Source organism: Marinagarivorans algicola (assembly GCF_001292705.1).
GTDB lineage: Bacteria > Pseudomonadota > Gammaproteobacteria > Pseudomonadales > Cellvibrionaceae > Marinagarivorans > Marinagarivorans algicola.
Map to the genome: position 1 here is coordinate 115,343 of NZ_LGAK01000003.1, position 57,671 is coordinate 173,013.

Consider the following 57,671-nt stretch of genomic DNA (forward strand, 5'->3'; position numbering starts at 1 on the left):
ATACGAACTAAATCACACACCGCGATTCTTAATCCGTTATTTATCGGGTGCGAGCACTCAAGCCTAAAGACGGCGAATTCAATATTTAGCGAGAGAAAGTCACCATAGAGTACACCGTCTTTAAGGGTTTTAATATAGCGCCTGCTAGATTGTCATATTAACGTCATAAAAAAATAATCAAACTGCCAAAAAAACTTCAGCCCCTTGTCATATGGCTAGGCTAACCTAGGCCCACAGGATTTAAGGCCGTACAGGCGCCTGCGCTTAAAAATATTGTAACTATTCAGTCAGACTGAAAAAACTCCCTTAAACGGAGTACTTATGGATTATTTTCTGGGCATTTAAGCCCCCAGACTTGTAGGGAAAGCAAAGATTACGCGGTGCAGGAGCAAACTGTCAGAGTGCCTAGATAGCCTCCAGCCTCATTAAGGATATGTGAAGGTAGACTGCGTGCCTGCAATACAAAATTAAACTTTGCACAAGCATAGAGCCATCGATGGCTTGAGCGACCCAGACAATAATTCATGAGTGCCCAATTTCGGTACTTCTAAGTAGTTACAAAATATTTAACTTATTATAATGACTGGGTGACACAATGAAACTTAAAGCTCTACACCTCTTAATTGCGGCAGCCGTGCCTGTTGCAACACTTGGCCTTACCGCCTGTGGCGATGGTAGCGATGGCGCACAAGGTAAAGTGGGTATTGACGGTAAAGATGGATCAGCCGGTGCTGATGGTAAAGACGGTGAAGATGGCAAAGGTAAAGTATTAACCCGTTTAGCTACAGCTCCCCTTGGCGCAGAGTTTACCGGTATGTACTTGAATACTGACGGCACCTTCTTTTTAAATGTACAGCACCCTAATAGCGCCAACGATATTGCCGATAATACCGGCAAAGTGTTTAACAAGGGTACTGTGGGTGTCATTGTCGGTGCCAATTTTAATAACCTAGGTAAAATTGCCGAGCTAGCTGCCCCTATCACCGAAAGCGATAAAGAAGTTGTGCTGAGTGCTGTGGGTCAATATCAAATATTAAGCCAGCAAAATGACGGGGAAGACATGAATGGCACCGTTTTAGCCGATGGCAAAACCATGGGCGATATTATTGCTGCTGACGGTACAACTAAAATCAAAAATTCTAATGACCCTGACTTTAACGGTGTCATTAGTGATGGCGGTACAGGCTTTTTTGTTTACACCAACTGGGAAGATCGTCCAGGGGGCATGAGCAGAATCCATATCGATAATCTAGATGCCAACGGCTATCAGACCATTGAACCTGATGGCATGCTAGATTTTTCGAGTGTTAATGGTACCTGGGTTAACTGCTTTGGCACCGTGAGCCCGTGGAACACTCCATTAACCTCGGAAGAGTTGTACGTTGATAACTCCGCTGAATGGTTTGATGATACCCACTCAAATTTTTCAGGCCAGCAAGCCGTCGCACAATATCTAGGCTACCCAACCGATGGTAGTGGTCAATGGAGCAACCCTTATGACTACGGTTATATTGTAGAGATTGGCACCAACAACACAGCTACTGCCGCCAGTGTTGCCAATGTCGAAATGCAAAAACACTTTGTCATGGGCCGCTTTTCTCATGAAAACGCAGTAGTAATGCCCGACCAAAAAACTGTTTTTTTAAGCGATGACGGCACAGGTGTTGTACTCTTTAAATTTATTGCAGATACAGCTGGCAACTTAAGTAAAGGAACACTCTATGCCGCTAAAGTCACCCAAACAGCGGGCGTTAAAGACCCATCAGAAGCTAGTTTTGCCATTGACTGGATTATGCTGGGGCAAGGAGATAACAACGCATTAGCCAGTATTATTCGTGAGTATGACGGCACGCTAGCCGAAGCTAAGCATATTAGCGACATGGAAATTAATGCGTGGGCAGAAGCTAAAATCAATACTGATATTGATGCCGATGGCACAATTGCTACATCGCCTTTTAACGATGATCGCGTGGCTTTTTTAGAAAGTCGTAAAGCCGCAGTTGCCTTAGGTGCGACAGGTGAATTCAGGAAAATGGAAGGCGTTAACATTAACTATGCACTCGCAAGCAGCTGGTGGAACAGCGGCGCTGCTGATGGCAATCAAGCCTATATGTACCTTGCCATGTCATCGTTTGATGCCACCATGGCTGACGACACAGGTGATATCCAGCTTGATGGCACACATGGTAAATGCGGCGTGGTTTACCGTATGGCACTCAGTAAAGATACCAACGGTAATATCGATGCTACTCATATGATCCCGGCTATTGTGGGTGGTCCCTATAATGGCGATCGCTCAACAAATAAGTGTAATATCAACAATATATCAAACCCCGATAACATTGCGATATTAAATGATGGTCGTGTACTCATTGGAGAAGATACCGGTAACCACGAAAACAATATGGTTTGGATTTTTGATGACCCCGCTATTTAATTAAGCTGCCCGCATAATTATAACAAAGGTATTGGTTAACCCACCAACGAATACCTTTGTTCTTCATGTTGAATATTTTAAAAGCTTGTAGTTATTGAGTGGTATTCATGTGGCACGCTACTCTACACGCTCAGATGATCAAACCGATCTTATTGGCTTGACGCCATGCTATAAGAACTTTATATCCCATGCTAACGCTGATGATGCCATCTCATATCTCAGTGACTTTTTCGCGATTGATTAACGGTTACCTATGAAATTTTTTTGCCTAACCTGGCTCAGCCTTTTACTCATTGCCTGTAATAATTCAGCCACCCCAATACCCGATAAGGTAGCGATTAACACGACAAAAAAGGCTAACTATATAAACCCCCAAGTCATTCAAACACCAGATCAGAACAATTTAAACAATAATGCAAACAGCCAGCAACACACTCAGTCTATTGTTAGCTTGATTAAACAATCACCCCGAGGCCCTGTTCGACCACCACAAAGCCCTACTATTTATAATTCAGAAGCCGTTATCCCGCCACAATGCTATACCAAGCATCAAGAAGAGTTTAACCCGTGCATGACCTGCCACCAAAGCTACCCTTATGGTTCACGCCCTAACGCAATGAATGATGGTGGTTTACAGCAAGAGTATGCATTTTCAGATTTTGGCGCCACTAATCGCTGGCAAAATTTATTCGAAGACCGTAGTACGCGTATTCAGGCTATTAGTGATCAAGAGATACTCGACTATATTAATACCGATAATTACTCAACACTCATCGAGCAGCTCGAAGCAATGCCCGACTGGCAAGGTCCCATTCCTAAATTAAATGATTTACATTTAGGAGCTACCGCTTTTGATAGGCTGGGCATCGCTAAAGATGGTAGTCGCTGGGTGGCCTTTAATTACAAGCCTTTACCCAGTACTTTTTGGCCAACCAATGGGGCTACGGATGATGTTATGATTCGCCTCCCGAGACTCTTTTCAACAACATCATGCAACAATAGCCAATACTCACGTGACACCTATTTAGCCAACTTAGCTATCTTAGAAATGGCCATTAAAGATCTCCCCAACATCACAACACCCGTGATTGATGAAAACAATATTTGCCAAGATATTAATAATGACGGAATGATGGGCAAAGTTATAACCCTACCGCGCTTAACTTATTTTGTCGGCGCCGCTCGCACTATACAATCACACACTATGCTCTATCCAAAAGGCACAGAATTTTTACATACTGTACGCTATATAGGAGTTTCTGCCCAAGGCGACATCACCCTCCCCCCGCGAATGAAAGAAGTTCGCTATATGCGAAAAGATACTTACCTATCACCTCAAAGTCTGCTCTCGGCTTATGGCAACGAGCATCAAGAAAAAATAGAAGAGAGACTACCCAATTATACCTACCGCCAAGACCGCGGCTCCAACAATGCCTTTGGCTGGACACTCTTAGGGTTTATTGAGGCAAAAGAAGGTCATCTACGCACACAAAATCAAGAAGAGACACTTTTTTGCATGGGTTGTCATAGCACCGTGGGCGCCACCATTGATCAAACATTTGCTTTTGCACGAAAAATCACTGGGCGTCAAGGCTGGGGCTATATCAATTTAAAAGGTATGCCCGATGCACCGACTCTCCTATCGCAAAAAAACTATACAACAACGGAAGATTTTAATCTCTATAAAACAGCTCAATCGCGTCATAGCGTCGGTGAAATACAGCATTATTTAGAGGTCGTTGGCGGCGGCGATGAATTTCGTCAAAATCCAGAAATGCAAAAAAACTGGTTTAAAGAGGGTCGCGTTATACCCAGCGCAATAGAAGGTAAAGATGTGTACACCTTAATTACACCTTCGCGTAGGCGTGCTCTGGCATTAAATAAAGCTTATTATACTATTGTACAAGATCAAGACTATATTCACGGCCGCGACGCAAATATTACACCTGCAACCAATGTCTATCAAAAAGTAGACGAAAACACTCCGGTACTGGCAACAGAAAAAGCTCAAGTATGGGATATACGATTGGACTGGTAAGGGTGTATTCAAATTAAAGAGTGCGTAAAAATGCTTTTAAAGCTCTTTAGAGCGCTTGGTTAGCGCTCTTATGACTACGATTTTATAATCTATTCAAGGTGACTGCGCAATGGCTAGCGATTATATTCTACATCTGTTGTTGCTTCACCGGTCATTAACTGCTGAATAATGCATGATATATCTTTATGCTCAAACAATACCGCATAAAGCGCCTGCACCAGCGGCATATAAACACCCATTTCATCGGCTTTAGCTTTGACTGTTTTTAAGGTATTAACACCCTCTACCGCTTGACCAATTTGCTCAACGGCTTCATCTAGCGTTTGACCTTTACCCACAGCAAAACCCGCCCGATAATTACGACTCATATCGGAAGTACAAGTCAAAATCAAATCCCCCATACCGGCCAGACCTAAAAATGTCATGGTATCGGCGCCTAACTCGCTAGCAAAACGACTCATCTCTGCCAAACTACGCGTTAATATCATCGCGGTTGTATTGTGTCCACAGCCCAAAGCCGCTGCCATGCCAGTTGCTATCGCATAAATATTCTTCAGTGCGCCCGCTAACTCTACACCGTAACGATCCGGATTGGTATAAACCCTAAAAGTACCCGAAGAAAACACACTCGGAATCACATCAAGCACCTCTTGATGGTTACTCGCTACAACGCTAGCGGTATATTGATTTGTAACAATTTCTGCAGCAAAATTAGGCCCGCTTAGCACGCCAATTTTTACATCGCCTAACTCTTGCTCTAAAATTTGGCTCATTAATGTGAAGCTACCAAACTCGATACCTTTAGTCGTACTCACCACCATAGTGCCGGGCTTTAATAACGGCGCTACTTGCTTGGCCACATCACGAAAAGACAAGCTAGGTATAGCAATAACAACCACTTCGCACTTACCCACACACTTTTCTAGGTCACTTTCAAAAGTTAATGTGTCCTCGAGTGGGTAGTCTGGTAAATAAGCAGCATTCCTTCGCGTCATACGGCACTGCTGCGTGCGAGCCTGATCACGAATCCATAAACATGCGCTATGCCCATTACCAGCAATAATATTGGCAATAGCCGTCCCAAAACTGCCGCCGCCTAAAATCGCTACACGATATTGTTTATCGCTAGAATTTGTATTGGTCACTTGTGACACGTTCACCTCAACAATTTAACTTCAATATTTAAAAAAGACGCAACTCTTCATAGATACCATAACGGGGGAGACCAATACATACTTTAAGCACTTAAGCACCCAAACAAATAATCTATCAGTACTCTGTCAAGCGAGGTTTTCTATTGAAAGTTACAAAATATACTAAAAAACCCCGTCAACTTCCGTTAACGGGGTTTTTTCAGGTTCTAATGTTACACACCAAAATTACAATTAATGGCTTAATTCTAAGAGTAATTTATTTAAACGCTGAACATAAGCTGCAGGATCATTTAAACTACCACCTTCTGCCAAACTTGCTTGGTCAAATAGCACTTTTGCCAAATCAGCAAAGCGATCTTCATCCGGTTCTTGGTCTAACTTTTTAACCAGTGGGTGCTCTGGATTTAGCTCTATAGTGGGTTTATTTTCAGGAACATTTTGGCCGGCAGACTCCAACAGGCGGCGCATTTGCGCGCCCATCTCATCATTCGCTACCACCAAGCAAGCCGGTGAATCAGTTAAGCGATGCGTGATACGAACCGCAGTCACTTCATCTTTGAGTACTTGATTCATGCGCTCAATTAAACCTTCTAATTGCTTTTCAGCTTCTTCTTGTGCTTTTTTCTCTTCCTCTGTCTCCACGCTACCTAAATCTAACTCGCCTTTACTCACATCTTGGAAAGACTTACCGCTATACTCCATTAAGTGGCCCATTAACCAATCATCAACACGATCGGTTAATAATAATACTTCGATGCCTTTTTTCTTAAAGACCTCTAAGTGTGGGCTATTTTTAGCAGTATTATAATTCTCGGCAACAACATAGTAGATTTTATTTTGACCTTCTTGCATCCGCTCAATATAGCCATCAAGCGATTGATCTTGTGCTTTAGAGGTCGATACTGTAGTACAGAAGCGCATTAACTTAGCAATTTTTTCTCGATTGCTCACGTCTTCTGCTGGCCCTTCTTTAAGGACTTCACCAAATTCTGACCAAAATCCAGCATACTTTTCAGGCTCTTTTTTAGCCATCTTATCTAAAGTATCGAGTACGCGCTTTGTTAAAGCCGACTTCATACTGTCGATATTAGGATCTTTTTGCAGAATTTCGCGCGAGACATTTAATGACAAGTCATTAGAGTCAACCACCCCTTTAATAAAGCGTAAATACAAGGGCAAAAATTGCTCCGCTTCATCCATAATATAGGTACGTTGCACGTACAATTTTAAGCCGCGTGAAGCATCACGATATTGAATATCCATACCCGCTTTTGCAGGAACATACAGTAAACTCGTGTAATCTAACTTACCTTCAACACGGTTATGACTCCACGTTAGAGCGTCTTGAAAATCATGACTTACATGCTTATAAAACTCTTGGTATTCCTCGTCTTTAATATCACTGCGCGAGCGAGTCCAAAGCGCCGTGGCGCGGTTAATTGTTTCGAATTCAACCTCTTGTTTTTCATCCTTTTTATCCTCATCATCACTCGCTGGAGCAGCTTCTTTTTCCATAATGATAGGCAAAGAAATATGATCAGAATATTTTTTGATGATGTTGCGTAAACGCCAACCATCTGCAAATTCTTTTTCGTCGGCTTTTAAGTGCAGGATGACATCTGTACCACGAGAAGCTTTCTCAATGGTGGCAATCGAATAATCGGCCTCGCCTTCACTACTCCAATGCACGCCATGATCAGCACTATCGCCGGCACGGCGTGTTAGCACTTCAACTTTATCAGCCACAATAAAAGCCGAATAAAAACCTACGCCAAACTGGCCTATTAACTGCGAGTCTTTTTTCTCATCACCAGAGAGATTTTGCAAAAATTGGGCAGTGCCCGATTTAGCAATTGTACCTAAATGCGCTACAGCTTCTTCGCGGTTCATGCCAATACCATTATCACTAATGGTAATCGTGTTGGCTTCTTTGTCAAAAGTTAAGCGAATTTTAAGATCCGGATCGTTTTCGTATAACTCACCTTTTTCAAGCGCTTCAAAGCGTAACTTATCAGCCGCATCAGAGGCGTTAGAGATAAGTTCACGCAAAAATATTTCTTTATTTGAATAAAGCGAGTGAATCATCAATTGGAGTAATTGCTTCGCTTCTGTTTCAAATCCGCGTGTTTCTGTAGCTGCTTCAACCGTCATGGACAGGCTCCTATACAAGTGCAAAATAAGTGTATTAGAATGATAACTGCCGCAAAGATGGGGCTCAAAAATCCAATTTCAAGGGCACTTCACGACTTAATGGCAATCGTAAACTTTGAAGGTTTGCTCACCGTCCTTCATGTCACCTTTCGCCACAATAGTGTCACCCGACATTACCGCTGCCTGATTTTTAGCCAGCGTAATGAGCTCATTTTGTTGCTTTTGCGCTGAACGACCGACCACGACTACCTTTGTCAGAGTCTTTGAATGGGTTTCGCCGATTTGCCGACAACTGGCTACCGCTTGGGGCTTAACAAGCGCAACCCACTGTGAGTCAACATTCGGGGATACCCAAGCGCAGCCACCTATTAGTGCGACGCCTAGCATCGCAGAAATAACTTGATACGTATATTTTTTATGTAATTTCATGACTATCTACTACCTTCCTAAGATTAAGTTTTATCACTAATTAATGAGCCTACTACTCATAAGTCGGCCAATCGCGATCAAGAATTAGTATCACTCCGCTTTTTAAGGACTGCTTTCACTGTCAATATCCACCTTGTTATACAGCTCATTAGCCTCTTCAACAAATAGCGCACTACTGACCTTAGTGCGTATATTCATACTTGGCGCTACTAAGTTTTTTTGATAAGGCACGCTATTTAGGCTCGGCGCATCAACCAGCACCAACAAAGTATCAACAGCTATAACCACAGGCAACACCGAAGCCAACAGCGCTCTGGGTAACCACTTAAGGCGTGTCGCCATGCGTAAACTTAACATCACCACAATCAATAGCGCAGCTGCTGATATACACTCACCAACAAGCAGCCATAAGTACTCTGCGGGTAAATGGTAGCTTAACCAAGGTAACAAGAGCCCCAAGCACTTGACAACAATAATACTTATTAAAACTAATAACCACTGCGTCACTAAGCGGCCTTCACCCAATAGCGCGCGCCCAATAATGGCCCAAATTCCAGCATATATAAATGTTGCTAACAACATATAAAATGCCTGTGATGCGTATTTTTCAAGAAAATCAACATTTGGGAGATTAAAGTAAGACTCCGCAACCATAAAGCTTGCCAGGACTACAGCACACATCACCACAACAGGCCATACACTCAAGCGATAAATACACTCATGCCAAAAGGTTAATGGCTGTGCAGGCGCTACCGGATGATCACTCAATAGAATACGAAATCGACTGCGCCCAAGTAATAACACATCGCCACTATTTAATCTCGCGCCACCGAGCACGGTTGTCTTTTTACCCACTTTTGGCTCAACAGTAATACCGTTCACGCTGGCCAAATCTACGCACGCTATAGCTTGCGCATTAACATCATAGGTGATTTGTACATGATGAGAATCTACAAATACGTCGTCAACAACAATATCTTGGTCTAGCCCTCGACCAAGATAAATGCACGGCTCATCAAAGCTTTGGCGAGTTAACACATGACCGGCTTTATTAATCTGCTCAACAACTAAGGCCATGCAACCACCTCAAGAAAGTGCGTTAAAAAGCGTTGCGCCGAATCTTTGGTAACACCCGACAAAGTAAAGTGACTCATGACAGCTTGTTTCTCTTTATCGACAGAAACCGCCATATAAAAGGCATCATAAACATTTTCAAATTTTTTGTATCCACGCAAGCAATAGCTCACCCTAGAGGTTACATGATATTGGTTCACTACCTCGCGATTCACACATTGATAGGCACCCAACTGTTTTTTAGGCCCTCTATTTGCTGGCATGGCATTCGCTGTATCGCGCGCTAAGTACTGGTAAGCGCTGTAACTAGGCCATAGTTTTGCTTCAAAATACAAAAATTCATATTCGATAAAACCGGAATTAAACTGCGCACCTAAATAAACATTAGAGCCGCTATGGCAGCCTCGACTAATCGTATTAATTTTAAGTTTTTTGTTTTTATTACTATCACCCCAGCATTCAAGCCAAGGTAAGTCAGAGCTTTTGACTGTCGCCTCTGCCATGGCGTTAACAGACCAATGCGAGTCGATAGCGGCATCAATCATGGCCGTGGTATGAGAGGTAATTTGCTGGCCTATACTCTTTAATAACGCATCTGTTTTGTCTGGAAAATCAGCTCGAGTCGGCAACACGGCTAACAAACTCGCCTCTATCGGAGTCTGAGAATCAAGAGTTTTAGTCGCCTCATAGGTATGCCCCTGACCTGCTTCTTGCTCTTTACTTTGTAGGTATTGCTGATAGCGCTGAATCAGTTGATAAAGCGCTTTAACAGGGACTAAAAAACCAATTTGATTGCCCGATGTAGCAACATTGACACCCACTACACGCGCCTCATCACTGACTACCGGTCCACCACTCATGCCCGAATTAATCGGGCCACTAAAATGTATTTGCTCTGTAAAACGGTGTTCAACCAAGCCATTAAAAGTCCCTTCAACAACGGTCATTCCTAAGTCATGAGGGTTACCCAGTGAATATAAAGTCTCACCTTTTTCAGGTAACTCAAGCTGTAAATCAAAGGGCTTACCCAAGTTTATCTTTGATGCCACAGGAGCCACAATGGCTAAATCGCTCACAACATCAACCGCCAATATATCCAGCACTATTTTTTGATTATCGCGCTCTATTTCAATACGGTATTTTTCCGGTTCAAAAACCTTTGCTGAAATCACATGGTAATTGGTTGCTAATACATTACCCTCCATAACCACAAAGCCGGTACCTAGTGAATTTTGACTACCCGATGCAATTTCAATGATTTTTACCTGATAAACTGAAGACTCATAAGCTGCATATACATCAACGGCTTTATTAGAAGCCGCGACTAATGCGCTGCCCCCAAAAGCCCATAGAAATATAACGATAGTAAAACTACGCCAGACCCACCACTGAGAAGAAAACAATAAAAGCTCCTTATTTTTATCTGATCATTGTTGTTTATAAGCTCATTATTGAACGACCGCTTTTGCTATCGAATACTGAATGACGATACCATGAATACACTATGACCTATGACGGCTTCTGGCCCAGGGCATACGCCAAGGGGCACAAAAACATGGTACGTTGCAATAGGCCAAAACCAAATACACTAACGCCAAAAAAAGCCCGCCACCAACACCGTATAAATGCGCATCAACGGCCACTAAACCACCGATGCTATCAAGCAAATATGTATTATCAAAGCTCGGCATTTGCTCGATAATTAACTTCCCTGCAACTAAAGCCCCCAGCAATAGCGAAAAACGGCGACTAAGCCACCAGTGCCAAATAATACCAACCACCAAAAAACCTTCGATAGCACCAGAAAAACCACGATAACTCATACCACTATCGGTCATCACCAAACCCAAACTAACCCCCACAGGCAGCAATAAGAGCATCACGAGTAACAAGCCAGTAGGCACTATCGATACGCATAAAAGCCATACCACAATGGCACCCGCAACATTCATCACCGCATGCTGCAGCCCTAAATGAATAAAGTGCGCACTCAGCCATCGATAACTAAAATGCTCATAGGTATGCAGCTCTAAGTGCTGAAGTTGCTGCTCAGGTAAAAAGCCCAGCAACAACAAAACACTCACAAACACCATAAAACCGCAGTGCTTCATAAGAGGCTGCGACGGGTACAACAAGCGACTCAACATGCTTAGCAACGACTAAACCCACCGTATATTGTAGTTGTGACACTATACACTGTATTAAAAAGGCAGCGGCATAGGCTGTCCATTAAGCGTGGCTTGCCCCTTGGCATAATCAATATTCAGGCGATAATCATCATCGTGAGACACAATAAAACCTTGCGAAATCAGCATATCCAGCACCGAAGGGACCTGCGTTTTAACTGCTTCATTGAGCTCACTAGCCACAAATACCCTCTCTTCTTTTGCCCATTGTGCTTCTATTTGATTACGCACATACAGCTCGGCAAATTGAACGGCCAAAGCCATATCCATTTCAGTATCTAAATGAAAAACCATAAAAGGCAATAAACCGAGAGGGTTATTAGAGCTTACATTAGCCTTTGCTAACGACTCTCCTTCAATCGTTAACAATAACCGAGCAAAAAATTTACCTTGCGATGTCGTGAATGCCAAAGTGTCTATTTTTAACTCGGGTGATGCCGGTAGTAGCTCTTTTAAAATCAACTCACCAAGGTATTGCTGCCAATACTCAGCATTAGCATTCGCAGGGGGGTCTTGTATTAAGGCATAATAGCTTTCAAGAAAAGCCAAGCTAAACTTCAAATACGATAGCTCAAGCTGAATATCGCTCATATCGGCTTCCAGCGCAGCAATATTCAAAGCGCCTACATTAAGCTCGCTAAGGTAGCTTAATGTATTATTGATAGCGTCAATTTTAGCCTCGGCCTCAAAATGCATATCTTTAAATACAATACTTGCCGTTTCATTTTTAAGACTGCCAACACTCACAATAACTTTACCCGGCGCCACTTGAGCACTATGCCAGCTGGCCAATTCAGCAGATAGCTCAGCCTTGAGTGCCTTTGCCGTAAAAGCAACAGCACTGCCCTCTAAAGACATCGCTTTGATACGGATTCGAGGTAATCCCATCGTATAGATCAACTTGCGATCTAGGCCTATTTCACCCTCACCTTCGTACCCATCAACCACAATAGAGAGCGCCTCGGTATTAAACTCAAAAGGTAGCCAACGATCATGCAGGGCGATCCTTCCGGTTAAATCCATTCGTGCTGCCAGCTGATAAAGCGGACCCTCACCAATAACCGAGAGCACATCTTGCAAATAGGCTTCATGTCGATCTAATAGCGTTACTTGCAAATCAAATCCGCCCAACCCTAGAGTAAAGGCTTCGGTTTTATGCCCTAGCAAAACAGGGCCATGCACCAAATGAAAAGCAACCGGCAATTCGACAGGCTCAGTGCTATCGGTAAGCCCCTCTATATCATCTACCGAAACCAACAGCACGCCCTCACTCTTAAACCAACCGCGTTTATAGCTCTGCCAGTTAGCGCTATAAGCGGGCAAGCTGTTGATATAAGCGGCGGTATCCTGCATTGATTTTTCAGCTTGCCAACCCATAAATCCAGGCACAACCAACAGTAAAGGTAAGATAACAAATAGTAAAAACGATATTATTTTTTTCATGAAGCTCTCAACATGTATCCGTTGTTAGACGTGTTTTAACGCCCAAATAAACCTTTTAATTTATTGATGGCACCTTTTTGTTCTTCATTAAGGTTTTCTTCGAGTTTTTCTTTAAGCTTATCTTCGACTTCACTTTTGAGTACTTTTTTAAGCTTTTTCTTTGCAACACTCTCGGCTTCATCAAGTATAGGTTGTAAAATAGCAACGCCTAACTCACCAGCAGTCAACCCCTTACCGCCACCATTTAATTGACTGCGCGATAGATTGGGGATATTTAATGCGTATTCACCATAAGATTCTGTCACTAAACGCATATTATTATTGGCAAAGTGTAAATTATTTAACGCAAACCTCGGTTCAAAAGGCGATGATTGCGTTTCCTCTTGTACGGGCTTATCATTTCCGTCACCACCTGATTGAGCCGCAAACTCTTTAACAGCATTAAGCAAGGCTTGAATATTAGTCGTTAGACCTTTTTGTTCAGCAACAATGCTCACTCCTTCTATCGTTATATCATTAATAACAATCACGTCAGCATTTAAACTCATCGGGTCAATGTGAACTCTAAAGGTATCAGCTTTAAAGGCATAAGGTGAATTAAAGCCCTTAGGGTTAGATACTTCAAAACCTTTCAGCTCAGACATGCCTTTAAATAAATTAATATCCACATCCTTTAAGTTAACTGCCGTTTGCGTCACCTGTGGCCCATGGGTTTCTACAGCATCTTCAACCAACGTACTGAGATTCATCAAGACAGCAAACACGCCGCCAACAACTAACAATATCACGATAAATACAATCATTAATGTAATTTTTATTGCTTTCATTTTTACCCTACTCGTTAAATTAATTATTTTTTGCCCAGATAGTATAAACCCGTACGGCTTGCAATTGTGCTGATGATGCCTTTGCCCATGTAAAGCTTACACTCACAAAGTACCCCACCGCTATAACCACCCACTGGGCTAACACTCCAGACAACAACACATTCAAAGGAAACCGCCAGCTAACATCAGCCCAAGGCGCTGACTCCCCCGCGGTTAATACTGCCCACAAACCCATCAAAGAACCAGCAACTAACCCTAATAACGCACCGTGCTTAGTTGCTCTGATAGTAAAATAAGCCAAACAGAAAACACCCAGTACAGCACCCGATAGCGCCGAGGCAATAGCAATCACACGCATCGCCAAAGGCCCTGAAGTACTATCGGGTACTAAATGCAATGCGATCACCAGCACGCATAAGCCCGCCAACAGTATCAACAAACGACTGATCCACTCTCTTCTTAGCGAAGACTGCGACCGCGTACTGTAGCTGGGCGTTTGCATGCTGTTTTGACAGCTCACCCAATTGTGATAGAGCACACTCGCTACACCGTTAACATCACTACTCAAAGAGGACATTGCCGCTGCAACGACAGCAGCAAGCATGATACCTTTTGCACCCAATGGAAAATAGTGCAAAACAAAATGCGGCATAATTTGATCGCGTACCGATGGAATAACCGTTGAATAAAACGGATGTACATCACTGACACTGTAAGAGCCTGCACCTTGATAAAACCCCCACAACCCAGCGCCCACCACATTAAACACGAATAATATCAGTACAATCATTAGAGCGGCTAAATGCAGCCCCTGTGCTGCCTCTGCATGCGAGCTTGCAATAAGGTAGCGCTGAACCATTGTTTGGTCGCACCAAAATTTACGTGCCCAAATAATACTCATCGCTAGCATAATTAGCCAAGGTGAACTACTGGCACTTGGGCTTAGCATTGACCCGCTGACAGACCAGTCTCCCAAGCTAAAGCGACCTCCCTCCCAGGCAATAAGCCAAGCATTAAAAGGGGCAAAACTAATGATGCTAACCACCACAACCCCTCCTAGTATTAATACTACACTTTGCAGTGCATCATTCCATACCACCGCAGCAATACCACCGATCAACACATACATGATCGTCAACCCCAAAATCGCAATCATGGCCAGCCACAAGGGCATACCGACTAAAACTTGCACAAAAATACCACATGTCACTAACGTGACAGCCATATCAAACAACCGATCAACAACAAAGCCTGTACTCGCGTATGCCTGCGTTAAAGAACCAAAGCGAAGCGCCAAATATTCATAGACCGATAAACGCACATGTTTACGATAGAAGGGCACGAGCTTTTTAGCAGCAAACAGCAGCACGAAAGGCAATAGAAAAAACCCCGGTAATAAAATCAAACCACTCGACGAGGCAATGCCCGGATGAGAGACCAGTGTATTACTACTAATAAGAGTGGCCATGAGAGTAAGTGCGACAGGCAGCGCAGAAAAATTCTTTTGAGCCAGCCAAAAAGCCTTAACGCCATGAGCACTAGCTACTCGCGCACCGGCCAAGCTACGCCACAGGCCCCAGCCAACGCTGAATAAAATATAAATTAAGGCTAAAACAATATCAAAAAAAGTCATACCGCCATACAGCAAACAGCACCAGTTAACGACTAAGAATACTCAAAAAGGCTTAAATGAGATGATGATTAAGCTCAACAGATAACTCTGACACTTGAGGGTTAATAGATTATTTTTAAGGCCCGTAGGCATTCAGTCCAGTCAAAACAGTACACAATGCATGAGCACTCAACGATGGCAGTCCTCGCTAATCACCAAAAATGATATATGAATAGCCATCAATAAACACAATCAAAGAGCGCATCATAAAAGCGCCCCTTTAACACCGCAAGCACTGCATGCTTGTCGCGATCAAACGCGCTCAATAGTGATAATACAGGAGCCGCCATCACTACGGCGCCGACGTGCCCAACTTGGCCGAAATGGCACTATAGATATCTTGCATTGTTGCTGTACCACCCAGACTAACAGGGATCAAATGACCCGACACAAAAGCATCATTAACTGCCGCTTCCAATCGCACAGACGCAGCATATAAATCAGGATAACTGTAGCGCTCAGCCAACCATTGCAGCATCATCGCTGCCGATAAAATCATCCCCACAGGGTTAGCAATACCTTGACCTACAATATCTGGCGCACTGCCATGACAAGGCTGAAAAACAGCATGCTGCTCGCCAATATCAGCAGAAGGCGCAAAGCCAACGCCACCAATAAGACCTGCCCCTAATTCAGATAATATGTCACCAAACATATTTTCGGTCACTACAACATCAAAGTGCCAGGGTGTCATTACCATTTTTTGCGCTGCAGCATCGACGTAAAGAGTTTCGGCTTGGATATCCGGATTGATACGAGCACACTCTAAAAAATGATGCCTAAAAAACGCCATACTGCCTAAAACATTCGACTTATCAATACACGTGAGTAAACCGCGAGCCCCTAAAGTCTTTCTATGATGCGCAATATTAAAGGCAAAATCGCAGACTCTTTTTACCCCAGCTTGTGTCATAATCATGGTGTCAGATGCACGTTCTACGACACTATAATCGACCGCGCCAACACAGCTCATCCCGTGACTTACATGCGCGACTGCAGCGTACTCAAATTGCGTTTCGGCTCTACCGGCAAACAAACCCTCGGTAGACTCTCGAATTAAAACAAAATCAATATTGCGAGCTTTAGGATGAGATAAAATCGATCCACCCAAACCGCTAATCACTTTAATGGGTCGCACTCCAGCAAATAATTGCAATTTTTCACGCAACTCAATTTGAGGAGAAACCTCTGTACCATCAGGATAGCGCACCTGCGGCAACCCCATAGCACCTAACAATATGGCATCGGCTGTTTTACACACCGCCAAAACGTTATCACTAAGCGCGCAACCAGTTGCTTGGTAAGCACCTGCACCGGCATCCAAGGCAGTATAATTTAAAGTCACGTTACTATTAACAGTCGCCAACACGCGATCAATTAATCGTAGGCATGGCGGCATAATTTCTGTGCCGATACCATCACCAGCCAGCACAGCAATATTGAATGCCCTACAACGCTTACCTTGTGACCGATACTTCTGATTCATAAAAATATCCTTACACATAATGAATAATTCAACATATGATGAATAACCCACTTAGTCAGCTACAACCTTTGCAATACAAGGGTTCAAGCCTCATATTACCCAGTGACCTTACCTATTATGGCGAGAATTTACAAAGGCCTGAATGCGTACACTGCACCCGTGACGGCAGTGTATTTACCTCTAACTGGCAAGGCGGTATTACCCATATTTTGCCTAATGGTCAACAACGACATTATTTGGCGCAAAAAAGTCCTATTATTTTACGCACTAACGGTTTTGCCATCACAAAAAGAAAGACTTTTTTAATTGCCAATCTCGGCGATGACGGCGGAGTATGGGAGCTTACACAGCAAGGCCAGCTTACGCCTTTTTTAACACACCTAAACAATGAACCACTGCCCCCTTGCAACTATGTCACTATTGATCAACAAGATCGTGTCTGGGTGTCAGTCAGTACACGGCACCACCCAAGAGAACACGCGTACAAAAAAGAAATAAGCGACGGCTTTATTGTGTGCACTAATGGTATAACAACGCATAAAGTTACGGATAATTTAGGGTATACCAATGAAATACAATTAAGCCCCTGTCAAAACTACCTGTATGTCAACGAAACTTTTGGTCGTAAATTGTCACGTTTTGCCATTTTAAATACCGGTAAACTCGGACAAAAAGAAATAGTCGCAAATTTCGAAAAAGGTGTTTATCCTGATGGTCTTAGTTTTGATATTGAAAACAAGATTTGGGTGACCAGTATTATTAGCAACCGCGTCATACGCATTTCGGGCGACGGCACACAGCAAGTCATACTAGAAGACTATAACCCAGAGCATGTACTGAAGGCGGAACGCGCATTTAACCATAATGGCCTTCAGCGTAGACATTTAGATTTTACGCCAAGCATTAAACTTAAGAATATATCAAGTCTTGCTTTTGGCGGGAAAAATCGAAACATCGCTTATTTAGGCTGTCTTCTCGATAATAAAATTGCCCGCTTCACTACCACCACTTGTGGTATCAAGCCGTACCATTGGAACATCACACTATGAATAATCTTGCCGAACAGCAAACATCGCAACCTCTAGAGAAGGGAAGCATCTCTCGTGTTGAACTGGTGTATCGCACCCTTAAGAAATCTATTCTCAGTAACGAGTTTTACCCAGGCTATCAAGCTCTAGAGCCCGAGCTCGCCAAAAGCCTAGGGGTTAGCCGAACACCCGTTCGCGAGGCGCTTATAAGACTCGAAAATGAACGCCTCATCGAGCTGATTCCCCGTCGCGGTATGCGCGTTATTCCCTTAGTACCCGATGATATGAAAGAAATTTATCAGGTACTGACAAGTCTTGAGGTCACCGCTGTAGAGTTGCTGGCACGCCAACGCCCCCAGCGGCATGACCTGGCCGAGCTGATACAAGCAATCAATGATATGGATGCCAGCCTTAACACCGACAACCGTGAAGGCTGGGCCGAAGCAGACGATCGATTTCACCGCTTATTAGTGGAGTCATGCGGCAATCAACGCTTAGCCTTGATGGCCTCGAGCTTGCGTGACCAAGGGCACCGTGCTCGTTTGGTTACACTAAAGTTACGCGACAAACCCACCAAATCAAATAAAGACCACCGTGACGTTTTAGAGGCCATTCTTGAAGGGGACTGGCAAAAAGCCACGACAACACATTACGAGCATCGCCGCCATGCCGCCGATACATTAGTCAAGATTTTGCAAGAATTTAAATTGCCGCACTTATAGGGATATACGGCATAGGGAAATGCAAACACAAACAAATACAGCCACAAGCAAATACAACAATTAACACATAAAGGCGCAAGTAACGCACAAAGGCGCAAGGATTAATCACTTTATGTGTTAATAAAAAGTCAAACCGCAATACTCAATTTATAGAGTCAGTGATAACATATCGTAACACGCACCCATTGTGTGATAATCCGTTTTACCTATCGGACTTTTTTGATTATCAATTTTGGTATTATCTGAACTGAGTATTCTAAACCAAGCGCCATATTGGTGATCGACCATATACTTCCATGCGTATTGCCAAATCATATTGTGCCATTGCAAATATTGTTTTTTTTGAGTGTAAGCATATAAATATCTCGCTGCCGCCAATGACTCTGCCTGCACCCAAAAATATTTCTCACCATCACACACCTGATGATCCAAATCAAAACCGTAAACAATGCCCTGATTTTTTTTGTCCCATGCTACCGCTAAAGCGCGATCAAATAAGCTTTGTGCCCGCAATAACAACCACTCTTTTTGTGTGATTTGATAGAGCATCACTAATAATTTTGCCCATTCAGTTTGATGCCCCGGCTGAAAGCCCCAAGGCCTAAATAAATTTTTAGGGTCATCTTTATTATAGTCCCAATCAACTGACCAATCAGCGTGAAAGTGCTCCCATATCAAACCCTCAGTTAACGACGCTTGCTTATTCACAATGCTATCGGCCACTAATAATGCGCGATCTAAAAATTTATTATCTTGAGTAGCATGGTAGGCTGCAATCAATGCCTCGCAGGTATGCATATTCGCATTCTGGCCACGATAACCACTGTCTGTTGTTAACGTCACATCAAATTCATCTTTATATAAAGCATGATGAGGATCCCAAAAAACACACTCCATCGTCAACCATGTTTCTTCAAGATATTCGGCAGCTTTTGGATGCCCAACTCTAATTGCCCAACTGTATGCAAGCATGACAAAGGCAAAACCATAACAATGATTATTATGATCAACCGTCTCTACCTTGGCCTCGTGTACTTTTAGTAGCCATCCATAGCTCTTGTATTGCTCGTTAAAATGAGCGCGGCGAATAAATTCAATCCCAGCGTTAACTCGATCCAAATATTTTTGCTCTTTGAACTCCAAATACGCTCTAGCATAATTAAAAACAAAACGTGTAGAACTCACCAAATGTCGAGTAGATTTATCATACACTTGCCCATCATCCAAAAAATTCTGATAGAATCCGCCTTTAGGGTCATCGACATTAGGCTCATAAAAAGCCAGTATTGATTGAATATGCTGGCGTAAGAAATCACCCTGAGTAAAATTAGGTAATGTCATCATGTATCTCTCGAGTAAGAGCATCAAGGCTCGATAATGAAGGTAATGAAGGAAAGGCACCGTATATAGAGGCCGCATGAGCACCGCAGGCACAAGCAAATCTTAAAATATCACTCAGCTGGCTTGCGTGGCTCAAAAGAGTCTCTAGATCGCCTTTACGATCAAAAAATTCCTGTAATTTAAATAACAAGCCGCCAACAAAAGCATCGCCAGCCGCTGTTGCATCCACCATACTAACTTGCGGGGGCTCTATTTCGCCTTGCATGTTTGCAGTAATCCATTGCAGAGGGCGACAACCATCGGATATAAGAATTAATTGGCAGCCACAGTGTAATAATCGAGCAATTGTCTGCTCTTGCGTTTGCTTGGCGCACAAAAATTCCAGCTCTTCTCTTGAAACCTTAAGTACGTCAACACCCGACATAACCGACCAAATAACACCAAAGGGATCACCCTGCTGAGACCATAAATTTTGACGCAAATTAACATCAAAACTCACCAATGCGCGATGTTGCTTAGCCAGCGTAATTCCTGCTTGAGTGGCCTCTTGTATACCCGATTCAGTTAAGCTGTTTGAACAAAAATGAAAAATTGCGGTTTGCTCAAACCACTGCGCCTGAAAATCATTCTGGCTAAAACACAAGTCAGCAGCAGGCGGGCGATAAAAAGAAAAAGTGCGCTCACCCTGCTGATCTAACGATACAAAAGCCAACGCCGTTTTTGCTTTATCTGTCCGCAAAACATAATCTGTTTTCACCCCATACTCGAGCAACGAATGCTGCAAAAAATCACCAAAAGCATCGCGCCCTAGCATGCCGCAAAAATAACTATTGCCCCCAAGTTTAGCCAGCGCCACACTCACATTAGCTGGCGCGCCACCGGCAAATTGCGTAAAGGTTTCATGCTTAGTCGTCGCATCGCCATTCACTTTATTTGACAGCATATCGATCAGCGCCTCACCAAAACACATCACCCGAGTCCCGCTCAATACCCGGCTCATGGCTTTAACAACCAATGCATGGCAATAGCAGCCGTCCACGAAAAATCATTGCCGCCGCAACCGGCACCTGTATCAGCATTAAAATATTCAAAAAACTTAAACTCACGGAATAACATATCGGTCTTATTATGTATTTGCTCGGCAACATCACGATACCCGCTACGCTCAAATCCTAGTGCAATCATCCAGTTAATATGCAGCCACACCGGGCCGCGCCAATAGCGCTGCGGCTCATATTGCGGTTCTCGAGGGTCTGTAGAGGCGATTGCATATTTGCTGGCAGCCATCCACGTCTGCGCCTCTTTAGCCAAATGCTGCGCTTGCGCTTTATTGGCTAGGCCAGCCAATAGCGGCAAAAAGCCAGCATTCGTTTTTACACGGCACAACGTATTGCTTATTAAATCTTTTGAATGAAAAAAATGCGTTTTCTCACTCCACAATTGATGCATATTATGCACTGTTAATGTGGCACGTGCCTTTAACTGATCAACTCCTTGACCAGTTACATTAAACTGCTCACACAAGTCAATTAAATCCAGTGTTGCGCGGTGTAAAATAGAGATCAAACTCACATCATTTACTTTATAGGGGCAGTCGCGATAAATATCTGGACTCTGAAACTGCTTATGTTTAAATAAATCAACTAAGTATAAATAGCGATCGTATTGCTCTTTGTGCGGTCTTTCGGAGGCATCAATATGATTTAGGTCCCGGCGCTGATATTCCCACGTCACTTTCGGCACTCGCTCGAGCGCCTCATCCCACGCAGGGCTATTATCCATGCCTGACTCCCAAGGATGATAACTCACCACCAAGCCTGTATTTTCTGGATCCCGATCGCGGTACCACCATAAATGAGAGCGAATAAGACCAGGCAACATAGCCATAACTGTCTGATCTCTGAGCTGGGTATCTTTTGCTTGCTCACAAAGAATTTTTACCACACTACTCAATACCGGTGGCTGAGAAATCGACGTGCTTTTAACTTTTTTATCCGCCCCCCAAACATCAGGACCAGGAAAGTAGGTATCAGAGTCTTTATGAAATAGGATATGCGGAACCATACCGTCATCCCATTGGCCACTCATCAATACATTGAGTTCTTGCCAAGCGCGCGGCTCATTAAATTTCATCCAGCCCAATGCTGTAATTGCCGAGTCCCAATTCCACTGAAACGGATATAAACCCTGAGTCGGCACCGTATAGCCTCCAAAGTCATTTTTATTTAAAATGGCTTGGCCTGCTTTAAACAGCTGCTGATCTTCTGACATGTGTAAGTCTCCCAAATCATTACTTTACAATGATTGACTGTATTAAATATTTTTTGCACTTAAATGCATAGCCATGTGGTGGTGGCATTTTAGTTAATCATAATGACTCTAAAGTCATTCACGTTTGTACGCGTCGGCCCAGTAATAATTAGCGCGTCTAGTGCTTTTAAAAAATGATAACTATCATGCTTATCAAGATAGGCCTGCGGTAATAGTCCCTTAGCTTTCGCTTTAATTAATATGGTTTCATCGATAAAGCCGCCAGCTACCTCTTGACTACCATCAACCCCATCCGTATCACACGCGAGTACTCTGATTCCGGGCGCACCATTGAGTGCGATCGCCATCGCCAATAAGTACTCTTGATTAGGGCCTCCGTCGCCACCATCGCCTTTACTTAAAGTCACTGTTAATTCACCACCCGAAAATAATAAGCATTTTTGACCTTTGCTTTGCATCTCTAATGCGATTGCGGCATGCTGTTTAGCAACTTGCGCTGCTTCGCCTTGCTGCTCATAATTGAGCACTTGCGTGTACCAGCCTGCCTCTTGCGCATAAAAAGCAGCAGCATCAATAGCCCGATGAGCATTGGCAACAATACAATAATGCGATTGTTTTTGGGGAATAAGATAAGAGGCTTTGCGATGGCTAGCTTTTGTTAAATAATCCATAATTGAAGATGTGGCAGGCCAATGATATTGCTCTAATATTGCCAATGCTTGCGCCGGTGTACTAGCATCATCAACGGTGGGGCCAGATGCAATCAAGCTGGGGTCATCGCCAACAACATCCGAAATGACAAAGGTATAACATTGGCCGGCCGCAGCGTGCGCTAAGCGGCCACCTTTTACCCCCGAGAGCTGCTTGCGGACAATATTCATTTGATCAATCGGTGCGCCGCTGCGCAATAAAAATTGATGTAAAGCCATTTTATCGGCAAAACTCACACCCGCGACAGGTACCGACATAAGCGCAGAACCGCCGCCAGATATTAAAAATATAATGGGGATATGTGCAGGTGTTTTTGCAACAAGTTCCAGTAGCGCCTGGCCAGCTGCTAAACTATTTTCATCAGGTACTGGATGCGCAGCATACAAAATGTCAATATTTCCGGTGGGTAATTCGGTGCCGTAACCGTAGCGTGTCACCACTTTGCCGTAACACGCATCACCGTATTTTTTATAGGCCGCGGCCGCCATATCAGCCGATGCTTTACCAGCCCCCACAATGCAAACGCCTTGGCTAACGTCTACCGCCTCAAAATGCGTATTTAAACACACACTGGGTAAACAGGTATTCACCGCTTGCTCGAACAAAGTGCGTAAAAAAGAACGTGAACTTTCCATTATTACCTCTTAATTTTAACTAAAAAGCAGTGGCAATGTAGCGCAAATGCTCAACATGATGACAAAAGAGGCAAGCAAAACAACGATATCTAATTGAGTCAATATAGACACTCGCTGCGTGACAAGCGCCGCTGAAGAGGTCGTCACATAGCTTCCGCCAAGTACCCACTTCACCATATAAGCAAAAACTGCGGTTACGCTAAAACCAATAAAGTTCCACCAAAACCAAAAGACATGCTCCATCGTTAACCAAATAACAATATTCATCAGCACCCCGGCAATTAAACCGAGATTAATCTCTCGTGCTCCGAGGCTTTTATTAATCACCGCCAGTAAAAAAACAGCAAGTATTGGCCCATAAAATACCGAGCCTACTTTATTAATAGCCTCGATAACAGTCGGTGCTATATCTCCAGCATAAAAAGATAAAAGCAGTGTTACCGCACCCCAACCTAAACCCACGTACTTTGCCTTTTTCAAATAATCTTCTGGCTCTAAAGTTTTATTCGTTAGGCGACAATAATCTTCAACACTGACCGCAGCCAATGAATTAATTGCAGAGCTCAGCGAAGACATAGCCGCCGCTAAAATAGCGACGACTAAAATACCGATCATACCGTGCGGCAAATAATTAAGAATAAAAATAGGCATCATCCAATCGGGGTTTTCCGCAGGGATTTGCGCCATAAAACCCGCCTCGCTCATGGCTAAAGTCCCAATAATCAACCCCGAAAAACAATACAATAAAGTAATAGGAAAACGCACAGTGGCATTCGCCAGCATCATATAGCGCAATTGTTGCGTGCTCGGTGCTGCCAATGCACGCTGCGCTTGTGTTTGGTCGCAACCGTAATAAGAAGCATATAAGACAATCCCACCAAAAATCATAGGCAGCAAACCAAACCCTTCCCCATCAAAGCCTAAAGAATCAGGCTTAATGGCATTTAAGCGGGTTGGGTCGACTTTTGTCATAAATTCACCAATACCCCCTAAATGATGCAAACCAAAGCCAATGCACGCTATTGTGCCTAAAACAATGATTATCATTTGCACCGCATCGCCGTACACTACCGCCTTCATCCCGCCTTGCAATGAATACAACACCGTAATCACACCGGTTAATACTATCGCTTGCCAAGCCTCAATGCCCATCGTGCCCTGCAAAATTAAGGAGACAGCAAAAATCATAATACCCGTGGCAAATGCACGACTAAACTGGAAAACAACGCTAATTAAAATGCGCGTAGAGCGGCCAAAACGCTGCTCAAGATAATCATAAATACTCACAAAACCCGAGCGGTATAACGCCGGTAAAATAGTACTCAAAATCAGTAGCATTGCCAGTGGCACACCCAGCTCATAAGATAACCAGTGCAAACCACCGCCCTCTCTTAAACCGACAAACGCTGGCGCAGAAACAAAACTAATCGCGGATAATTGCGTAGCCATTACCGATAATGTCAAGGCCTTCCAACCCAACGTTCGCCCACCTAAAAAGTAATCTTTTTTGGTGTGCTGCTGTCTAAAACTAAAGCCCATACCCACAAGTAAAATGAGGTAGGCAACCACAATGGCATAATCAAAAGTATTCATAATAGTGCAGCTCAACCAATAATTTTTAAATAGGATTATCACTCAATATTCAGTTTATATCTGTAGCGCTCTATGCAGAGCGCTACAATCCTTTTATTGACTTAAAAATCATATCGCGTTGTTAAGCTGACACGTCGAGGCAATACGGGACGGCCAACAAAAAAGTCGTCGCCACCGGCCTGAGCATTACCTTGACGTGGTGAACCCTCGGTAATGCCTTCGCTATCAAATAGGTTCCATACGCTCACACCCACACGGATTCTTTGATCATTATTAAATGCCCATGTATATCCAGCTGATAAAGTAGCAATAGTATGGCTACCGAGCTCTACCGTGTTGCTATCGTTAGCAAAAGCATCACCAAAATGACTCAACGCTAAGCGTGAATCAAACAAATCATTATTGTATGAAAAGGCAAGATTACCTGTCAGTTCAGGCTGCCTAGCCGGTACATTACCGGTATTGCCGCCGGCGCTAAATTCGGCATCTTGATAGGTGATATTGCCGTCAACAGTCACCGTATCAGAGACTGTGTAACGAGTAATAATTTCAGCCCCGACGGTTTCGGTGGATTGCTCTAAAACATTTTCGATCAAGCCACCGCTACCATCATTGACAAAATCAACCGAGCGACGATTATCTAAATTCGCCAAAAACAATGATGCATCCACATAAAGATCTTGCGGAAAGTACTTAATACCGAGTGTGGCTAGCGTAATATCTTCTCCCTCATAGCTTTGTGGCTCACCATTGTCATTAAAGCGAATACTCCTAATTTGGGGAAAAAAGTAACCTCTTGATGCATTGGCATAAAGATTGATGTCGCTATCTTCTAGAGCGTACAAAACCGCCGCAGAAAATGCCGCCTCTGTACTAGCAACTTCGCCATAAGTGAAGCGCCCGTTACCGGTGGTATTCACCTGCAAGTTAGAGGCTAAAGTCGGATCATCGGAAACAACAACACTTTCACTGCCTTCAGCCTTTGAAGTTCCTACCGCACGCTCAACACGCATACCCAAGTCAACCGCCCAATTTCCGCTTTCCATTTGGTCGGTAATATAAAGGGCTGTACGCTTACTGGTTAAATTTTTGTTGGTGTAACTAATACCGGGGCCCACAATACCATTGCGTGAATACTCGACAACATTACCGGCCGTATCGGTAAATGACAAATCCACTAAACGGGCATTTTGACCATTACTAAAATCAGCCAAATAGCTTGAGATGATATTAAAATCCATTTGTTGTGCGTGGATGAAAAAAGTCCCTATATTTAGCGTATGGTCAATATTGCCCGTTTCAAAAGCACCCGTAACGTTAAACTCTGTACTAAAAAAATCACCGTCTCGCTGCCGATCAAGTAGCCGGTTGCCAAACAGTACATAATCGTCAGGGACAGGATTACCCGTTTCTGACCATGTAAAGTTTGCGCGACCTAAAGTACTCAGTACATCGCCATTAAGCGTTCTCGCCGAGTTATTAATATACCCATTAAGCGACTCGGGTGAGTTTGCCAGGCCATCACCATCTAAAAATAAATTAAATTGATGCTCATAACGCGCACCTTTTGCTTTACCACCAATGCGCCAATCATCCGATAGCTCTTTTTCAAATTCAACACCAAAAGAGCCACCTTCTGTTGCTACACCCTCACCAATAGGCGATTCATAGCGGCCTGTTGCGGTAGGGTAACTTAATTGCGCTGCCGCAACGGTTTGCCCTACAAATACGGTATTACCATCGTTGCCTGTCAGCCTTTTACGATTGCCGCCATCCAAGGGTAAAGGCAAAAAAAACTGTACTTTATCGTTAATTAACTGGCCATAAAATGTGACATGACCATCATCAAACTCTTTACTGATATTACCTCTTACCTGATAACCTTTAGTGGGCAAACCGGTATCAAGCGGGCCCTCGTCGTAGCGATAAAAACCCGACATGGCATAGTAAATATTGTCATCACTGGAGAGCGGGCCACTGGTAAAAAAGTCTGTCCTCACTCTACCGTCTTCGGCCATTTCGAGCTGCACAGTGCTTTCGGGGTCATCGCTGCCCTTGCGAGAAATATAGTTAATAACACCAGCGACAGAACCAGGACCGTATAAGTTAGAGACACCGCCGGCTACATACTCTACACGCTCAATGCCGATATCAGGCCGAAAGTAGACATCTTGCGCCGATGAGGTCATGCCCGACTGAAATGCCGGCATGCCGTCGTAATTGAGTGGCGTAAACTGAAATTGCCCGCCAGAGGGCAGACCACGAACAAAAGCATTCGTAGCCACTTCACCGCCACCGCCTTCTACTTTTATACCAGGTACATTCATTAAAATATCGGCCTGACTAGAAAAGCCTGTTTTGGCAATATTCTCTTGACTAATCAGCGTTGTTTTAGCCGGCGTATCCGCCTGCGTTCGAACAACGCTCGTACCAGTGACCATCACCACTTCAACATTAGCATCATCATTACTGTCTTCCTGCGCGGCGATTGACGCAGAAAACATCATAGAAAGTACGTAGGCTACAGGTTTCATTTTCATTTTATTGTTCTCCGGTGTCTTTACGATACTACGAAGCACCCAATTGCAGGGTACTCAAAATGCGTTGTTATTATTCATTGTGTGAGTCATTCAGCCGTGCGCTCGCAAAGCAAAGGACGACCTTCACTTTGAGAAACGATGAAAGCCTTGAAGTGAGAAGCCACTTCATCTTTTGAGTGATCACTTATTTTCACAGTAAAACATAGCGAAAACACAGTTACAACTCTTTTTGGGTTATAAATTGTTATGAATAAGTAAAATTGATAAATTATTAACCCAAAATTATTCATAGAATGAGATTATCCGCACACTTAGCGCGCTCACAAGCATAGAAAGTTTTGTTATGGCTTAATCTTAGTACTAAAAAGAATGTAACTATTTAGCCAATCTGAAAAAATTTAGCTGATAGGATGCTGATGGATTATTATCTGGGCATTTAAACGCTGGGAGTGTTCTGGTCTCATAATGACGCCCAGTCCCAGCATGGATGGTGTGGGTAAACTTTGCAGATACACAAAGTCGCAGATGGCTTGAGCGGCGCAGGCAATGATTCAGCAGCACCCAATTTCGGTAACTCTGAATTTCGGTAACTCTGAATAGTGACAAAAAAATATCTGGGCGACTGTTGTTCAGAGCTTTGCTATAGGGTTGTACACTGACATCACGAGAACGCTGCTGTACTATGATTTCAAGTGACTATAGAAATATCGGTGCAAAAAGCACCGATAAGAAAAGCACCGATAGGCATTAATGAATACTGAGCTTAATCACTCAAAGCCTCTGTATCGGTCGCTATTAACCCCTGTATTTGCAGAGTCGGCGCTTCAGCGCACAAAGAGCAATTCATTAGCGCGCAACCCAGTGATGCTTTACCCAGCACAATAATGACAATTTCAACACAATAGAACTTTAAGGCACTCTATGCTTTCATCAAAAAACAGTGTTAACTTAATGCGTAATTTTGCGCTTGGCAAAGGCGATAAATTATTTCAAGACTCAGAAAGGGACATCCTTAAACTTGTTTTTTGGTCACACAATATCAGTCAAAGATCAATTGTTCATACCACCAAAATCCCACAACAAACGGTCTCCCGCTTAGTTAAAAATTTGCTAGATAAGGAAGTACTGCATCAAACCGATCGCATTTCATCCACATCCAGAGGCAACCCAAGCTTTGAGCTAGAGGCCAACCCTTCATTTGCCTACTGCTTTGGATTATCGATATTGCTCGATGCCATTGGTATTGCCTTGATGGATTTTGCAGGCAATGTCATTGAAACACGCTTAGAAGAACTGGATGATATGAGCATTGAAAATGTGCTCTCTCACAGTGAACAGGTTATTGCTCAAATGATGCAAAAAAACCACATCAGCGACACTAAAATACTGGGTATTGGCGTGGGGATTTCGGGATTTTTTAGCGCTACGGATGGCAAAATGAACACTCATCATATGATTGAGGAGTGGGCACAAGTCGATATTGCCCAAATTGTCTCGGCGCGCTTTCAATTACCCACTTGGGTGGTCAATGATGCAACCGGTGCAGCAGCCGGTGAGGGCATTGCAGGCGTAGGCAGAAATTATAAAAATTTTGTCTACTTTTTTATTTCATTTGCTTTTGGCGGTGGCCTAGTCTCAAACAACGAACTTTTACGTGGCACCTATGGCAACGCAGGCGAACTGGGCGATATGCTGCCCTCTAAGATTTACTCGCACCCAAACTTAGCCCTCCTCAAGCGTATTCTGATTAAAAATAATATTGCCGTAAACTCTATTTATGACCTACACAATCACTTTGATGTGAATTGGCCTGGGGTTGATGAGTGGATTTACAAAGTTCAGGACTCACTCGATTTAGTGGCCACTGCATGCTCAGCATTGCTCGACACCCAAGCCATTATATTGGGGGGGCACATACCTGTTGCATTAGCCGAAAAAATCATTCCAAGAATCGATGTTTATGCGCAGTTTCGTCGAGGTGCTCAAAGGCCATTGCCACAAATTGTCACTGCAGGCGTGCAAGTGAACCCTGTCGCCGTTGGTGCCGCTAGCCTACCACTACGTGAATTATGCCTATAACGCCAGGGCATAACACAGGAGCACCCAGCACAAAGACAGTCATCGCTGGCGAATGACGTTTTGCGCAGCTATTAGATAACATAATAACCAAAAAAACAATAGCACGGAGTTAAACTCAAAAAAATAAAAACCCCCACAAACCAAGGGCTTGTGGGGGTTTTAGCGAAGCGCGAGTAAGACAGATCTTACATCATACCGCCCATACCGCCCATGCCACCCATACCGCCATCACCAGCAGGTGCAGCAGCAGCTTTATCTTCAGGTGAATCAGCGACCATAGCCTCGGTAGTCACCATCAAGCCAGCAATAGAAGCCGCCGCTTGGAGTGCAGTACGTGTTACTTTAGCTGGGTCAAGAATACCCATAGCAATCATATCGCCGTACTCGCCAGTGCCCGCGTTGTAACCATAGGTAGAGTTATCTTGTGACTTCACTTTATCACAAACAACAGAGCCTTCTTCGCCAGCATTAGCAACGATTTGACGCAAAGGCGCTTCCATTGCACGACGTGCAATAGCAATACCTGCATTTTGGTCTTCGTTATCGCCTTTCAAATCAACAATAGAGGCGACAGCACGTAGTAAAGCAGTACCACCACCAGGCACAACGCCCTCTTCTACTGCTGCACGCGTTGCATGTAACGCATCTTCAACACGCGCTTTTTTCTCTTTCATTTCAACTTCAGTCGCAGCGCCAACCTTAACAACAGCAACACCACCCGCTAACTTAGCCACACGCTCTTGAAGCTTTTCGCGGTCGTAATCAGATGAAGTATCTTCGATTTGGGCACGGATTTGAGCAACACGACCTTTAATTTCGTCGGTATCGCCAGCACCATCAACAATCGTGGTATTTTCTTTAGACATAGTCACACGCTTGGCTTGACCTAAATGCTCAAGCGTTGTTGTTTCAAGGTCTAAGCCCACTTCTTCACTGATCACAGTCGCGCCAGTTAAAGTCGCAATATCTTGCAACATCGCTTTACGACGATCACCAAAACCTGGTGCTTTACACGCTGATACTTTCACAATACCGCGCATGTTGTTCACAACCAAGGTCGCTAAAGCTTCGCCTTCGACATCTTCAGCAATAATCACTAAAGGCTTACCAGCTTTAGCAACAGCTTCTAATACCGGAAGCAATTCACGAATGTTTGAGATTTTTTTATCAACCAATAATAAGAAAGGCGTTTCGTGCTCTACGCTCATGCTTTCTTGATTGTTGATGAAGTAAGGCGATAAGTACCCACGATCGAACTGCATACCTTCAACAAGGTCAAGCTCATTCTCTAAGCCGCTACCTTCTTCAACAGTAATAACACCTTCTTTACCCACTTTTTCCATAGCTTCAGCGATGATATCGCCCACAGCGGTATCGCTGTTTGCAGAAATAGTGCCCACTTGCGCGATCGATTTAGTATCTTCACAAGGCTTAGCAATTTCTTTGATATGTGCAACAGCGGCGATAACAGCTTTATCAATACCGCGCTTAAGATCCATGGGGTTCATGCCTGCGGCAACGGCTTTTAAGCCCTCGTTCACAATAGCCTGCGCTAATACAGTTGCAGTCGTCGTACCATCACCGGCTTCATCCGAAGCTTGTGATGCGACTTCTTTCACCATTTGTGCGCCCATGTTTTCAAACTTATCTTTAAGTTCGATTTCTTTAGCGACAGACACACCATCTTTGGTTACAGTCGGTGCACCAAATGATTTCTCTAAGATAACATTACGGCCCTTGGGACCTAAGGTTGCTTTAACGGCATCTGCTAATACATTTACGCCTTTCAACATTCTTTGACGGGCGCTATCACCGAAAATTACGTCTTTTGCTGCCATGATCTTTTCCTTACCTGTTTAATCAGTAGGGTTAATTCTTTATGGTTTCATTAAAAAATAATTTAAGTATTGACTAAAATTAGGCTTCAACGACTGCTTTGATGTCAGTTTCGCTGATAATAATCAACTCTTCACCATCAACGTCGATGGTGTCTGTACCGGCGTATTTACCAAATACAACTTTATCGCCAACTTTTACGTCTAGTGGGCGAGTTTCACCGCTATCTAAAATACGGCCAGAGCCTACAGCAACAATTTCACCTTGGTTAGGCTTCTCTTTTGCTGAGCCAGGAAGCACAATGCCACCGGCACTCATTTGTTCTTCTTCCTTGCGGCGCACTACAACACGATCGTGTAAAGGACGAATTTTCATCAACGAATCTCCAAAGTGTACGATATAAGATTTGCGCTTTGCCCTTGTGAGCAAGGCTGTTATTAAAGTTCCGCTTACGCGGGGTTGCGCTACTCGATGAAGTTAATGTTCATTAACCTACAAGTAGCAAAACTTGCCAGTTAACCCAACAAGCCCGCTATCGAGTAGCGCCGCTGAATCACTGTGCAGCCATGATGGGAGCGCTTTTAACGATTTCAACACCTACAGAACGAATTTTTTATTTTTTTTCTTGTTCTATGTGCGCGGCATCGCGCTTCGGCATTTCCTCAAACTCACCTTCGATAACATCCTCTGCGCCAGCGCTTCGCGCCTGAGTTGCCACGCGATTTAAGCCCAGCTTTGCCATAAGCCATGCCGCCAATACCAAACGGACACCCGGCACTAAAAATAGCAAACCCAGTAGATCAGTCACAAAACCGGGATGAATAAATAACACACCAGCAAAAGCCAAAAACAATCCCGTGGTGATTTCGGTCACCGGTAATACACCCGCCTGCAGTTTTTGCTGGCTCGCCTTGAGCGCCATCAGACCTTGATAACGAATGAGCATAAAGCCCAGTAGCGCTGTTCCTATTACAAGCAATACTGTATTCCAAAATCCAATCCAGTGCCCCAGTAGCGCCAAATCAAGCACTGGCAAAAGCACCAGTAAAACCAACAATCCTCGCATTGCTATACCTCATCTTGTTATTGACACGCGACCATATCGCGTAATGACTCTCTCAAGAAACAAAAAACCCCTCGATAAAGAGGGGTTTTTATACTAAATCGTAGTAGCCAATATGATGACTATTGGGCAAAACTCAAGCAGACGGCCGCATTACCACTTATAGACAACACCCACGCGGTAAGTCATATCCTCTCGTCTCACGCCTTCTTGCGGGTCATTGTGGTAGTCATAATCCACATTCAAGTGCGCTGATACGCCCAAACCTAAGGGCGCTGACAAGCCGGTTTCAGCATGTGTGCGCCAATCATCGCTTTCATCAAGATTTTGGGCAAAGTTACTACGATGAAACAAGGTGATGTCACGCGGAAAACTGTAGCGGAAGTCAAGGGCAAAACGACCCGAGCTGAAATCTTGCTTGCTTTCATTGCCGAGTAATATATCAGCCGCAGTTAAGTCATAATACTCTTTAGTATTGAGGACGCTAAGTTCTAACTTTAACGCCGACTGTTCACGCTCCCACCACTGAAAACCCGAACCGATACCTGCCACATAGCGCTCACTAATTTGTTTAGCATCATCTTTTTCGGCGGTTAAATCACCCAGCAAGTACCAACGCGGTAAGAAGAACCAGTTAAGACCATAAAAACCTTTGTAATACTCTACCACGGACGCATCAACAGCTTCTTCGCCTTCGAGCGGTTCAGCCTCTAGTGACTCTCCGGTATAACGCAACTCAAAATCATGGCGGAAGTCTTCATGACGCAATTGCACTTCAGCACCAACTAACCAATTGCTTGAGTTAACATTACCACTTTTTTCAGAGCCTACCACGGTTAATTTGCCACCATAGCTGTGTAAAGAGTCGGCATGATTAGCAAAAGGCACCACATCTTTTAAGGTTAATAGCGAGTACTCTCTTTGCTCAGCATTACACTCAAAACGGGCAACATCATCGATCATTTCCAACCATAAGCAAGGCTCTTCAATACCCCGTAAGCGCACAGGTTCACTTAAGTTAATATTGCCGACATCCGCTTTATTTAAGGTGAGCTCGCCGACCTTATCCGCAGACCAAACAACCTGGCCTTTACTCACTGATTTTAATGTACCGCCAATCTTATCGCCATTTTTCAGCTCGATTTGACCCGCACTTGCACTCATAGCCAATACACCGGCCGCTAAACCAAGAATCAATTTCACAACATTCCTCCTAAGGATTCAAATTGCGCGCATAATAACGCAAGACACTTAACAATAGCTGAAGCAGTAGACACCAAGATATGCAGCAGTCTGCAAAAGTGTTTTAGATACACGTTAAAATGCCCTTTAAAGGCCGCTAACGAGTATCCTGAAAAAAAACATCACCATTAAGATAGCCTAAAATATTCACCGACATGAGAGCGTGCCGTGAAAACTTTTATCAAAGACAGCAAAATATACTTTAACAAGCGCATACTCAGTATTTTTTTATTAGGTATTGTCAGTGGCCTACCCTGGGTCATGATTGGCTCAGCACTCACTCTTTGGCTTAAAGAAGCCGGTCTTTCTCGTAGTCAAATAGGCTTTGCAGGGCTTATTTTTGCTGTTTATGCCGTTAACTTCCTATGGGCGCCGCTGATTGATCGATTTTCACCCAAAAGTTTATTCAAAGTTTTTAGACCGCATATTGATACCCGAGGTGATAAAAAAAGCTGGATTATTACATGCCAGGCCATCATTGCTCTGTGCTGCCTAAGCTGTAGCTTGTATAGCCCAAGTGATGCCGCCGAGACTATTATTGCACTCGCATTACTTTTGGCAGTGGCCTCTGCCACCCAAGATATCGCCATTGACGGCTACCGCGTACAAAGCTTTGCATCCCACCAAGCGCAGTACATCTCTGCAGGTGCCGCCGCTGCAACAGGGGGTTGGTGGACAGGTTATGCAGCTATTGGCTTTTTGCCTTTATGGCTGTCTGATGTTGGCTGGAGCTGGGCAAGCCTGTATCTCATGCTCGGCAGCCTGAGCGCACTCATGTGCCTGATGTGTTTTTTTATTCCCACCCATCACTTAGCGCTCAGCAAGCAACACGTGGTTCGGTGCAACACTGCCAGCCCACCACCTAACAACGCTCTACTTAATAACTCACCACTTAATAACTCGCCACTTAATACCTACCCAAAGTGTCAATCGCAGTACAAACAAATACAACTCCTTATTTTTATGTGCCTACCTTGGCTGACTGCACTGTGGGCTATTAACCCGCTTGGGCTACCCGTGACGGTAGCCCAAAGCCAATGGTTTATTCCGTCCATTATTACCTTCGAGCTCGTAGTGTTTGGTTCTATTCTATATACCTTAGGGCAATTACCCACAAGCCATGAGCCGCCCAATACCTCATTAGAAAAGATACTCGCCAATATTTATCAGACACTCATTTTACCTCTTCGCAATTTTTTTATGAATAACGGCACTCGCATTGCTATAGGCCTACTCAGCTTTATCTTTTTATTCAAAATAGGTGAAGCTTTTTTAGGGCGCATGTCAATTTTGTTTTATAAAGAGATTGGTTTTAGCACTACGCAAATCGCCACTTATTCCAAAATGCTAACATGGGTGGTCACCATGATTGCGGTTATCCCTTGCGGCATTTTAAATGCGCGCTTTGGCTTACTAAAAGGCTTAATGATTAGTGGATTGTGCATGGCCGCTAGCAATTTGATTTTTTGCCTATTAGCCATCGTAGGCCCTATTGAATGGCTTTATGCTAGTGCCGTTATTATTGACGGCTTTACAGCCGCATGGGCAACCGTCGCGTTTATGGCTTTTATTTCTCACTTGTGCGATCACCGGTTTTCCTCTACGCAATACGCTTTACTCGCCTCTCTTGGCAGCCTTGGCCGCACACTACTATCAAGTAACAGCGGTTTGTTGGTCGATTTGCTCAATGGCAATTGGGCGCTATTTTTTGCGATTACAGCGCTTATGGTAACTCCAAGTTTAATGTTACTTTGGCAGCTAAAAGATAAAATACATGCACTTAGGCCGCCAAGGAGCACATAATACGAAGCTCATGCTCGTCAATCGAAGAATCTTATCGGCAAAAAGGCTTAGCAACTGCTATAAATTGTTCTAGGTTCATCAAATAATTAATGGCATATAATAGGAATATATTATGGGTAGCTCAGGTTTAACCACACTGGCCATTCTTGTGGCTTTTGCTCTTTATTGTATTTATATCTTTAACACTTTAGTGAAGCTCAAAAATCAGTTCGAAAATGGTTTTTCGCAAATTGAAATACAACTCAAGCGGCGTTATGACCTCATTCCAAACCTGATTGAAACGGCCAAAGCCTACCTCAAACACGAAAGCGAAACTCTAGAGGCCGTGGTAAAAGCCCGCAATAGCGCCGCCTCTGAGCTCAGCGCAGCCAGCCAAAATCCTGGCGACAGCGGTCACATTCAAGCCTTAGCCGGTGCCGAAGGTCTTTTAGGTCAAGCCATGGGCCGCTTCAATATGGTGATGGAAGCCTACCCCGAACTAAAGGCTAACACCACGATGATGCAATTAACCGAAGAGCTGTCATCAACCGAAAATCGTGTAAGCTTTGCTCGCCAAGCGTTTAATGATGCCGTAATGAGCTACAATATTTTTCGCGAAAGCTTCCCTGCCAATATTTTTGCTGGCCTTTTTGGGCACAATAAAAAAGCCGCTCTTTTAGAGTTTGAAGACAGTAACCAAATTGCTCAAGCGCCTAAAGTTTCGTTTTAAATAAGCCTCTACCGCTAAAAAACACCATCACATTATGGGCTGCCCATGAATTTCTTCGAGCATCAAGATAAGGCGCGTAAGCAAAGCACCCGCCTTTTATTTTTGTTTTTACTGGCTGTCAGTGCTGTCGTTTTTTTTACAGCCATAGTGATTACAGGAACGCTCACTTACTTCCAGACTCAAGGCTTTTTGAGTAACGCCAGCAGTCACATGGGTTATTGGGCAGCCTTACTGCACAACCCAATACTTCTTTGGAGCCTGCTAGGCACCTTGATCTTTATTATTTTAGGTAGCGCTTTTAAGGCACTGCAACTTGGCGGCAACGGTATTCAAGTTGCTCTCGCCATGAACGGCAAGCATGTACACCCCGACACACATAACCCTGACTACCAAAAACTTTTAAATATCGTCACTGAAATGGCATTAGCCTCGGGCAATCCAGTCCCTAAAGTCTTTGTCATGCCTGGTGCTGCAATTAATGCTTTTGCCGCAGGCTTTAATCGCCACCAAACAGTAGTTGCTGTGACCGAAGGCGCGCTCACCCAGTTAAGCCGCAACGAGCTGCAAGGGGTTATTGCGCATGAATTTAGCCATATAAATTTTGGCGATGTCAAGATCAATATGCGCATTGTCGCTTTACTGCATGGCATTTTATTGATAGGTATTATTGGGCGTTACATTGCTTGGGGTAGCTACGGACACTATGGCCACCGCTCTAGCTCGCGGCGCAATAGCAAACAAGCCGGCCTAGGCTTTGCACTGATGGCAATAGGCTTTACAGGTACTTTTTTTGGTAATTTAATTAAGGCCGCTGTTAGCCGCCAGCGTGAATACTTGGCCGATGCCTCAGCGGTGCAATTTACCCGCAACCCCGATGGTATTGCCAACGCCTTAAAAAAAATTGCCCAAGGGCCAGACGCCACTTTAGAGTCATCGCACGCCGAAGAATTTAGCCACTTTTATTTTTCGAGTTTACGCCTGACGGGAGTTCAGAATTTTTTTAGTGGCCTATTGGCTACCCACCCCGAAATTGACAAACGTATAGAACGCCTAGGCCATACACTCACACTCGACATCCGTAATCCGCCTCACCACGCCACACAGGCAAACAACACTGCACAGCCTAACAGTCAGGTCATGGGGTTTGCGAGAGCCGCTGAGCCTGCATCTAGAGCTACACTTACAAGCACAATTCATACTATTGATAACAACAGACCAAGCCAGTCCCCATCTGCGCAGTATGCTACGTTAAAAGCCAGCAACATTATCGACAGTATCGGCAATCCAACACACAGTAACTTAGACGCCGCTCAGGCTCATCTGGCCTCACTACCAACCCTATTGGTTGACGCCTGTAGCAACCCCTTTAGTGCGCGTGCATTAATTTATGGCTTATTAATCCAGGCCACCGCTAAAAAGTACCATAGCGCTCAGCTCGACTATTTGAAAACGCATGCCCATCCCGAAACCGTCAAAACCTTACAGCAATTACAACCCGCCATCGCGCAGCTTAATCCACAAAATTTTTACCCACTGCTCCTATTAGCCGAGCCTACGTTACAAGATCAGTCAACCCAGCAAGCCGATACTTTTCAAGACTGCGCCAAAGCATTAATTAAGGTAGACAATCAATTATCATTGCTCGAATGGGCTATTTATCGCCTAGCGGTTGCGCCACTTCGGCAATCCAAAAACAGCCGTCAAAAAAACTTAAAAGATTGCCAAAGCGCACTCAATGTTTTGTTTTATTATACCCTTAGCCTAACCGAACCCGCACAGCGTGCGCCACTTTTAGCGCAAGCTGAAAAACACTTACGATTAAAAATAACCAAACCACAAAAAGTATCACTCAATGCACTAGACGGCGCGATGAATAGTATTGCCCAACTCAAACCCTTAAGTAAGCCAGCACTCATAAAAGCCCTTATAGCCTGCATTATAGGCGATGGTAAAGTCACCGAAGAAGAGACCACACTATTGCGCATGGTGGCACTGATTTTAGATTGCCCGATACCTGAACGTTTTGGGCTCTAAATCACGCATCCATGATACTTACCAATAGGCGCTGCACTGGAATGTTTATCCAGCAGTTTACGTTAGCTTTATTTGACAGGGTGCCCACCCTATATGTCAGGCTAGTTGTCACACCATTTAACCCACGCTTAAGGCGATGCATTGACGATAATGACACACTACAACCGAGAGCAACGTACAGCATTAGCGCACGGACTGCACCGCAGCTGAGCGCTAAAAAGCGAGGGGCGCAGATTATTGCGATTATTATGGAATAAGATGATCGCTCAAAACGGTAAGGTCAACACGGCAGACCCACCGCTTCTCACTGCATAGGTTTTATAAACTCGCAACTTCTATCTAGGGCACTAAATCGTACTTTGATGGGGTTAACTGCTGTTGTTAGAATCAGAGGAGTGAAGTCAGTCAATTAAATCAGCGTGACTTCACACGTTTTTTACTGTCCCTTATCGACACAATTCGACGTAAGAAATTACAAGCAGCGAAAGAGACCCAAAGAAAGAATCCTCTTGAAAGAGCTGGCTTTAGCGGTTTTTGGGTGATGCCTATCGCGTTCTGGCTAAACACTCTGAGCAATGATAGGTATATTGCAAGCGGCGTTAGTTAGCTCGAATATACTTGCAGCAAGCTCTCACATCGTCTGCTTTTACTTGGTATGTTCCCGCCGATACACTGTGGGTAATATAGGCTGTTCCGATGGCGTAATTCATATCACCACCCAATTCAAAAAAATAGTAACGCCCCGCTTCAACTGTTACTTTTTTCTTTTGACCTAGCATTAAAGCAAATACCGGCCAAGAAAATTTAACCTCATGCTCACCCGGCTCCACATACAACCAAGTAAATGATTTATTAGGCAATTTAGCCACTAGGTTACCATCCACTAACGCCTTTACGGAATAAGCAAGCGGCGGAACGGTTTTTCTATAAAGAATAATAACCGCTCGCTTATCATCTGGTATCCCTATAGCTGTATCAGTAAATGTCTTTGCATTTTTAGGTGTGGTAGAGCACGCCATCAACGCAGCACTCAAAAATAAAATATATAGATATTTCACTGAAACTCCCGATAATCATTTCATAAAGTCAAAAATTAATAATAAGGATCCGCTCAGCTTGCCCCCACTTTTATATAAAAACACACAGTGGCTAATATGGGATGTTCTGTTTTAGGTGTTATCGTAGGGCATGAGCGCAATACGCATCACTCAAGCACCCTCAGCGCAACATGGATGCTTAATTTAAACGGCTGAAGCGAGCTTCGTAGGCACGCCAGAATGAAAGCGAAACTCATCATCTTCTGACTCGATCAGCTCTTTTTCTAACGCTAAAAACACCTGCACACGCTCTGCAATATCTTCGCCTGCGGCTTCGCGGGCCAAGCTTAAATAATCCATAAAGTGGCGTGATTCAGACTTAAGTAACGAGAGGTAAAATTTTTGCAGTTCTTCATCTAAGTGCGGTGCTAGCTTCGCAAAGCGCTCGCACGAACGAGCCTCAATAATGGCCCCTACAATTAAAGTATCGACTAATTTGGCAGGTTCAAAGGTGCGTACAGGCTTACGCATTTTAGCGGCATAACGGCCTGCATTAATCGTGACATCATACACAATACCTCGCTTTTCGATAAACTCTATCACTTGCTCAAAATGGCGTAGCTCTTCGCGGGCTAAACGGCTCATTTTATGCAACAGGTCAAAGTTGTCGACATAGCGATACATTAAATTCATGGCCGTGCTAGCTGCTTTTTTTTCGCAATTGGCATGATCAACCAATAGCACATCTTGCATATTAACAGCTTGGGCCACCCAGCTATCGGGAGTTTCGCACAATAAAAAATCATGTATAGCCTGTATAGGCATAAAGATTAAACCTCTTCTAGTTCTGGGGTAACACTGGAGTGAGCAACGGCCGAGAAATAACGATCGTAATGCACTGTTGATAAAACAAAAAAGTCTTCGTCCACCATTTTTTTAAACTCAGGGAGGGACATATGCGCATAAGCAGGCAATAAGCGCGCACCGAAGGCCTCTAGGTTTTTAATTTGCTTTGAGCCTACCTTTATTATTTCAAACACCCACGCATACGGTGATTGCTCGGCATGGTGGCGCACATTATGCGTGGCCAGTTGTTGGCGCAACAAGGCCTCGTCAAAAACCTCTAAGCGATCTTCAAGCACTTGCCGCAATAAAGCATCTAAACGACGAGAAATACTAATACGCTCGCTTTCGCCATAGGCATTCCAGCCAGCGACTTCATGCGTATATCGCTTACAGCCGCGGCAAACATTATCACCCAAACCTGTAGAACAAACACCAATACACGGTGTTTTTACTGTGCCAACCATAACTTTTTGTGCTCTAACATTTATTTTGCGGGCGCGAACACTAGCAAATTTAACGTAAAGGTTAAAGGGCCAGCGATTATTTAAAGCCTAATGTAGTTTAAAAATCAAACAGCTTACGTGAATTATACAGTGTGTATTGCGCCACACAATCTAACGCCTGACCACGCAAGGCGGCTAAAGCCTGCGCTATTTGGGGTACATACTCTGGACTGTTACGCTGACCTTGCTTACCCGACAAGGGCATATCGGGGGCATCAGTTTCTAATACCAACGCCTCATCCGGTAGCGCCTGTATCGCCTGACGCGTTTTGTTTGCTCTAGGATAGGTAATACTGCCGCCTACTCCTATACGTAAGCCACGGCGCCAATAGTTTTGTGCTAACTGCGTGCTGCCGGTAAACCCGTGTAAAACACCACCTGCCACAGGCTTTACCTGATCTAAACAAGCCAACAACTCATTATGCGCCTTGCGGCAATGAAGTATGACAGGCATTTTAAAATGGTTAGCGCAGCGCAAGTGAGCACTCACCATAGCTTGCTGTTTATCTAACGATACCTGTTTTGAGGGTGGCATACAGGCATCTAAACCCGTTTCACCAATAGCTTTGCAGTGTTGATCTTTAGCAAAAGGCGCCATACATTGCACCAAATGAGCGGCCCAATCATTTATCGCCCAATCATTTTTATCGCACTCGCTTTGACTTAAGTATGCATTCAACCACCAAGGGTGTAGACCTATAGCGTACAGGCCACCTTGTAGCTGCTGACTCAGCAGTTGGGCTTGCGGCCACTGCGAGGGTGTAACACCTGGAATTAACACGCCCTGTAAGCCCAGCGCTTGGGCCTGCTGCCATACGGCAGATCTATCTTTATCAAAATGATCAAAATCAAAATGACAGTGACTATCAAAAAAATGATTCATGCGCTGGCAGCCTAATAAATAACAGCGTAACTATCCAAGAATACCGAAATGGGTGACTCATAAATTATTAATCCACCGCTCAAGCAATCAGCACCCTATCAGGTGAATTTTTTCAGCTTGGCTGAGTCGTTACCCTTGAGTAACCACAAAACAACGGGGTATAAAACCCCTCGTGTACAGCTTTAGTTGAGCAGAACACTGGCCCACATAAAAAACCCAGCCTAAGCTGGGTTTTTTATGTGGCTACTGTAAAGCGCTACATTTTATACTCGAAGTCTTTAAATACAATACGACGAATACGAATTTTATCGCTGTTACTCCAACCATTCTTCATTTCCCAAATCAGCTTATTACCCATGTTACCCGGCGCATCCCAATCCCAATTAAGAGGCGCTTTTAATGTGATCAAGCTACACCCTTTAGCGTTGGTACTGTAAGGCTCTTGGTTATTGTTATCTACCATCCACTTGGCCGTACTGGCACCGCCAGGACCATTGGGGTTTGCTTCACCCTCATAGTTAACGCGAAAGCCAAAGGTCGGTAAATTGCCTGCTGCACGGTTGGTTTCGTAGTCGATATAAATATCAGCGCCACTGAATTTAAAGGCAGACGCCTCGCCGCTCATATCTGCCGGCGGTGCAAATTTAAAACCAGTAAAAATGCTAGCATTGGAATAAGCAATGGCTTTGCCGGACGCCGTATTTTCAGTTTCGAGCTTAGCGTTCGCATCCCACACTTCTTGCAATACCCAATGGCCGTGTAAACCCAATGTTTTACCCGACACCTCACCTACTTGGCTGCCATCAAATAAAACAAAGTCGTTAGCGGTCACCTCAGAATCACCCGAGCAATCAGAAGGAACAGCGGCAGTCCCTACCGTACCAGGATCCGCTTCATACGGCGCTTTATTACCTTCTAGCCCTCGCACAACAATGGCGCGAATACTGGCCGCATCAACAGAGGCGGTAAAATCTAACGAGAGCTTACCGTCAGTCACTTGAATATCTTTTGCTTCAACCACAAAAGGCTTATCGTGGCCACGTTGAGCTAAAGGATCGACATTGCTGGCAATACTCTGCCCTTCTGCGGTAACGTCAAATACTCGGTTACCCGCGTTTTGTGGCCCAAACCAACCTTCCATAATATACAGCTTAACGTCATAACTGCCGTCTTTTACAGGAAAATCATAAGTAAACTCACCCCAACGCTCGGTACGGTATAAGTCTAGATCTTGTTGCGCAACACCTTCAATATTAAAAAGATCGGTTAATGCACCGGTGTTGCCTGCATTCGAGTAAAAGTCAGCGGTAAATTCAGTGCCGTCTTGTAGTGTGATGGCTTTACCACCTGCATTAATCGCATAAAGGTCAACAAGCTCGCCGTCACCTGTCGGGGCGCTAGAGCTGCTCATGTCGGTGTCGGTATTACACCAGTTAGTATCACTTGAATATTTATTGATATATTTGGCCATTTCAACGGCGCGATTGCGACAAGCCGCATCGGTACAGGCCATATTAAAACCAGCTGCCATTTTAGCCTCTAAGTACTGGGCCAGCTGTGCATGCGTGGTTTCTTTTAAATCATTAGGCTCGATCGCCTGAACTGGGCCGGGGAAGACCATGCCGTTATAGGTACCGTGACATTGCGTACAGTTAATGGGGCCGCCTGTATAAAAATCTTCACCGGCGCTAACATCCACATCAGAGCAATCAGTTGTCGCTGCAGAACTTGAACTTACAGAACTTGAACTGATAGCGTTTACACTACTCGCCGGCACACTCGAAACACTTGAACTTGACGATACTGCCACAGAAGACATCACCGAAGACACAGGCTCTGACGATACGGGTGCAGAAGATAACGGCGCTGAGGATACAGGAGCAGAAGAGGTATTCGGCTGACTACCCGAAACACATGCCGCCAATGAAATGGACAACAAGCCAGCCACTGACAACGCTTTGGTTAATGAGATAATCTGTCTATGCATGAATGTTTCCACCGTAATTATTGACATGCGCACAAGCACTGCCATGAAGGATATACCTGAATAATCTCTACTCACTTGAGCGCTCATAGGTTGAGCACTACAGGTGCAGCACGATCTTCAGTGTAAAGAAAACAAACATTAACGCAGGCGACTAAATCACAGTCACGGCATTAATGTTTGCAGATTGTGCGACATATCACACAGCTATGGCACACTCACCGGTTCAAGTTCACTAACACTCTGCTTTTGCCCTTTTAGATCTTTAGAAATCAGCATATATAAAGAAGGGATAACAAATAGCGTAAATAACGTTCCTATCGCCATACCACCCACCAATACCAAACCAATAGAGTTTCTTGCCTCGGCGCCAGCGCCTGTAACCAACACCAGCGGAAAGTGACCTGCAACAGTTGCAAGGGTAGTCATTAAAATAGGGCGTAAACGCGTTGACGCAGACTCTTTCACCGCAGCCAGTTTAGTCAGGCCCTGCTCTTGCATTTTATTGGCAAACTCAACCACCAAAATACCATTTTTAGCCACTAAACCAATTAATGTCACCAAGCCCACCTGCGAGTAAATATTGAGTGTCGTAGTGAAAGCATCCGTCCAAAACGGCACCATTGGGCTAAGCATTTTCCAAAAAGTAAAAATAAGCGCACCAAAAAAGGCCAATGGAACCGAACCGGCCAAAATAACAAACGGGTCGCGAAAGCTATTAAACTGCGCAGCCAACACCAAAAAGATCAGTACCAACGCCAGTATCATAGCCGGAATAAATTTATTCCCTTCACTGCGCAATTGCCGCGACTCGCCGGTATAGTCAATCATGTAACCGGCAGGCATTATTTTAGCCGCTTCATCTTCTAAATAAGCCAAGGCTTTATCTAAAGGCTGTATTGCCACACCGCTTAATTTAACCGCATTTAATTGCTGAAAGCGGTTTAATGAGCGCGGTACCGTTTCGCGCTCTAGTGTGGCCAGTGTATTTAAAGGTACCAACGTTCCTTGTGGGCCAGTCACATAAATATTGCCCAACTGCTCAGGCGTTAAACGCTCCGCACGTTCTATTTGAGGAATAACGCGGTAGCTACGGCCTTCAATATTAAAGCGGTTCACATAAGCACCACTCATCATAACCGCCACATCGCGACCCACTTGCGACATATTCAAACCTAAATCGGCCACCTTATCGCGATCAATATTAACGCGTGTTTGCGGCTGATCAATTTTTGTATCAATAATAGGGGGAAAGGCAAACATGCCACTTGTTGTGGCGCGCTGTTTTAATTCTTCGGCAATTTTTAAGATTTCTTCGGGCTCTGCCGTTGAGGCCAGCACGAATTCAACAGGGAAGTCGCCGCCGCCAGGCAGTGCCGGTGGCGTCACCGGGAAGATCCTAAGCCCAGGGTTTTGATGCAGCATGCCTTGTGCTTCAGGCAAAATTTCAAACACACTGCGCTCGCGCTCATCCCACGGTTTTAATGCCATACCACTAAAGCCACCCGAAGGGTTCACAATTTGAAAAGTGAAATCGGTTTCTTCAAAGCTCATAAACACACGGTTAGCCTCTTTGGCATACAGGCTTGCCTGGTCAATGGTAGAGTCTGGCGCGCCCTGCACAATACCAAAAATAATGCCTTGATCTTCTGTAGGAGCCAGCTCTTTTGGCGAGAGAATAAACATTGGTATACACAATAGGCTAATCACCACCCACACGGTGTATACCGCCGGACGGGTGTTTAATGTGGTATCGAGCATGCGGTTATAACGGCACTTAATACGATCAAAGGTGCGACTTACAAACCCCGCAAAACCCCGCTCACTTTCATTTTTACGTAAAAAAGACGCTGACATAATAGGCGATAGCGTTAGGGCTACCACACCCGAAATCGTCACAGCACCGGCCAACGTAAAGGCAAACTCTTTAAACAAACTACCGGTTAAGCCGCCTTGCAAACCAATCGGTAAATAGACGGCCACCAATGTTGCCGTCATGGCAATAACAGGGCCGACCAGCTCACGGGCACCTAGCATGGCCGCTTCTATTTTGCCCTTGCCCTCACTCATGTGACGCTCAACGTTTTCGACCACCACAATCGCATCATCAACCACCAAACCCACCGACAGCACAATCGCCAATAACGTCAGCAGGTTGACACTAAAGCCAAACAGCTGCATTAAAAACACGGCGCCAATTAAAGAGACAGGGATTGCAATCACAGGAATAATAACCGAGCGCAAAGAACCTAAAAACAAAAAGATCACTAAAATAACAATCGCGAGGGTTTCTATGAGCGTGCTCACCACCTCAACAATGGAGCTTTCAATATAGCGTGTCGAGTCATAAGCCACGCGCGCTTCTAAACCTTTTGGCAAGCTCGCTTGCAGTACGGCCATTTCTTCACGAACCAAGCCAATCACATCGAGCCAATTGGCATTCGGCAATGGCCAAATACCCATAAAAATAGCGGTTTGGCCAGAGTAGGCCACCTCTAAATCATAGGAGTCAGAGCCTAGTTCAACCTCGGCAATATCACGCAGGCGTACAATAGCGCCACCCTCATTGCGCAACACTAATTGCTTAAATTCGTTGACTGTTTTTAAATCGGTATTGGCCGCCAAATTAACTTGAACAAAATTGCCTTTTGTTGACCCTAGCGCGGCCAGATAATTATTGGCAACCAGCGCTTGGTGCATTTGAGCCGGTGAAATATTATAAGCCGCCATGCTATCCGGGTTTAACCACACACGCATCGCATAATTGCGCGCACCTAAAATTTCGGCTCGCTGTACCCCTTCAATCGCCGATAAACGCGGCTGAACAACACGGGTTAAAAAGTCAGTAATTTGGTTATCTTTAAGAATGTCTGAAGAAAAACTCAAGTACGCCGCCGCAACGGTTGAATCGGCAGACTCAACATTAATCACGGGTATCTCGGCTTCTGGCGGTAAATCACCTCGTACCTGATTCACCTTTGAGGTCACCTCAGAGAGCGCCTTAATCGGATCATAATTAAGCTCTAAACGCACCTTAATCGTCGAGAAACCTTGTCGGCTTTCAGACTGAATATAATCAATACCATCAGCCCCTGAAATAGCACGCTCCAGCGGCGTGGTAATAAAGCCACGCACTAATTCCGCACTCGCACCCACATAAGCGGTTGTTACTGTCACTACCGCATTATCATTGCGTGGGTACTGCCTAATGCTTAACGAGCTAATAGCTTGTAAGCCCGCAATCACAATCACCAGGTTGATCACAATGGCCAGCACGGGCTTGCGAACAAAAATATCCGTAAAACTCATAACATTGCTCCGTGGTTATCGATTAGCCGGCGTAGGATCACGCTCAAAAGTAGGCACTACTGCATTATTGACCGCCACAGGAGCGCCATTACGTAACTTAAATAAACCGGCCGTGGCCACAACATCACCTTCTTGTACACCTTCTAGCACTTCGATAAAATCACCGCGGGCCTCGCCTAGCTGTACAAATTGCTGGGTGGCCTTTAGAGTTTTTTCGCCATTATCGTCTTCGCTCTCTTCTAAGACAAAGACTGAGTCGCCAAAGGTGGCATAGCGCACTGCCGTCAAAGGAATACTCAATACCGAGCGCTGTTCAGGCATAGCCACCGTGACCACAGCAAACATACCTGGCAATAATTTTTCGTCATCGTTATTTAATTTTGCCTGCACTAATACATTGCGCGAATGAGTATTAACCTCGGGGTTAATGGCAGTCACAGTGCCCGTGTATATGCGGTCAGGCACGGCGTCGGTTTTAATGCGCACCTCTAAGCCCAGTTGTAAATCTTTTAAATTTTGTTGTGGTAAATTAAAGTTCACAAGTAAAGGGTTAGTCGTTTGCAAAGTCACAATCGCTTCACCTTTTTGAATGTCTTGGCCCAAATTAACCTTGCGAATACCTAAACGCCCAGAAAAAGGCGCTTTCACACTTTTTTTAGCCATGGTCACTTGAAGGTTTTCGACTTGCGCTTGCGCCGATTTATACTCAGCATCGGAGGCATCATATTGCGACTGTGAAACAACACTTTTTGCCAGCAGTTCTTTAGAGCGCATTAAATTAGCCTTTGCTAACGCTAAACTGGCTTCGGCGGCACGCAGCTGGGCTTTTTCAGCATCGATATTTTGTTGCAGTAATAGCGCGCCTTTTTGTACTTCGCTGCCGGAGGTAAACAATATTTCATCGACACGACCTGAAAAATCAGCCGTAACAGTAACCCCGCGCACCGCTTCAAGCGTACCGACTGAACGTAACGTTTGCTCCCACTGTTCGCGCTTAATAAGCGTGCTCGAAACCACTTCTGCTGGGGGCTTCATGGTTTTACCTGCTTCAGCCATTGCTTGAAATTGCGTGACTTTTAAACCCGCTAAAGCACCGATTAATAACAATAACCCCAATATCGTAACCACGTACCGAATAACCATAATAACTCCTGCGCACTAGTGAACGAGCAAAAATATTTTAGCCTTGAGCCGTATTTCAACAGTCAATAAAGGCATAATAAAAGACGCGCGGATAATAACACGCATACAGGGTAGATTAGAGCTGTAATCAGCACACTTTTTATGCATTCGCGCATGCGATACTGCCAATAAGCGATTAAGAGGATATTATGAGCAATTTACTACTAATACTTGGCGCTCTATTCATAGGGCTTATCATCATGGTCAAGATTGCTGAATGGCAAAGCCGTCATCAAACCCAAGAAAACCGCCAAAGCATTAACAAGCTAAGCCGTTGGATTCTCCCGCTATTAGCGTTGGGATTTATCATCCAAATCATGACTTACTTTATGAATCAATAGGGTATCAGCCATCGTTTGAGTGATGCTGCTATCGGGTCCTATGCTCTGTTCTGCCGATGGTGATGCCGCCTGACCATGCGCGAACCAGTTGCGCATGGTCGCTGATGACTGCGCCAGACTAATTAACACTCAATCACATTCACAGCCAGGCCACCGCGCGATGTCTCTTTATATTTATCGTTCATATCTAGGCCTGTATCACGCATGGTTTTAATGACCTTATCAAGAGGTACATAATGCGTACCATTACCTCGCAACGCCATCGATGCTGAGTTAATCGCTTTCATTGCTCCCATGGCATTGCGCTCTATACACGGTACTTGCACCAATCCGCCAATCGGGTCACAAGTCAGGCCTAAGTTGTGCTCCATGCCAATTTCAGCGGCATTTTCAATTTGCGCTGGCGAACCACCGGTCGCCGCGGCTAAGCCGGCCGCTGCCATAGCACACGCAGAGCCCACCTCACCCTGACAACCGACTTCAGCCCCCGAAATAGACGCATTTTCTTTAAATAGCGAGCCAACGGCCGCGGCAGTTAACATAAAGTGAATAATGCCATCCTCATTGGCATCGGGGCAAAAATTCCAATAATAATTCAACACCGCAGGAATAATGCCTGCCGCACCATTCGTTGGCGCTGTGACAATACGACCACCGCCGGCATTTTCCTCGTTCACCGCCAAGGCATATAAATTCACCCAATCCAAAGCCCCCAAAGAAGGCGTGATCATATCCATTGATGTTCTTGTGTTCAGGTCATGATAGAGACTGGCCGCACGGCGCTTAACATTTAACCCTCCAGGCAAAATCCCGTGGGTGCGTATGCCCTTATCAATGCAGGCTTTCATTGTTTGCCAAATAGATAAAATGCCTTGCCGTATCTCGCTCTGAGTACGCCACGTTTTTTCATTTTCCATCATCAGCTGGGCAATGGTTAAATTGTGCTGGTCACACAATGCTAACAACTGCTCACAACTGTGAAAATCAAAAGGTAACTCAATAATATCTTCAGTAATCTCAACATCACCAAACGCGTTCTCTTCAACAATAAATCCTCCGCCCGTTGAATAATAAGTTTTACTGAAAATCAGCACTTGAGCCGCATCATATGCCTCAATAACCATGCCATTGGCATGAAAATCTAAACGATCTATTCGGTGAAAAATAAGGTCGGTCGTCTCCACGAAGTCAATTTCATGCCTCTTTAACAAGGCCAGTCTCTGGTGAGCATTAATCGTCGCAACACGAGGCTCAACCCCATCAGGATCAACCGTATCAGGTAACGCACCCTCCAGCCCCATTAATACCGCTTGACCAGTCCCATGCCCTTTGCCCGTTGCCCCTAAAGAGCCGTATAGCTGGCAAACAACCCGGGCTGTCATATTCAACTGCCCTGCTGCCTCTAACCCATGCACAAAGCGATGTGCAGCGACCATAGGACCAACAGTATGCGAGCTCGATGGGCCAATACCCACTTTAAATAGGTCAAACAAACTAATTGCCATAACAATCTCTCAAATCAATACGGGTTATAAAAATGTTTGAAGCGATAATAGCTAGCCTCAAGAGATAAGCCATGAAAATAGCACGTTTGAATAGCGCACAGGCGAATAGATAGGCAAAAAAAATCCAGTGCTTTCTTAAACACTGGATGGGGTTGTCGCGCTATAATTGAAGGCGCTGAGTGTACCGTGCAAGCAGCCAATCAACCTGCAAGAAAAAGCTAATCTTTTTGTATCGCAATGGTGTTTGCGGTGCGATCGATTGTGTTGCCTTCACCTAAATACACAAGCTTGGGTTTAAAGGCCTCTAGCTCGGCATCATCAAATTGCGCATACGCGGCAATAATAACGCGATCGCCTACTTGTACTTTGCGCGCCGCAGCGCCGTTCATTGAAATTGTTTTAGAACCGGCTTCAGCCAAAATCACATAGGTGGTAAAGCGCTCACCATTGTCGACATTATAAATATCAATGCGCTCAAACTCGCGTAAGCCTGCCAATGCCACAAGATCGCTATCAATAGCGCAAGAGCCGTCATACCACAACTCAGCCTGCGTCACCCTTGCCATGTGCAACTTGCCTTTAAGTAGGGTTGATTGCATGAAGAAAACCTCTTATATATCTGATCTATACTGCGTAAATTACTGTACATGATGGCGCACAGCAACGGATTAAAATTTCTTTGTTGACCCATTTTTGCTGCTTTGTGCAACCTGCGTCTGGCGTAGTATCTATTGCGGAATTATTAGCCCAGCTCAACACTTACATTATCAATTAACCTCGCTCCTTGAGTGTACATAGCCCCCAAAATTGTCATTTGGGAGTCATCGCTGGCAGCAGGAAGCAAACTGGCGCTCTCACAAATTGTGAGGTAATCTACTTTAAAGCCCGCCTCTTCTATTTGCTGTCGAGCCGTTTGCTCTAAGGCGTAAAAATCTGATGCCCCTGCGATTAACTGCTCGGCAATCCAGTTTAAGCTTTTATTGAGCTGGTTTGCATGCACGCGTTCGGCCGGCAAAATAAAACCATTGCGCGAGCTCATCGCTAAACCATCGGCTTCACGGACAATATCACCGGCAACAATTTCTACCGGTATACATAAGTCTTCAACCATCCGGCGAATAATAGCTAATTGCTGATAATCTTTTATACCAAAAATAGCTTTGTGTGGTTGCACGATATTAAATAGCTTAGTGACGACTGTGGTGACTCCTTCGAAATGCCCAGGCCTGCTTGCGCCACACAAAACATCGGCCATGCTAGGCACAATCACACGCGCCTGCTGATCCATTCCATTAGGATAGACTTCGTGTTCATCGGGGCAAAACAGGTAATCGCAACCTACCGACTTCAACTTTTGAGTATCTTCTTTGAGCGTGCGCGGGTATTTATCCCAGTCCTCATTTAAGCCAAACTGCAAGCGATTAACAAAAATACTGGAAACCACCACATCGCATAAGCTTTTGGCTTGCTCGACCAAGGCTAAATGCGCACGATGTAAATTACCCATCGTCGGCACGAAGCCAATGGTATGGCCCTGCTGACGGTGCTGCTCTAAAGCCTTGCGCAGGCCAATAATATGATGGAACGTTTGCATAGTATCTCTAATATTAAAACTCTATTTCAGCGACTGCCCAAGCCAATAACGTGTTCATTCAACCAGGGTACTCTGATTCACCCAAGCACAATCGCCTTAATGAAGGTCATCATTAAAGTAATCCGGTGCTAAGTTTTCAAAGCGCGTATATTTACCCACAAAGGCAGCGCGGCAAGTACCAATTTCACCATTACGCTGCTTACCAATAATTAATTCAGCCAAGCCTTTATCGGGACTCTCTTCATTGTAATATTCGTCGCGATAAATAAATAAAATAACATCAGCATCTTGCTCGATGGCACCCGACTCCCTTAGATCACTGTTCATAGGGCGCTTATTTGGGCGCGATTCTACGCTACGGTTAAGCTGAGACAAAGCAATAACTGGGCAGTCGTACTCTTTAGCGAGCGCTTTTAATGAGCGAGAAATCTCCGAGATTTCTTGCGTGCGCCCTTCGGTACTACCAGCAACCTGCATTAACTGTAAATAATCAAGCATAATCATGCCCGGATTACCGTGCTCACGAGCGATCCGCTTAACCCTAGCGCGCACATCACTTGGGGTTAGGCCTGGGGTATCGTCAATAAACAATAATTTATCTTTGAGTTTACGCGCGGCACTTTCTAGCTTAGGCCAATCCTCTTCGAGCAGTTTACCACTGCGAATACGCCCTTGATCAATGCGCCCCAACGACGATAACATACGCATTACCAGCGAATTAGACGGCATTTCCATGCTAAAAATAAGCGTAGGCTTAGGCTGAGTCATCACGGCGGCTTCCACAAAGTTGAGCGCCAAGGCCGTCTTACCCATTGAAGGCCTTGCGGCCAAAATAATAAGCTCACCAGGCTGCCAGCCTGCGGTTCGTTGATCAAGCTCATCAATACCCGTCGCCAAGCCCGTAAGATCGCTATCGGTGCGAAATAACTGATCGATCTTGGCAACTGTGGACTTGAGCAGATTGTTCACACCTTCAAACCCCCCCTCTTTAGGGCGGTCTTCAGAAATTTCGAGCAAGCGCTTTTCGGCCAACTGCAAAAGCTCATCGCTATCAAGCTCGCCTGGACTAAAGCTCGCCTTGCTAATATCTCCTGCCGCGGATATTAGCTGTCTTAACGTAGAGCGCTCACGCACAATACGCGCATACGCGCCTAAATTAGCCGAGCCCGCCACATTGGCGGCTAAATCGGCTAAATAGCTCAACCCTCCGACACTCTCTAGCGCATCTCGCCTGTCGAGCTCTTGTGATACCGTAATCACATCGATCGGTTGATCGTGCTCAACCAAATGCTGCATCACATGAAAGACTTGCCTATGCGCCGCTTTATAAAAATCAGATTCAGAAACAATTTCACATACGGCATCAAATACCGAGGCATCCAGTAGCAGGCCACCTAATACAGACTGTTCGGCCTCAATAGAGCGCGGCATAGCCGATTCAGGCCGCTCAGGAGCGCCGTCATCGTAGTGAAAGTCTGGGTAGTCGGGTTGCATATCTGCCATGGAGATTTTTAGACCATCGAATAAACGCTAGGGTAAACACAAAAAAGGCATGAGTAGATTACATCTACCCATGCCTTTTACGTCAGCTGTTAAACAGCCTATGTTAGCACCAAGGCTTATTCAGCCTCAACAACCAACTTAACCGCTTGAATGACATCAATATGCAATTGAACATCAATATCAAACTCGCCAAGCTCACGCAAAGTTCCTTCAGGTAACTTCACTTCCGCTTTGGCCACTTTAACACCTGCAGCAGTAATGGCACTGGCAATATCACGTACGCCAATAGAACCAAATAGCTTACCTTCATCACCGGCATTAGCTTTGATAGTAACAACTAACTCAGCTAATTGCTCAGCACGGGCCTTAGCCGATGTGTATTTATCGCTGGCAGCAGCTTCTAACTCATTGCGACGTGCTTCAAAATCAGCAACGTTAGCAGCAGTTGCTGTGATGGCTTTGCCTTGTGGCAAAAGATAGTTGCGACCAAAACCAGATTTTACACTGACTTTATCACCAACGGTGCCAAGACGGCCAACTTTTTCAAGTAATATAACTTCCATCTAACTACCCCTTATTCGTGGCTGTCAGTGTAAGGCAATAAAGCAACGTAACGAGCACGCTTAATAGCAGTCGACAATTGACGCTGATATTTTGCTTTAGTACCAGTGATACGGCTAGGTACGATCTTGCCAGTTTCAGAAACATAAGCTTTAAGTGTTTCTAAATCTTTATAGTCGATTTGAACAACACCTTCAGCGGTGAAACGGCAAAATTTACGACGACGGAAAAAACGAGCCATAATTACTTCTCCTCAGTTTCTTCTGCTGCATCGTCGCCAGTTTCTTCGGCGGCTTCTGCTACAGTTTCTTCGGCAGCTTCTGGAGCTGACTCTTCTTGGCGACGCTCAGCACGTTGCTTGCGCTCACGGCTTTCGTTTTCCGCTTTCATGATAGGCGACTCTTCAGTCACAACATCATCCATACGGATAACCATGCTACGTAAAACAGCATCGTTATAACGGAAAGTCGTGGTTAACTCTTGCAACACTTCATCAGTACACTCAACATTCAAAAGAATGTAATGTGCTTTGTGAATTTTGTTGATTGAGTAAGCCAGCTGACGACGACCCCAGTCTTCGTAACGATGAACAGCACCACCAGCATCGGTGACTTGAGCGCTATAACGCTCAACCATACCAGGTACCTGCTCAGATTGGTCAGGGTGGACCAAGAACACGATTTCGTAATGACGCATTGTAAGCTCCTTACGGGTTAAGCCTTCCACTAAATGCGATAAGGCAAGGAGAACCACAGATCAAAAACATGATCGTGGAATCGGGGCGCGGATTGTATAGGGTTTAACCTGTTTGCGCAAATATATTCTACCGGGTGCATATACAATGGTATGGGTATGATCTTGGTATGGGTATGACCTGGTATGGCTATGAATTTGGTATGGCTATGACCTTTAAACGGTCACTCACAATACATGCCAGTCGCTCACCGGCCACTCAACACCCCCAAGCAGTGAGGGAAAATATAACAAACACGTCAATTACTGATCACCTAAACCCGCTAACAGGCCACAAAATAACGATTTAGCGCAGTCAGCTTGCAATAACTGAGCAAAAAGTCTGTATCTCTTTCTTGATATATGACTATGATTAATACATTGAATGCACGAGCTCTAACACCGACGATTCGGAGCAGCTAAGACTCGACAACATCACAGGCCTAAGCCCGCCAGTACTGACTTAAGATCATATAACCTTGGCTATTTACTACAACTTGTTAGCATTTTTGTAGCCAGCAAACTCATCGCTATAGGTCTTTTTCTCACTCTTTTTTTGTTTATTTTATTAATCATCATGCTAACCATTAAACCCAATCAAAGTATCGGTCCGATTTCGTTGGGCATGCATCGCACCGATGTTACACGCCACCTCAACACTTTTCAGCTAGATTGCCGCCACACCCTCAACAGAGATATTTTTGCTGAGGGCAAAATCGTTGTCGATTACAATAGCAATGATGAAGTGATAGCAATTTGTATCAATAGAGACCCTTACTTACCCACCCTAGAGCCTGATCTTTTTGGCTTTAACCCCTTACAGCAAGCCGCCCACAAAACCATTATGCGCATGAGCCTTAAAGGACAGTATGACAACCAAGACCCGCAACTGGGCATGTCTTATATTTATCCGGCACTGGGAGTGTATTTTTGGCGAGATGCCAGCCCAGAAAGCCTACAAAAAGAGCGTCAAGGGCAACGTTTTGGCGGCGCAGAAGATTACGTTTGGTATGAGCAAGCCCTACAAGACTACCAACAATTTCATTGCGTGGGTGTCTTTGCCCCAGGGTACTTGTAACAGAGCACTTGTAGTAAAGTACTTCTCATCGGGCTTTTGAGTAAGGTATCAACACAGCGCACAATCTCACCCTGCAATAAGCCGCCATAGCTCCTACTGCTGCAAGGCCAACAGATGCTAATACAGCAAATCGTCCAACCTCTAGCGCTCAGGCGGCTACGTGAAACACACAAAGAGCGTATATACCCGCGTTAAATCACGCACAACGATAGATAACACTAGAACATAAGCATGTAATCGAGGCTTGCCTCTTGCTGCTGGGCGCTCGCAGCATCAAAGAGCTCAACGCTATGCAGTGCTTCGCGCTGAGTCTCAAACGGTAAAGCGCGGTGAGCTCTGCGCAAAAATACAGAGTCGTAACGCGTTGAGGGTATAAATTGCTGGCCGCCTAACACCAAGGCTTTCACGGCTGAGCTAACACTCGGCGAGCGAGCGGGCAGTAATTGTGTTTGCAAGTCACTCACAGCAAGGCCCGCCTTTTGCGCACCCTCGCGTTCAGCATCGCCCTCTAAGCTCTCAATCATTCGAAAGCCCGAACGATAGCCTTGCTCGGCTAAATCGGAGTGACACTCGCCGCAACCAAAGGCATTAAAAGCATCGCGCCCAACATTATAATCGATGGGCTTGATAGCGGTTGGTGGCGCAACAGGGGTTTGTTGCGGCGTATAAAGCGTTAACCATTGGGCATGCGCTGTGCGTCCAAATACCAAAGCACACAGCAACAGCATGCTCATCAAACCTTGAGTTAAGATTATTTTGGTTAAGACGCTTTTTGTAAACCCCATCACATACCCCACATTCATCAATGGCTACAGTAAAACACACCGTAAGCCATAATACCGTTAGCTAGCACTCAGATTACACCATCACGCTATCAACGGTTTATTTCATATGCTTGAGCAGGCGTGATTTTAAAGCAGGTGGGATATTGTGGATTGTTAAGCTATCGCTTTGTGCATCATAGATCACAGCCTCGCCTAAGCAGCCTGATGAAAAACTCATACTCATTTGCTCATTGCGGCCACTAATACGCACATATTGCCGCAACTGCCCAGCATGCGGCACCAAATCGGCAGCAGGCTTAGCATCATGGGCATCTGCAAACGCCTTAAACTCTGGCGCGCCCTCAGGAGTAACGCTACTTGACAGCGCAGCCAGCGCTACCGACTCACCAGCTTTACTTTGCTCTAGGCAATATTCCACTACTTTTTCGCGGGTTTGCTCAGCTTGCTCGGCCGGCAGTTTTTGAGCGTAATCCTCAACGACGGCAAGCAGCTGTTCAGTTTGCTTTGCGGTATCCAGCTTATCCGTAAAGCCCACCACACTCATAAACCACTCGCTCAATTCTTTTTCGCCTGCGGCCCGCACTAGCGTTAAATATTTCGCGCTATCGCCTGCCTGCCATTCTGTGAGGTTAATGTTAGCAGCCATTAAAAAGCGGCTGACATCTAAATAGTGACTTTCATCTAATTGCAGATCGCCATTAATTGCAAAAGCCGGTTCATGACCCGTCAAAAACAACCATAGCCTATCGCCCGCTTCAAGCTGCTCTAATGCAAAAACGCAATATACATCTAACACGTTTTCAGTAGCAGCCAGCAAGACCTCGGCCTGCTGTATCCACTGCTTAGACAGTGCCACAAACGTCTGCGACTTGTTTTGCCAACCTTTAAGCCAAGCCGGTAACGGGTTCGCGCCAGCATCATCACTAAAGCGCCCATAGACTTTACCGCCACGCTTAAGCCAAGCATGTTTCAAACTGCGCACACAGTCTTCGGTTTTACCATTAAGCGGCCACAACTGCTCACACAACGTTTTCGTCACCTGAGCGTCAGGCGATGTGCGCAATAAGCGATGCGTTATAATTGACGTAAATGCCACTGAAGGCTCCTCTATATAAACTCAATAATTTGAATACATTCAATGCGCTTAATACATAGCGCCCATTATCGTGCATGAGATGAGCGGTAAATCAAGGTACGCGCTCAACAACACAAGCTTTATACATTAAGCGTCATACATTAAGCTCGCGTTTAAACGGCGGCAGAGCCTCTAAAATCGCCTGCCCATAGCGCTTAGTCAGCAAGCGCTTATCTAAAATAGTGACCA

47 protein-coding genes (1 of these 47 cut by a window edge) are annotated in these 57,671 nt (G+C 44.7%); 10 read left to right on the forward strand and 37 right to left on the reverse strand.

Translation table 11 applies throughout. The features are described 5' to 3' along the window. The first annotated feature begins 595 nt into the window (after positions 1-595). Both AC438_RS01630 and AC438_RS01635 read left to right on the forward strand, forming a co-directional pair. The gene (locus tag AC438_RS01630; RefSeq protein ID WP_053979532.1) at positions 596-2,437 is read left to right on the forward strand and encodes an alkaline phosphatase PhoX; all 1,842 of its coding nucleotides are present in this window, start codon (positions 596-598) and stop codon (positions 2,435-2,437) included. 253 nt (positions 2,438-2,690) lie between these two features. Further along, positions 2,691-4,475: a hypothetical protein gene (locus AC438_RS01635; protein ID WP_053979533.1), complete on the forward strand. Its 1,785-nt coding sequence runs from the start codon at positions 2,691-2,693 to the stop codon at positions 4,473-4,475. A gap of 113 nt (positions 4,476-4,588) precedes the next feature. On the opposite strand, the gene AC438_RS01640 is transcribed toward AC438_RS01635, so the two are convergent. The 10 genes from AC438_RS01640 to AC438_RS01685 all read right to left on the reverse strand — a co-directional run bounded on the left by AC438_RS01640 (position 4,589) and on the right by AC438_RS01685 (position 16,897). Beyond that, positions 4,589-5,620 carry an NAD(P)H-dependent glycerol-3-phosphate dehydrogenase gene (locus AC438_RS01640; RefSeq protein WP_053979597.1) on the reverse strand — a complete coding sequence of 344 codons (1,032 nt, stop codon included), beginning with the start codon at positions 5,618-5,620 and terminating at the stop codon, positions 4,589-4,591. A gap of 240 nt (positions 5,621-5,860) precedes the next feature. Continuing rightward, entirely contained in the window at positions 5,861-7,780 is a 1,920-nt protein-coding gene (gene htpG, locus AC438_RS01645; RefSeq protein WP_053979534.1) for a molecular chaperone HtpG, read from the reverse strand. 96 nt (positions 7,781-7,876) lie between these two features. Then, complete coding sequence (locus AC438_RS01650) at positions 7,877-8,209, reverse strand: DUF4156 domain-containing protein (RefSeq protein WP_053979535.1); 333 nt, start codon at positions 8,207-8,209, stop codon at positions 7,877-7,879. A 102-nt stretch (positions 8,210-8,311) separates the two neighbouring features. Further along, entirely contained in the window at positions 8,312-9,286 is a 975-nt protein-coding gene (locus AC438_RS01655) for an FHA domain-containing protein (protein ID WP_053979536.1), read from the reverse strand. Next, the gene (locus tag AC438_RS01660; RefSeq protein WP_053979537.1) at positions 9,277-10,686 is read right to left on the reverse strand and encodes a S1 family peptidase; all 1,410 of its coding nucleotides are present in this window, start codon (positions 10,684-10,686) and stop codon (positions 9,277-9,279) included. The genes AC438_RS01655 and AC438_RS01660 overlap by 10 nt, the downstream gene beginning before the upstream one ends. A 99-nt stretch (positions 10,687-10,785) precedes the next feature. Further along, positions 10,786-11,394 (reverse strand): rhombosortase, encoded by a 609-nt coding sequence (rrtA, locus tag AC438_RS01665; protein WP_053979538.1) that lies wholly within the window; start codon positions 11,392-11,394, stop codon positions 10,786-10,788. 90 nt (positions 11,395-11,484) lie between these two features. Next, positions 11,485-12,912 (reverse strand): DUF945 family protein, encoded by a 1,428-nt coding sequence (locus AC438_RS01670; protein WP_053979539.1) that lies wholly within the window; start codon positions 12,910-12,912, stop codon positions 11,485-11,487. 35 nt (positions 12,913-12,947) lie between these two features. Continuing rightward, on the reverse strand, positions 12,948-13,739 hold the full coding sequence (locus AC438_RS01675) for an AsmA family protein (protein ID WP_053979540.1): 792 nt from the start codon (positions 13,737-13,739) through the stop codon (positions 12,948-12,950). 19 nt (positions 13,740-13,758) lie between these two features. Continuing rightward, on the reverse strand, positions 13,759-15,372 hold the full coding sequence (locus tag AC438_RS01680) for a sodium:solute symporter family transporter (RefSeq protein WP_053979541.1): 1,614 nt from the start codon (positions 15,370-15,372) through the stop codon (positions 13,759-13,761). 331 nt (positions 15,373-15,703) lie between these two features. After that, positions 15,704-16,897 (reverse strand): isocitrate/isopropylmalate dehydrogenase family protein, encoded by a 1,194-nt coding sequence (locus tag AC438_RS01685; protein ID WP_053979542.1) that lies wholly within the window; start codon positions 16,895-16,897, stop codon positions 15,704-15,706. 35 nt (positions 16,898-16,932) lie between these two features. Between AC438_RS01685 and AC438_RS01690 the strand changes: the two genes are divergently transcribed. Beyond that, positions 16,933-17,946: an SMP-30/gluconolactonase/LRE family protein gene (locus AC438_RS01690; protein ID WP_053979543.1), complete on the forward strand. Its 1,014-nt coding sequence runs from the start codon at positions 16,933-16,935 to the stop codon at positions 17,944-17,946. Further along, positions 17,943-18,647 (forward strand): GntR family transcriptional regulator, encoded by a 705-nt coding sequence (locus AC438_RS01695; protein WP_053979544.1) that lies wholly within the window; start codon positions 17,943-17,945, stop codon positions 18,645-18,647. The genes AC438_RS01690 and AC438_RS01695 overlap by 4 nt, the downstream gene beginning before the upstream one ends. 147 nt (positions 18,648-18,794) lie before the next feature. On the opposite strand, the gene AC438_RS01700 is transcribed toward AC438_RS01695, so the two are convergent. From AC438_RS01700 to AC438_RS01725, 6 genes are all read right to left on the reverse strand, one after another. Beyond that, positions 18,795-19,991: an AGE family epimerase/isomerase gene (locus tag AC438_RS01700; RefSeq protein WP_053979545.1), complete on the reverse strand. Its 1,197-nt coding sequence runs from the start codon at positions 19,989-19,991 to the stop codon at positions 18,795-18,797. Next, a complete protein-coding gene (locus tag AC438_RS01705; protein WP_202904683.1) occupies positions 19,975-21,027 on the reverse strand; it encodes a carbohydrate kinase family protein in 1,053 nt (350 codons plus the stop codon). The genes AC438_RS01700 and AC438_RS01705 overlap by 17 nt, the downstream gene beginning before the upstream one ends. Continuing rightward, positions 20,985-22,259, reverse strand: a complete 1,275-nt coding sequence (locus tag AC438_RS01710; protein WP_053979547.1) for an MGH1-like glycoside hydrolase domain-containing protein — start codon at positions 22,257-22,259, stop codon at positions 20,985-20,987. Before AC438_RS01710 ends, AC438_RS01705 begins: the two co-directional genes overlap by 43 nt. 89 nt (positions 22,260-22,348) lie before the next feature. After that, entirely contained in the window at positions 22,349-23,605 is a 1,257-nt protein-coding gene (locus AC438_RS01715) for a glycerate kinase type-2 family protein (RefSeq protein ID WP_053979548.1), read from the reverse strand. A 15-nt stretch (positions 23,606-23,620) separates the two neighbouring features. Beyond that, entirely contained in the window at positions 23,621-25,198 is a 1,578-nt protein-coding gene (locus AC438_RS01720) for a sodium:solute symporter family transporter (protein WP_053979549.1), read from the reverse strand. A 101-nt stretch (positions 25,199-25,299) separates the two neighbouring features. After that, entirely contained in the window at positions 25,300-27,738 is a 2,439-nt protein-coding gene (locus AC438_RS01725) for a TonB-dependent siderophore receptor (protein WP_053979550.1), read from the reverse strand. A gap of 921 nt (positions 27,739-28,659) precedes the next feature. On the opposite strand from AC438_RS01725, the gene AC438_RS01730 reads away from it, so the two are divergent. Then, positions 28,660-29,817, forward strand: coding sequence for an ROK family protein (locus AC438_RS01730; protein WP_053979551.1), 1,158 nt, complete (start codon positions 28,660-28,662; stop codon positions 29,815-29,817). A gap of 185 nt (positions 29,818-30,002) precedes the next feature. On the opposite strand, the gene groL is transcribed toward AC438_RS01730, so the two are convergent. The 4 genes from groL to AC438_RS01750 all read right to left on the reverse strand — a co-directional run bounded on the left by groL (position 30,003) and on the right by AC438_RS01750 (position 33,919). Continuing rightward, complete coding sequence (gene groL, locus AC438_RS01735) at positions 30,003-31,655, reverse strand: chaperonin GroEL (RefSeq protein WP_053979552.1); 1,653 nt, start codon at positions 31,653-31,655, stop codon at positions 30,003-30,005. A gap of 79 nt (positions 31,656-31,734) precedes the next feature. Further along, positions 31,735-32,028 carry a co-chaperone GroES gene (locus tag AC438_RS01740; RefSeq protein WP_053979553.1) on the reverse strand — a complete coding sequence of 98 codons (294 nt, stop codon included), beginning with the start codon at positions 32,026-32,028 and terminating at the stop codon, positions 31,735-31,737. Between the two features lie 238 nt (positions 32,029-32,266). After that, positions 32,267-32,719, reverse strand: a complete 453-nt coding sequence (locus AC438_RS01745; protein ID WP_053979554.1) for an FxsA family protein — start codon at positions 32,717-32,719, stop codon at positions 32,267-32,269. 150 nt (positions 32,720-32,869) lie between these two features. Continuing rightward, positions 32,870-33,919: a DUF481 domain-containing protein gene (locus AC438_RS01750; protein ID WP_053979555.1), complete on the reverse strand. Its 1,050-nt coding sequence runs from the start codon at positions 33,917-33,919 to the stop codon at positions 32,870-32,872. A gap of 207 nt (positions 33,920-34,126) precedes the next feature. Between AC438_RS01750 and AC438_RS01755 the strand changes: the two genes are divergently transcribed. From AC438_RS01755 to AC438_RS01765, 3 genes are all read left to right on the forward strand, one after another. Beyond that, positions 34,127-35,761: an MFS transporter gene (locus AC438_RS01755; protein WP_053979556.1), complete on the forward strand. Its 1,635-nt coding sequence runs from the start codon at positions 34,127-34,129 to the stop codon at positions 35,759-35,761. 112 nt (positions 35,762-35,873) lie between these two features. Further along, positions 35,874-36,470: a LemA family protein gene (locus tag AC438_RS01760; RefSeq protein ID WP_053979557.1), complete on the forward strand. Its 597-nt coding sequence runs from the start codon at positions 35,874-35,876 to the stop codon at positions 36,468-36,470. Between the two features lie 45 nt (positions 36,471-36,515). After that, entirely contained in the window at positions 36,516-38,504 is a 1,989-nt protein-coding gene (locus AC438_RS01765) for a M48 family metallopeptidase (protein WP_053979558.1), read from the forward strand. A gap of 599 nt (positions 38,505-39,103) precedes the next feature. Here the strand turns inward: AC438_RS01765 and AC438_RS01775 are convergent. The 7 genes from AC438_RS01775 to AC438_RS01805 all read right to left on the reverse strand — a co-directional run bounded on the left by AC438_RS01775 (position 39,104) and on the right by AC438_RS01805 (position 48,209). Continuing rightward, complete coding sequence (locus AC438_RS01775; protein WP_053979560.1) at positions 39,104-39,562, reverse strand: DUF2846 domain-containing protein; 459 nt, start codon at positions 39,560-39,562, stop codon at positions 39,104-39,106. A gap of 183 nt (positions 39,563-39,745) precedes the next feature. Then, on the reverse strand, positions 39,746-40,366 hold the full coding sequence (locus AC438_RS01780) for a MiaE family protein (protein ID WP_053979561.1): 621 nt from the start codon (positions 40,364-40,366) through the stop codon (positions 39,746-39,748). A gap of 5 nt (positions 40,367-40,371) precedes the next feature. Continuing rightward, positions 40,372-40,851, reverse strand: coding sequence for a DUF1289 domain-containing protein (locus tag AC438_RS01785; protein ID WP_053979562.1), 480 nt, complete (start codon positions 40,849-40,851; stop codon positions 40,372-40,374). A gap of 97 nt (positions 40,852-40,948) precedes the next feature. Further along, on the reverse strand, positions 40,949-41,773 hold the full coding sequence (locus AC438_RS01790) for a TatD family hydrolase (protein WP_053979563.1): 825 nt from the start codon (positions 41,771-41,773) through the stop codon (positions 40,949-40,951). Positions 41,774-42,029: 256 nt separating this feature from the next. Continuing rightward, on the reverse strand, positions 42,030-43,760 hold the full coding sequence (locus AC438_RS01795; protein WP_162230677.1) for a malectin domain-containing carbohydrate-binding protein: 1,731 nt from the start codon (positions 43,758-43,760) through the stop codon (positions 42,030-42,032). A 204-nt stretch (positions 43,761-43,964) separates the two neighbouring features. Continuing rightward, entirely contained in the window at positions 43,965-47,066 is a 3,102-nt protein-coding gene (locus tag AC438_RS01800; RefSeq protein ID WP_053979565.1) for an efflux RND transporter permease subunit, read from the reverse strand. A 15-nt stretch (positions 47,067-47,081) separates the two neighbouring features. Continuing rightward, positions 47,082-48,209 (reverse strand): efflux RND transporter periplasmic adaptor subunit, encoded by a 1,128-nt coding sequence (locus tag AC438_RS01805; protein ID WP_053979566.1) that lies wholly within the window; start codon positions 48,207-48,209, stop codon positions 47,082-47,084. Positions 48,210-48,397: 188 nt separating this feature from the next. Between AC438_RS01805 and AC438_RS01810 the strand changes: the two genes are divergently transcribed. After that, complete coding sequence (locus AC438_RS01810; protein ID WP_053979567.1) at positions 48,398-48,589, forward strand: hypothetical protein; 192 nt, start codon at positions 48,398-48,400, stop codon at positions 48,587-48,589. Between the two features lie 122 nt (positions 48,590-48,711). Here the strand turns inward: AC438_RS01810 and AC438_RS01815 are convergent, their stop codons facing one another. The 7 genes from AC438_RS01815 to rpsF all read right to left on the reverse strand — a co-directional run bounded on the left by AC438_RS01815 (position 48,712) and on the right by rpsF (position 54,448). Then, positions 48,712-50,094 carry an L-serine ammonia-lyase gene (locus AC438_RS01815; RefSeq protein WP_053979568.1) on the reverse strand — a complete coding sequence of 461 codons (1,383 nt, stop codon included), beginning with the start codon at positions 50,092-50,094 and terminating at the stop codon, positions 48,712-48,714. Positions 50,095-50,312: 218 nt separating this feature from the next. Next, a complete protein-coding gene (gene panD, locus AC438_RS01820) occupies positions 50,313-50,693 on the reverse strand; it encodes an aspartate 1-decarboxylase (RefSeq protein ID WP_053979569.1) in 381 nt (126 codons plus the stop codon). 143 nt (positions 50,694-50,836) lie between these two features. Further along, entirely contained in the window at positions 50,837-51,688 is an 852-nt protein-coding gene (gene panC, locus AC438_RS01825) for a pantoate--beta-alanine ligase (protein ID WP_053979570.1), read from the reverse strand. Positions 51,689-51,784: 96 nt separating this feature from the next. Next, the gene (gene dnaB / locus AC438_RS01830) at positions 51,785-53,119 is read right to left on the reverse strand and encodes a replicative DNA helicase (protein ID WP_053979598.1); all 1,335 of its coding nucleotides are present in this window, start codon (positions 53,117-53,119) and stop codon (positions 51,785-51,787) included. A gap of 188 nt (positions 53,120-53,307) precedes the next feature. Then, entirely contained in the window at positions 53,308-53,754 is a 447-nt protein-coding gene (gene rplI, locus AC438_RS01835; protein ID WP_053979571.1) for a 50S ribosomal protein L9, read from the reverse strand. An 11-nt stretch (positions 53,755-53,765) separates the two neighbouring features. After that, complete coding sequence (rpsR, locus tag AC438_RS01840; protein WP_053979572.1) at positions 53,766-53,993, reverse strand: 30S ribosomal protein S18; 228 nt, start codon at positions 53,991-53,993, stop codon at positions 53,766-53,768. Between the two features lie 2 nt (positions 53,994-53,995). Continuing rightward, positions 53,996-54,448, reverse strand: a complete 453-nt coding sequence (gene rpsF / locus AC438_RS01845) for a 30S ribosomal protein S6 (RefSeq protein ID WP_053979573.1) — start codon at positions 54,446-54,448, stop codon at positions 53,996-53,998. Between the two features lie 613 nt (positions 54,449-55,061). Here rpsF and AC438_RS01850 point away from each other — a divergent pair. Continuing rightward, entirely contained in the window at positions 55,062-55,562 is a 501-nt protein-coding gene (locus AC438_RS01850; protein WP_156316965.1) for a hypothetical protein, read from the forward strand. Between the two features lie 218 nt (positions 55,563-55,780). On the opposite strand, the gene AC438_RS01855 is transcribed toward AC438_RS01850, so the two are convergent. The 3 genes from AC438_RS01855 to dinG all read right to left on the reverse strand — a co-directional run. Next, entirely contained in the window at positions 55,781-56,347 is a 567-nt protein-coding gene (locus AC438_RS01855; RefSeq protein WP_156316966.1) for a hypothetical protein, read from the reverse strand. 97 nt (positions 56,348-56,444) lie between these two features. After that, on the reverse strand, positions 56,445-57,443 hold the full coding sequence (locus AC438_RS01860; protein ID WP_053979576.1) for a nucleoid-associated protein: 999 nt from the start codon (positions 57,441-57,443) through the stop codon (positions 56,445-56,447). 133 nt (positions 57,444-57,576) lie between these two features. Then, a protein-coding gene (dinG, locus tag AC438_RS01865; protein WP_053979577.1) for an ATP-dependent DNA helicase DinG crosses the window boundary here: on the reverse strand, positions 57,577-57,671 show its final stretch. 2,020 nt of this gene lie beyond the right edge of the window; 95 of the gene's 2,115 nt are visible here — the last part of the coding sequence; the start codon falls outside the window, past its right edge; the stop codon is at positions 57,577-57,579.

Coding starts and splice junctions, on each gene's coding strand:
- AC438_RS01630 (WP_053979532.1), top strand. CDS start 596: ATGAAACTTAAAGCTCTACACCTCTTAATTGCGGCAGCCGTGCCTGTT.
- AC438_RS01635 (WP_053979533.1), top strand. CDS start 2,691: ATGAAATTTTTTTGCCTAACCTGGCTCAGCCTTTTACTCATTGCCTGT.
- htpG (WP_053979534.1), bottom strand. CDS start 7,780: ATGACGGTTGAAGCAGCTACAGAAACACGCGGATTTGAAACAGAAGCG.
- AC438_RS01650 (WP_053979535.1), bottom strand. CDS start 8,209: ATGAAATTACATAAAAAATATACGTATCAAGTTATTTCTGCGATGCTA.
- AC438_RS01655 (WP_053979536.1), bottom strand. CDS start 9,286: ATGGCCTTAGTTGTTGAGCAGATTAATAAAGCCGGTCATGTGTTAACT.
- rrtA (WP_053979538.1), bottom strand. CDS start 11,394: ATGAAGCACTGCGGTTTTATGGTGTTTGTGAGTGTTTTGTTGTTGCTG.
- AC438_RS01670 (WP_053979539.1), bottom strand. CDS start 12,912: ATGAAAAAAATAATATCGTTTTTACTATTTGTTATCTTACCTTTACTG.
- AC438_RS01675 (WP_053979540.1), bottom strand. CDS start 13,739: ATGAAAGCAATAAAAATTACATTAATGATTGTATTTATCGTGATATTG.
- AC438_RS01680 (WP_053979541.1), bottom strand. CDS start 15,372: ATGACTTTTTTTGATATTGTTTTAGCCTTAATTTATATTTTATTCAGC.
- AC438_RS01685 (WP_053979542.1), bottom strand. CDS start 16,897: ATGAATCAGAAGTATCGGTCACAAGGTAAGCGTTGTAGGGCATTCAAT.
- AC438_RS01690 (WP_053979543.1), top strand. CDS start 16,933: ATGATGAATAACCCACTTAGTCAGCTACAACCTTTGCAATACAAGGGT.
- AC438_RS01695 (WP_053979544.1), top strand. CDS start 17,943: ATGAATAATCTTGCCGAACAGCAAACATCGCAACCTCTAGAGAAGGGA.
- AC438_RS01700 (WP_053979545.1), bottom strand. CDS start 19,991: ATGATGACATTACCTAATTTTACTCAGGGTGATTTCTTACGCCAGCAT.
- AC438_RS01710 (WP_053979547.1), bottom strand. CDS start 22,259: ATGTCAGAAGATCAGCAGCTGTTTAAAGCAGGCCAAGCCATTTTAAAT.
- AC438_RS01715 (WP_053979548.1), bottom strand. CDS start 23,605: ATGGAAAGTTCACGTTCTTTTTTACGCACTTTGTTCGAGCAAGCGGTG.
- AC438_RS01720 (WP_053979549.1), bottom strand. CDS start 25,198: ATGAATACTTTTGATTATGCCATTGTGGTTGCCTACCTCATTTTACTT.
- AC438_RS01725 (WP_053979550.1), bottom strand. CDS start 27,738: ATGAAAATGAAACCTGTAGCCTACGTACTTTCTATGATGTTTTCTGCG.
- AC438_RS01730 (WP_053979551.1), top strand. CDS start 28,660: ATGCTTTCATCAAAAAACAGTGTTAACTTAATGCGTAATTTTGCGCTT.
- groL (WP_053979552.1), bottom strand. CDS start 31,655: ATGGCAGCAAAAGACGTAATTTTCGGTGATAGCGCCCGTCAAAGAATG.
- AC438_RS01740 (WP_053979553.1), bottom strand. CDS start 32,028: ATGAAAATTCGTCCTTTACACGATCGTGTTGTAGTGCGCCGCAAGGAA.
- AC438_RS01745 (WP_053979554.1), bottom strand. CDS start 32,719: ATGCGAGGATTGTTGGTTTTACTGGTGCTTTTGCCAGTGCTTGATTTG.
- AC438_RS01760 (WP_053979557.1), top strand. CDS start 35,874: ATGGGTAGCTCAGGTTTAACCACACTGGCCATTCTTGTGGCTTTTGCT.
- AC438_RS01765 (WP_053979558.1), top strand. CDS start 36,516: ATGAATTTCTTCGAGCATCAAGATAAGGCGCGTAAGCAAAGCACCCGC.
- AC438_RS01780 (WP_053979561.1), bottom strand. CDS start 40,366: ATGCCTATACAGGCTATACATGATTTTTTATTGTGCGAAACTCCCGAT.
- AC438_RS01785 (WP_053979562.1), bottom strand. CDS start 40,851: ATGGTTGGCACAGTAAAAACACCGTGTATTGGTGTTTGTTCTACAGGT.
- AC438_RS01790 (WP_053979563.1), bottom strand. CDS start 41,773: ATGAATCATTTTTTTGATAGTCACTGTCATTTTGATTTTGATCATTTT.
- AC438_RS01795 (WP_162230677.1), bottom strand. CDS start 43,760: ATGCATAGACAGATTATCTCATTAACCAAAGCGTTGTCAGTGGCTGGC.
- AC438_RS01800 (WP_053979565.1), bottom strand. CDS start 47,066: ATGAGTTTTACGGATATTTTTGTTCGCAAGCCCGTGCTGGCCATTGTG.
- AC438_RS01805 (WP_053979566.1), bottom strand. CDS start 48,209: ATGGTTATTCGGTACGTGGTTACGATATTGGGGTTATTGTTATTAATC.
- AC438_RS01810 (WP_053979567.1), top strand. CDS start 48,398: ATGAGCAATTTACTACTAATACTTGGCGCTCTATTCATAGGGCTTATC.
- AC438_RS01815 (WP_053979568.1), bottom strand. CDS start 50,094: ATGGCAATTAGTTTGTTTGACCTATTTAAAGTGGGTATTGGCCCATCG.
- panD (WP_053979569.1), bottom strand. CDS start 50,693: ATGCAATCAACCCTACTTAAAGGCAAGTTGCACATGGCAAGGGTGACG.
- panC (WP_053979570.1), bottom strand. CDS start 51,688: ATGCAAACGTTCCATCATATTATTGGCCTGCGCAAGGCTTTAGAGCAG.
- dnaB (WP_053979598.1), bottom strand. CDS start 53,119: ATGCCGCGCTCTATTGAGGCCGAACAGTCTGTATTAGGTGGCCTGCTA.
- rplI (WP_053979571.1), bottom strand. CDS start 53,754: ATGGAAGTTATATTACTTGAAAAAGTTGGCCGTCTTGGCACCGTTGGT.
- rpsR (WP_053979572.1), bottom strand. CDS start 53,993: ATGGCTCGTTTTTTCCGTCGTCGTAAATTTTGCCGTTTCACCGCTGAA.
- rpsF (WP_053979573.1), bottom strand. CDS start 54,448: ATGCGTCATTACGAAATCGTGTTCTTGGTCCACCCTGACCAATCTGAG.
- AC438_RS01850 (WP_156316965.1), top strand. CDS start 55,062: ATGCTAACCATTAAACCCAATCAAAGTATCGGTCCGATTTCGTTGGGC.
- AC438_RS01855 (WP_156316966.1), bottom strand. CDS start 56,347: ATGGGGTTTACAAAAAGCGTCTTAACCAAAATAATCTTAACTCAAGGT.